Annotated in this window: 50 protein-coding genes and 1 riboswitch (2 of these 51 running past the window's edge); of the genes, 11 read left to right on the top strand and 39 right to left on the bottom strand. The window is 70.3% G+C overall.

Annotated features, from left to right (window positions below; translation table 11 throughout):
- Positions 1–54, bottom strand: partial view of a methyl-accepting chemotaxis protein gene (locus tag E3O48_RS05485; protein ID WP_166788617.1) — the 5' end (the start) only. It extends 1,734 nt beyond the left edge of the window; only the first 54 of its 1,788 coding nucleotides appear in the window; it begins with the start codon at positions 52–54; the stop codon falls past the left edge of the window.
- 440 nt (positions 55–494) lie between these two features.
- Positions 495–568: riboswitch (cyclic di-GMP riboswitch) on the bottom strand.
- A gap of 256 nt (positions 569–824) precedes the next feature.
- Between E3O48_RS05485 and E3O48_RS05480 the strand changes: the two genes are divergently transcribed.
- Positions 825–1,262, top strand: coding sequence for a phosphohydrolase (locus E3O48_RS05480; protein WP_134537598.1), 438 nt, complete (start codon positions 825–827; stop codon positions 1,260–1,262).
- Positions 1,263–1,269: 7 nt separating this feature from the next.
- Here E3O48_RS05480 and E3O48_RS17560 read toward each other — a convergent pair whose 3' ends face one another.
- The 10 genes from E3O48_RS17560 to E3O48_RS05430 form a co-directional block, all read right to left on the bottom strand.
- Entirely contained in the window at positions 1,270–1,788 is a 519-nt protein-coding gene (locus tag E3O48_RS17560; protein ID WP_166788616.1) for a GNAT family N-acetyltransferase, read from the bottom strand.
- Positions 1,789–1,805: 17 nt separating this feature from the next.
- A complete protein-coding gene (locus tag E3O48_RS17555; protein ID WP_166788615.1) occupies positions 1,806–3,722 on the bottom strand; it encodes a hypothetical protein in 1,917 nt (638 codons plus the stop codon).
- 116 nt (positions 3,723–3,838) lie between these two features.
- Complete coding sequence (locus E3O48_RS05470) at positions 3,839–4,648, bottom strand: nuclease-related domain-containing protein (protein WP_134537596.1); 810 nt, start codon at positions 4,646–4,648, stop codon at positions 3,839–3,841.
- Between the two features lie 69 nt (positions 4,649–4,717).
- The gene (locus E3O48_RS05465) at positions 4,718–5,878 is read right to left on the bottom strand and encodes an alkaline phosphatase family protein (protein WP_134537595.1); all 1,161 of its coding nucleotides are present in this window, start codon (positions 5,876–5,878) and stop codon (positions 4,718–4,720) included.
- Positions 5,879–5,885: 7 nt separating this feature from the next.
- Positions 5,886–6,335 (bottom strand): TIGR03618 family F420-dependent PPOX class oxidoreductase, encoded by a 450-nt coding sequence (locus E3O48_RS05460; protein ID WP_241982413.1) that lies wholly within the window; start codon positions 6,333–6,335, stop codon positions 5,886–5,888.
- Positions 6,336–6,400: 65 nt separating this feature from the next.
- On the bottom strand, positions 6,401–8,209 hold the full coding sequence (locus E3O48_RS17550; protein ID WP_166788614.1) for a DUF222 domain-containing protein: 1,809 nt from the start codon (positions 8,207–8,209) through the stop codon (positions 6,401–6,403).
- 72 nt (positions 8,210–8,281) lie between these two features.
- Entirely contained in the window at positions 8,282–8,527 is a 246-nt protein-coding gene (locus E3O48_RS05445) for a hypothetical protein (protein ID WP_134537593.1), read from the bottom strand.
- A 44-nt stretch (positions 8,528–8,571) separates the two neighbouring features.
- On the bottom strand, positions 8,572–9,762 hold the full coding sequence (locus E3O48_RS05440) for an alkaline phosphatase family protein (protein WP_134537592.1): 1,191 nt from the start codon (positions 9,760–9,762) through the stop codon (positions 8,572–8,574).
- Complete coding sequence (locus E3O48_RS05435; RefSeq protein ID WP_134537591.1) at positions 9,759–11,060, bottom strand: alkaline phosphatase family protein; 1,302 nt, start codon at positions 11,058–11,060, stop codon at positions 9,759–9,761. Before E3O48_RS05435 ends, E3O48_RS05440 begins: the two co-directional genes overlap by 4 nt.
- 95 nt (positions 11,061–11,155) lie before the next feature.
- Positions 11,156–11,977, bottom strand: coding sequence for a nuclease-related domain-containing protein (locus E3O48_RS05430; RefSeq protein WP_134537590.1), 822 nt, complete (start codon positions 11,975–11,977; stop codon positions 11,156–11,158).
- A 168-nt stretch (positions 11,978–12,145) separates the two neighbouring features.
- Here E3O48_RS05430 and E3O48_RS05425 point away from each other — a divergent pair, with 168 nt between their 5' ends.
- Complete coding sequence (locus E3O48_RS05425; RefSeq protein ID WP_134537589.1) at positions 12,146–13,036, top strand: SDR family NAD(P)-dependent oxidoreductase; 891 nt, start codon at positions 12,146–12,148, stop codon at positions 13,034–13,036.
- Positions 13,037–13,126: 90 nt separating this feature from the next.
- Positions 13,127–13,693, top strand: a complete 567-nt coding sequence (locus E3O48_RS05420; RefSeq protein ID WP_134537588.1) for a hypothetical protein — start codon at positions 13,127–13,129, stop codon at positions 13,691–13,693.
- Positions 13,694–13,727: 34 nt separating this feature from the next.
- On the opposite strand, the gene E3O48_RS05415 is transcribed toward E3O48_RS05420, so the two are convergent.
- From E3O48_RS05415 to E3O48_RS05390, 6 genes are all read right to left on the bottom strand, one after another.
- A complete protein-coding gene (locus E3O48_RS05415) occupies positions 13,728–14,594 on the bottom strand; it encodes an SDR family oxidoreductase (RefSeq protein ID WP_134537587.1) in 867 nt (288 codons plus the stop codon).
- Positions 14,594–15,157: a MarR family winged helix-turn-helix transcriptional regulator gene (locus tag E3O48_RS05410; RefSeq protein ID WP_134537586.1), complete on the bottom strand. Its 564-nt coding sequence runs from the start codon at positions 15,155–15,157 to the stop codon at positions 14,594–14,596. The genes E3O48_RS05415 and E3O48_RS05410 overlap by 1 nt, the downstream gene beginning before the upstream one ends.
- 270 nt (positions 15,158–15,427) lie before the next feature.
- Complete coding sequence (locus tag E3O48_RS05405) at positions 15,428–16,813, bottom strand: MFS transporter (protein ID WP_198413029.1); 1,386 nt, start codon at positions 16,811–16,813, stop codon at positions 15,428–15,430.
- A 58-nt stretch (positions 16,814–16,871) separates the two neighbouring features.
- The gene (locus E3O48_RS05400) at positions 16,872–18,101 is read right to left on the bottom strand and encodes an acyl-CoA dehydrogenase family protein (RefSeq protein ID WP_134537585.1); all 1,230 of its coding nucleotides are present in this window, start codon (positions 18,099–18,101) and stop codon (positions 16,872–16,874) included.
- 62 nt (positions 18,102–18,163) lie between these two features.
- Positions 18,164–19,741: an aldehyde dehydrogenase family protein gene (locus E3O48_RS05395; RefSeq protein WP_241982412.1), complete on the bottom strand. Its 1,578-nt coding sequence runs from the start codon at positions 19,739–19,741 to the stop codon at positions 18,164–18,166.
- Positions 19,738–21,108 (bottom strand): aminotransferase class III-fold pyridoxal phosphate-dependent enzyme, encoded by a 1,371-nt coding sequence (locus E3O48_RS05390; RefSeq protein ID WP_134537584.1) that lies wholly within the window; start codon positions 21,106–21,108, stop codon positions 19,738–19,740. Before E3O48_RS05390 ends, E3O48_RS05395 begins: the two co-directional genes overlap by 4 nt.
- 126 nt (positions 21,109–21,234) lie before the next feature.
- Here E3O48_RS05390 and E3O48_RS05385 point away from each other — a divergent pair, with 126 nt between their 5' ends.
- Positions 21,235–22,779 (top strand): PucR family transcriptional regulator, encoded by a 1,545-nt coding sequence (locus tag E3O48_RS05385; RefSeq protein WP_134537583.1) that lies wholly within the window; start codon positions 21,235–21,237, stop codon positions 22,777–22,779.
- 3 nt (positions 22,780–22,782) lie between these two features.
- Here E3O48_RS05385 and E3O48_RS05380 read toward each other — a convergent pair whose 3' ends face one another.
- Entirely contained in the window at positions 22,783–23,973 is a 1,191-nt protein-coding gene (locus E3O48_RS05380; RefSeq protein ID WP_241982414.1) for a CaiB/BaiF CoA-transferase family protein, read from the bottom strand.
- Positions 23,974–24,288: 315 nt separating this feature from the next.
- Between E3O48_RS05380 and adhP the strand changes: the two genes are divergently transcribed.
- Complete coding sequence (adhP, locus tag E3O48_RS05375; protein WP_134506125.1) at positions 24,289–25,299, top strand: alcohol dehydrogenase AdhP; 1,011 nt, start codon at positions 24,289–24,291, stop codon at positions 25,297–25,299.
- 188 nt (positions 25,300–25,487) lie between these two features.
- Here adhP and E3O48_RS05370 read toward each other — a convergent pair whose 3' ends face one another.
- The 5 genes from E3O48_RS05370 to E3O48_RS05350 all read right to left on the bottom strand — a co-directional run bounded on the left by E3O48_RS05370 (position 25,488) and on the right by E3O48_RS05350 (position 33,123).
- A complete protein-coding gene (locus tag E3O48_RS05370; RefSeq protein ID WP_370249232.1) occupies positions 25,488–27,662 on the bottom strand; it encodes an alpha-galactosidase in 2,175 nt (724 codons plus the stop codon).
- A gap of 127 nt (positions 27,663–27,789) precedes the next feature.
- Positions 27,790–29,115 (bottom strand): ABC transporter substrate-binding protein, encoded by a 1,326-nt coding sequence (locus E3O48_RS05365; RefSeq protein ID WP_134537582.1) that lies wholly within the window; start codon positions 29,113–29,115, stop codon positions 27,790–27,792.
- Between the two features lie 98 nt (positions 29,116–29,213).
- Positions 29,214–30,128 (bottom strand): carbohydrate ABC transporter permease, encoded by a 915-nt coding sequence (locus E3O48_RS05360; RefSeq protein ID WP_134506129.1) that lies wholly within the window; start codon positions 30,126–30,128, stop codon positions 29,214–29,216.
- Positions 30,129–30,133: 5 nt separating this feature from the next.
- A complete protein-coding gene (locus tag E3O48_RS05355) occupies positions 30,134–31,090 on the bottom strand; it encodes a carbohydrate ABC transporter permease (RefSeq protein WP_134506066.1) in 957 nt (318 codons plus the stop codon).
- Positions 31,087–33,123 (bottom strand): beta-galactosidase, encoded by a 2,037-nt coding sequence (locus E3O48_RS05350; protein WP_134537581.1) that lies wholly within the window; start codon positions 33,121–33,123, stop codon positions 31,087–31,089. The genes E3O48_RS05355 and E3O48_RS05350 overlap by 4 nt, the downstream gene beginning before the upstream one ends.
- A gap of 165 nt (positions 33,124–33,288) precedes the next feature.
- Between E3O48_RS05350 and E3O48_RS05345 the strand changes: the two genes are divergently transcribed.
- The 3 genes from E3O48_RS05345 to E3O48_RS05335 all read left to right on the top strand — a co-directional run bounded on the left by E3O48_RS05345 (position 33,289) and on the right by E3O48_RS05335 (position 35,802).
- Positions 33,289–34,311, top strand: a complete 1,023-nt coding sequence (locus E3O48_RS05345) for a LacI family DNA-binding transcriptional regulator (protein ID WP_134537580.1) — start codon at positions 33,289–33,291, stop codon at positions 34,309–34,311.
- 287 nt (positions 34,312–34,598) lie between these two features.
- A complete protein-coding gene (locus E3O48_RS05340; RefSeq protein WP_241982411.1) occupies positions 34,599–34,874 on the top strand; it encodes an acylphosphatase in 276 nt (91 codons plus the stop codon).
- A 106-nt stretch (positions 34,875–34,980) separates the two neighbouring features.
- On the top strand, positions 34,981–35,802 hold the full coding sequence (locus E3O48_RS05335; protein WP_134537579.1) for a Pr6Pr family membrane protein: 822 nt from the start codon (positions 34,981–34,983) through the stop codon (positions 35,800–35,802).
- Here E3O48_RS05335 and E3O48_RS05330 read toward each other — a convergent pair.
- The 8 genes from E3O48_RS05330 to E3O48_RS05295 all read right to left on the bottom strand — a co-directional run bounded on the left by E3O48_RS05330 (position 35,789) and on the right by E3O48_RS05295 (position 45,798).
- Complete coding sequence (locus E3O48_RS05330) at positions 35,789–36,052, bottom strand: hypothetical protein (protein ID WP_134506076.1); 264 nt, start codon at positions 36,050–36,052, stop codon at positions 35,789–35,791. The two genes, E3O48_RS05335 and E3O48_RS05330, sit on opposite strands and share 14 nt — an antisense overlap.
- Before the next feature lie 319 nt (positions 36,053–36,371).
- Positions 36,372–37,793, bottom strand: a complete 1,422-nt coding sequence (locus E3O48_RS05325; protein ID WP_166788613.1) for an NAD(P)/FAD-dependent oxidoreductase — start codon at positions 37,791–37,793, stop codon at positions 36,372–36,374.
- Positions 37,794–38,023: 230 nt separating this feature from the next.
- Complete coding sequence (locus E3O48_RS05320) at positions 38,024–39,763, bottom strand: methyltransferase (RefSeq protein ID WP_241982410.1); 1,740 nt, start codon at positions 39,761–39,763, stop codon at positions 38,024–38,026.
- A 240-nt stretch (positions 39,764–40,003) separates the two neighbouring features.
- On the bottom strand, positions 40,004–40,987 hold the full coding sequence (locus tag E3O48_RS05315; protein ID WP_134537577.1) for an SDR family NAD(P)-dependent oxidoreductase: 984 nt from the start codon (positions 40,985–40,987) through the stop codon (positions 40,004–40,006).
- 258 nt (positions 40,988–41,245) lie between these two features.
- Positions 41,246–42,160, bottom strand: a complete 915-nt coding sequence (locus E3O48_RS05310; protein ID WP_370249226.1) for a carbohydrate ABC transporter permease — start codon at positions 42,158–42,160, stop codon at positions 41,246–41,248.
- Positions 42,157–43,419 carry a carbohydrate ABC transporter permease gene (locus E3O48_RS05305; protein WP_134537576.1) on the bottom strand — a complete coding sequence of 421 codons (1,263 nt, stop codon included), beginning with the start codon at positions 43,417–43,419 and terminating at the stop codon, positions 42,157–42,159. The genes E3O48_RS05310 and E3O48_RS05305 overlap by 4 nt, the downstream gene beginning before the upstream one ends.
- A 10-nt stretch (positions 43,420–43,429) precedes the next feature.
- Entirely contained in the window at positions 43,430–44,677 is a 1,248-nt protein-coding gene (locus E3O48_RS05300; protein ID WP_134537575.1) for an extracellular solute-binding protein, read from the bottom strand.
- The gene (locus E3O48_RS05295; RefSeq protein WP_134537574.1) at positions 44,674–45,798 is read right to left on the bottom strand and encodes a LacI family DNA-binding transcriptional regulator; all 1,125 of its coding nucleotides are present in this window, start codon (positions 45,796–45,798) and stop codon (positions 44,674–44,676) included. Before E3O48_RS05295 ends, E3O48_RS05300 begins: the two co-directional genes overlap by 4 nt.
- Before the next feature lie 169 nt (positions 45,799–45,967).
- On the opposite strand from E3O48_RS05295, the gene E3O48_RS05290 reads away from it, so the two are divergent.
- Positions 45,968–48,040: a glycogen debranching N-terminal domain-containing protein gene (locus E3O48_RS05290; RefSeq protein ID WP_134537573.1), complete on the top strand. Its 2,073-nt coding sequence runs from the start codon at positions 45,968–45,970 to the stop codon at positions 48,038–48,040.
- Between the two features lie 165 nt (positions 48,041–48,205).
- Here the strand turns inward: E3O48_RS05290 and E3O48_RS05285 are convergent, their stop codons facing one another.
- From E3O48_RS05285 to E3O48_RS05270, 4 genes are all read right to left on the bottom strand, one after another.
- A complete protein-coding gene (locus E3O48_RS05285; RefSeq protein WP_134537572.1) occupies positions 48,206–49,339 on the bottom strand; it encodes an NAD(P)/FAD-dependent oxidoreductase in 1,134 nt (377 codons plus the stop codon).
- Positions 49,332–50,081, bottom strand: a complete 750-nt coding sequence (locus tag E3O48_RS05280) for a class I SAM-dependent methyltransferase (protein WP_134537571.1) — start codon at positions 50,079–50,081, stop codon at positions 49,332–49,334. The genes E3O48_RS05285 and E3O48_RS05280 overlap by 8 nt, the downstream gene beginning before the upstream one ends.
- A 6-nt stretch (positions 50,082–50,087) precedes the next feature.
- Positions 50,088–51,380, bottom strand: coding sequence for a type III polyketide synthase (locus tag E3O48_RS17955; protein ID WP_241982409.1), 1,293 nt, complete (start codon positions 51,378–51,380; stop codon positions 50,088–50,090).
- Positions 51,381–51,453: 73 nt separating this feature from the next.
- Positions 51,454–52,308 (bottom strand): phosphatase PAP2 family protein, encoded by an 855-nt coding sequence (locus E3O48_RS05270; protein WP_134506094.1) that lies wholly within the window; start codon positions 52,306–52,308, stop codon positions 51,454–51,456.
- A 104-nt stretch (positions 52,309–52,412) separates the two neighbouring features.
- Between E3O48_RS05270 and E3O48_RS05265 the strand changes: the two genes are divergently transcribed.
- Positions 52,413–52,628, top strand: a complete 216-nt coding sequence (locus tag E3O48_RS05265) for a hypothetical protein (RefSeq protein ID WP_134537570.1) — start codon at positions 52,413–52,415, stop codon at positions 52,626–52,628.
- A gap of 238 nt (positions 52,629–52,866) precedes the next feature.
- Entirely contained in the window at positions 52,867–53,805 is a 939-nt protein-coding gene (locus E3O48_RS05260) for a phosphodiesterase (protein ID WP_134537569.1), read from the top strand.
- On the opposite strand, the gene E3O48_RS05255 is transcribed toward E3O48_RS05260, so the two are convergent.
- The 4 genes from E3O48_RS05255 to E3O48_RS05240 all read right to left on the bottom strand — a co-directional run.
- Positions 53,735–55,492, bottom strand: a complete 1,758-nt coding sequence (locus E3O48_RS05255; protein ID WP_134537568.1) for a stealth family protein — start codon at positions 55,490–55,492, stop codon at positions 53,735–53,737. The two genes, E3O48_RS05260 and E3O48_RS05255, sit on opposite strands and share 71 nt — an antisense overlap.
- A gap of 219 nt (positions 55,493–55,711) precedes the next feature.
- Positions 55,712–56,140 carry a DUF1761 domain-containing protein gene (locus tag E3O48_RS05250; protein WP_134506102.1) on the bottom strand — a complete coding sequence of 143 codons (429 nt, stop codon included), beginning with the start codon at positions 56,138–56,140 and terminating at the stop codon, positions 55,712–55,714.
- Between the two features lie 55 nt (positions 56,141–56,195).
- Positions 56,196–56,606, bottom strand: a complete 411-nt coding sequence (locus tag E3O48_RS05245) for a DUF488 domain-containing protein (RefSeq protein WP_134506104.1) — start codon at positions 56,604–56,606, stop codon at positions 56,196–56,198.
- On the bottom strand, positions 56,603–56,784 hold the end of the coding sequence (locus E3O48_RS05240; protein WP_134537567.1) for a thioredoxin domain-containing protein. The gene runs 1,750 nt beyond the window's last position; 182 of the gene's 1,932 nt are visible here — the last part of the coding sequence; its start codon lies beyond the right edge, outside the window; the stop codon is at positions 56,603–56,605. Before E3O48_RS05240 ends, E3O48_RS05245 begins: the two co-directional genes overlap by 4 nt.

Below are 56,784 nucleotides of genomic sequence, written 5' to 3'. Positions count from 1 at the left end.
TGAGGTCAGCACAACGGCCGAGATGATGACCAGCGGCACGGAAACCACGAGCATTGCGGCCGCCAGCTGCACTCCCAGTCGACGCGGTAGCTTCCGAAGGCGGCCGAATGGTTTCCTGGCCATGGTTTACTACCGGTCTTTCTAGTGCTGAGTGTGTGTCAAACGGCATATGCGAACGTGCATGGCGAAGTATTTCGCCCGGCCGCGACCCTGCCGTGCGGTGAATGCGAGGGGGGACCGAACCCGAATCGGTCCCCCATCGCAATTCCGCGTCAGGGCGGCCACCCGAAGGTCGACCTGACTTCCCTCAGTCCGTCGTCTGCTTACCCAAGTCGACGACGGATTGATGGAGTTTGTGGGGTGACGGCCGCCGTCGCAACGGGGCTGTCGACTGCGGGCACAGTCAGGGTGGCATCAGGCTGCGTCAGACCATAGGACTCGACGCGGGCGTCGGTCTCCAGGAATGGAAAGCTCATCTGCTTCGGCCCTATTCATTCGGTAGGCCGGCTGACCCGAAGGTCCCGTGCCTTTGCGACCCCGTTTCTCAACGGGTGTGCCCTTGCGAAAGACGTATGAACCGTCTCGCCGGTGGTCGGATGACCACCTGGTTCGAACCTAGCAGCCCGGGGCCGGATCCGACCCCGACGACGTCGCGGAATGTACCCCCAGTGCGGGGTGCACGAAAGGGGTTGTTTTGCCGGTTTTCTCACGGAGACCTCCCCCGTTCACGGGGGCGCGCTACCGTGTGCCGAGCAGGCGCCCACTGGACTCCACGTCCGGCCGGCCGCACTCACTCTCGATCGCACTACCCCAGGGGGATCATCATGCCAGGCACAGCAGTCGCACCGTTCGTCGCCACCGCCCGGTCCATCGCCACGGCCGCTCACCGCGGCCAGGTCGACAAGCTGGGTGCCGCCTACATCGATCACCCCCGCCGGGTCTCCGAACGTCTCGCCGACCCGCTGGGGCAGGCGACCGCCTGGCTGCACGACGTGCTCGAGGACACGGATGTCTCCCCCAGCGATCTGCTGGCCGCCGGCATCCCCGGCGGTGTCGTCGCCGCGGTCGAACTGCTCACCCGAACAGATGCCGTGAGCGACGCCGACTATTACGCCGGCATCCGCGCCAACCCGATCGCCCTCGCCGTGAAGCGCGCCGATATCGTCGACAATCTCGAGCCGTGGCGGGTGGCGCAACTGGACGTCAGCGTGCGGGAGCACCTGGCCGCGAAGTATGGGAAGGCGTTGGCAGTGCTCGAGTGACGCCCGGTCAGCGGTCGGCGAACTCCCCGACCGAGGCGGCCAGGAGCGCCACCACGACGGTGTCGTTCTTGGTGGACTGCCGGCCGATCTGGGCGAAACCGAGGCGGGAGTGGAACGCCAGCGACCCCGGGTTCGGGGGTTCGAGGTTGACCTCGCAGAACACGACGACGGCGGCCGATGCCTCGGCCGAGTCGAAGATCGATCGGTACAGCACCTCGCCCAACCCCTGGCCGCGGGCCCCGTCGGCCACCACGATGCGGTCCACGTAGAGGAACTCACGGGACCGTTCCGCGAACCAGCGGTAGTTCTCACTGGCGTAGTCGGCGTCCGCGGCGAAGACGATGGCGAAGCCGAGCACGTGCTCGGGCGCGGCATCCGTGGTGACCACCACGGCGAGCGCGCACTCGGCGAGCAGCGCGGCGAGGCTCGCCTCGTCGAGGAAGTTCACCGCCGGGACGGCAGCGTTGTTCAGCCGCAGAACCTGGGCGGAATCGTGCAGGAGCAGCGGGCGAAGCGAATGGGGCATGCTGACGACGATACGGCCTAAGCCTCCATGTCGTCGTGGGTGACGATGCGGATCAGTTCGATCCCGCCGTCGGGCTTCTGCCAGAAGTGCATCCGGCGGGCGGCCGGCGTGTTCTGCTCGATCGAGACGCGCATGCACCGGGCGCCGTCCCAGCGCAGCAGGTGCGGGTCGGCCGCGCCGGCGCCCTGGCGCAGCGCGTGCAGGTGCCGTCCGGTGAGGGTCTTCACCCGCCCGGTCAGCACGTCGACGGATGCCTTGAACGCCTTGGCCAGCTGGCCGTCGTCGAGCCCGGACAGCGAGTCCGCGAAGCGGTCGCTGAGCACGTAGCTGTGCGGGAGCGGCCATTCCTCCCGGTCGGATTCGGGTACCCGGTCGACCCAGGCGAGCAGGATCTCGTGGCGCACCCAGCCGGAGGCGTCCTCCCACTGCGCGCGCCGGGTTTCGTATTCGCTGGAGGCCGGGGGCGCGGCGACGGTGCGGCGGGACTCACGCAGCATCCGCTTCTGGGTGCGTTGCTCGTCGCGCAGTTCGGCGACGGTGTGGCGGAGCGTTCCGAGCTCGACGAGGGCGTCGCGCAGCTGCAGCTGCGCCGAACGCGCCTGCTCACGCAGCTTGGCCAGGTCGGAGTCGGTCGCGCCGGCCTCGACGAGTTGGGCCTCGAGCCGGGTGATGCGCGCCTTCGCCTCGGCCAGGGAGAGCTGGGTTGACTGCAGGGCGGAGTGCGGCTGGGCGGGCTGGGCCGGCGTCGGCGCGACCCGGAACGGGATCGCCGGCGCGGTCGGGTGGCGAATCGCGTGGCTGCGGCCCGGTCCGGGAGACGGGCGCGGCGGACGGAACGACTCGTCGAGGTGGGCCATCGCGGCGAGGGCAACCAGCTCGGCCTGGGAGGTCTCGGCCAGCTCGGAGGCCGCCTGCGCCCGCGCGTACTCAACCGGGCTCTGCGCCGAGGCAGGCTCGAGCACGGGCTCGTCGGCGTGCTCGTCGTCCTCCACGACCGGCAGCAACGGACGGTTCTCGCGCAGCCAGGGTGGTCCGTTGCGCACGGCGGAGAGCGGCGGCAGCACGGGCTCGTCGTCGTCGACGTCGCTCAGGCACAGGTGCAGGGCCCCGCTGGGCAGGTGGATGACCCGTGCGGCCACCACGTCGCCCTCGGAGAGGAGGGCGTCGACCTTGTCCAGCGGGTTCGGGGAGATGTCGGCGCGGGTGATGGTGAGGGAGAGGTGCGGGTGCAGGGCGAGCACGGCGCGTTGCGCGCTGACCTTCTGCACGAGGGCGAGGGTGATGCTGCCGTTCGGGAAACGCGTGGCGATCGCCGCATTGGTCGGCGGCTTGACCTCCACGTTGAGCCGGTGGGTGGGCGCGTCGAGGGCACCCTGCACGCGCTGGCCGGGCACGAGGGTCCAGTCCAGAGGCACGGGCGGGTAGGTGAGTTCCTGCCACACGGTCGCCATCCCGCCGTCGTCGAGTTCGACGAGGGCGCGGGAGCCGCCGAGCAGGAAACCCTTGACCGTGCCGGTGACGGTGATGACGGATGCCGGGGCGAGTGCGAAGAGGCCGGCCTGATGGGCGTGGGCGAGGGCATCCGTCACCAGCTGGTCGGTGGCGTGCTGCGGGTCGCCGTGCGTGAACCGGAGGCGGGAACGGGACAGGTCGGCGAACGCGTCCGGGCCGATCGGGTAGGAGCGGCCGGCGCTTCCGTAGACCTGGAACTGCGGCGGCAGCAGGTCGCCGAGCTGGCGGGTGAGCTCGCCGGTCTCGATCAGGAAGACCTTGGCCACGTCTCCGATCTGGGTCGACAGCTGGTCGATCCCGATTTCGGGCACGCTCGTGCCGAACGGTGACGAAACGACGACCCACGGCCGATCCCTGGCGGAATCGTGCAGTCCGATCGCCAACTTTTGTACCGCGGTGCTTGATTCCACACGGGTGTACACCACTGGCTCCCCTCCCGGCCGTCGTGACGGACCGTATGTCGAGGGTACGCCCGACGGCTGGGAGAATTGCCCCAGCCGTTAATATTCGCGGTGTATGCGGTGCATTCTGCTCGGTTTCAGCCGCCGAACAGGGTGCCGATCAGGCCGGCGAGCACGGCGATCAGGCCGGCGAACACGGCGCCGCCCAGGGCGAGCTCGAGCGGGCAGAGCACCCGGCGTTGCAGCCGGGCCGCACGCACCTCCGCCTCGAGGGCGGTGAAGCGTTCCATCAGCCCGGCGCCGCCGTCGACGGGCAGCCCCTCCCACATCTGCGGGTTGTCGAGGACCTCGATGATCCCGAGGCGCGCGGCCGGCCCCAGGACGACCGGAAGTCCGGTCAGCCACTCGACCAGGTGGCGGGCGTCGACGACCTTCACGTCGTCGGGGAGGCTCCGGTAGCGCAGCGAGCGCGGGTTGACGAACACGACCGCCGGGTGCACGGGGTCGGCCAGCGGGCGCCGGCCCTGAACAAGCAGTGTGATGCGCTCGGCCTCGAACCGGGCGTGTCGGATGTAGGGCACGGAGCGTTCCCCGACGAGCACCGTGCGCCGCTCCACCGAGACGTGCTGGCCGCGGTGCTGCTTGGTGTTGATGGTGACGACCCCACCTGGGCCGACCAGCACGTGGTCGATGTCCCAGCCGTGGCCGCCGATCGGCAGGGCGTGGAACACAGCCCACTCCGGCGGCAGCGTGGCCAGCTTCGCGCCGACCTCGATCTCGCCCTCGGCGCCGTCGTACCAGCCCACGCTGGCGGCGGCGAGCGGCGTGCGGCCGAGGAATCGGTCCAGCCTGCCGCGCGGCGGCTTGGTCTCCTGCTCGCGGAGGAGCTTCTCGATAATGAACTGTGCGGCGAAACGCTGCCGCATGCTGGTCCTGCTTACTGCCATCGCGGTATTCCCCCAGCGGCCAATATTACAGAGCAATCCGGCAATCGGGCATAGGCCGGGGCGTGGCGGTCAGGGTGCGATGCGGAAGACATCCGCCCCGAACCGGGCCAGCCCCGGTGCGGAGGCGTAGCCGAGGTAGGGCAGGCCGAAGGCATCCTCGATGCTCGCGAGAAGGCTGTAGTGATTGTAGGGCGTGTTCGATTCGGTGCCTCCCGCGATGAACGGGGAGAGCACGAGGGCGCCGACCCGGCCACCGCCGGGGCCGTCAATGCCGGGCCGGTCCGCGTTCGGCCCGGCCGACTCGCCGCAGCAGGCGGTCGAGTCGGATTCCACACTGTCGGATTCGTCGAAGGTGATCACGAGCAGGCCGTCCTGCCGGAACGCGGGCGAGGCGAGGATGCGCGGCACCCAGTCCCGCAGCCACCCGTCGGCCCCGGCCAGGCCGCCGGCCTCTCCGTCGACGCAGGGGGCGTCGTGGCCGTCGTGGCAGAGGTTCGGGGTGATGATCGCGAGGTTCGGGGTGCTGTCGACGGCGGCCAGTGCGGCAGGCAGGGCGTCAAGGTCCAGCACGTTGCGGGCGCAGTCCGGCGAGCCGGTGATACCGGCGAAGTAGACGAACGGGTTGTGCCGGGCCGCATACCGGTCGCCGGGCCTGGCCCGCTGGGTGTCGTCCCGGTCGCCGGGCGCGGGATGCCGGCAGGACTCCCCCATGTCCTCCGAGTACCCCTTCCAGGTGCGGTCGGTGCCGGTGAGCTGGCCGGCCACCGTGGGCACGCCGGCGGGGTAGACGCAGCCCTCGCCGACGGCCTGGCCGAACGCGGCCGTGCCGGTCTGGTCGAACGCGGTGTAGGTCTGGCAGTCGGACTGGGTCTGCGGGTTCGGGCCCTGGCCCGAAATCTGCGCGATGTAGTTCGGCAGCGAGTGGTGGGCCACCCCGAAGTACTGGGTGAGGAGCACGCCCTGGTCGCGCAGGGTGGACGAGAGGTAGGGAGCCGGCGAGCCGGAACCCCAGGTCTGGTCGTAGCCCTTGTTCTCGAGGTTGATCACCGTGATGTGCTGCACTCCGGGGTGCACCGGCGCGGCCGGGGCTGCCGGGGCGTTAGTCGGTCCGGCCCGGTTCACCGGGCTCGCGTCCCGCGGGCCGCCGGCCTGCCACAGTGCTGCCGCGGCGAGGGCGAGCAGCAGCACAACGGCCGTGCCGACGAACCAGCGCACGCGCGGTGTGCTCATGACACCATCATCCGCCACCGGTCGGGGCGGCCGGACGCATTCGCGGCGAACCCATCACCAGGTCAACCACGATTTCGATCACGACCCGGGTCGGGTTGACGCGCGGCTGCTGGTAGCGCGCGGCGTAGAGTTCGACCGCCCGGGCGACGGCAGCCGGGTCGCGGTCGATGCGCGCGGAGCCGGCGAACGAGATCCAGCGGCGCCCGTCGACCTGGGCGACCGTGGCCTGGCCGCCGCGCTCCACATTGCGCACCTTCTGGGTGCCGTCGGAGGTGATGATGCGCACGACGCCGCCGTCGAGGGTGAAGCCGACTGGCACGGAATGGATGCCGCCGCGCAGCCCGAGGGTCGACAGCACGCCAAGGTGGCGTTCGGTCAGGAAGCCGGCCGCATCATCCGTCAGGTCGCTGGTCACCCTGCCCAATTTAGCGTCCTTCGTCGAAAGTTCCAGACTCACGTCACCAGGCTCTGCCCCTCGAAATCCGGTGGTCGAGCGCGCCGAGCCCCAGGTGGCTGTCCCGGTCATTCTGTGCCCCTGTCCCGGGTCGGCCTGCCCGGGTCGAGTTGGCGGTGGGTCTTGCTGGGGAGTGGGATGAGCATCTGTTTCGGGTCGACCGAGACCGGCGGCTTCAGCCAGTAGTGGTCGCCGCCCCGGAGGATGACCCAGCCCGTGTTGTGGAGGAGCAGGTGGTGGGGGTGGCAGAGGCAGACTCCGTCGGCGAGGTCGGTGTAGCCGTGTTCGAGGAGCCACTCTTTGAGGTGGTGGGCTTCGGTCCAGGCGGGTGGCCGGTCGCACTCGGGCCAGACGCAGCCGCCGTCGCGGGCGCCCATGGCGGTGCGTTGGGCCGGGGTGAAGAGGCGTTGTTCCCTGCCGACGTCGATGGGTTGGCCCGTGTTGTCGAAGAGGATTCCGAGGTAGCCGGTGTCGCAGAGTTGTCGTTGGACGGTGGCCAAGGAGATTGGGGCGGGACTGCCCTCGATGGACCCGTGCCCTGCCGCGAGGACCAGGGCCGTCCCCGGTTGTCCCGGCTGAACGGGCTGGCCGGGCTGGCCGGGCTGGCCGGGTTGGCCGGGTTGGCCGGGTTGGCCGGGTTGATTAGAGGGAGCGGCTTCGGCAGGTCTGACCGTCGGCATGAGCCGGGCATCTGATGTCTCCGGTGCTTCAGCTACTCCCGCGGCGTGGGGTGTTGCCGACGCTGAAGTAAATGTGTCGGCCGGTGCGGCGGTACCGGTGTTAGTTCGGGTGGCGGTGGTGAGGTCTTTTTGGGTGACGATGATGCGCACGGCGGGGCGGCGGCCGCCGAGCATCTGGCCGGGGTCGACTTCGCCGGCGATCTTGAGTAGTTGCACGAACGAGTCCGCGGCGATCTGCGCGGTGCTGCGGGGGTCGTCCTGGACGGCCTTGGCCCAGGCTTTGCGCTTTGGGTCGACGAAGCGCACCCCGCCGCGTCTGGGGCTGGTGATCGAGTTGTAGGTGGAGAGCACGAACTCGCCGTCTTCGGGGGCGAAGAGCCCGTGCAGGCGGACCTTGCCGTTGGCGAGCCGGTAGACCTTGAGGAACCGGTCGTCGTAGGCCTGCTTCTCCCTCGCGGCGATGCCGGCCTGGTCGAGGTCGTCGCGCATCCTTCGGGCGCGGGTGAAGCATTGGTCCGCGTTCAACTGACCGGCTTCGGCGAGCAGCCGGCTGAGGGCGGTGCCGAGTGTGTCGGCGGTGACGGCGGTATCGATATCGCCCAGGCCCTTCCGAATCGACTCGGCGGCGTCGACGGAGAGGGTCCCAGCGGTCACTGCGCGAGCGATCGGCCCCTGCCACGACACCGGGCTGCCCGGATCGGGCGGAACGCTCACAGGTCCGGCCCCGGAACCATCAGCGCGACCGTCGAGACCGCCAGAGTCGTCGCCCGCACCACCATCGACACCGGCCCCGCCAGCGCCGGTCCCGCCCGTACCGGTCCCGTCAACACCGGGCGACCCGAGGCCGTCTGCGGCCTGCCGGTCGGCGGCCTCGGCCCGGGCGAGCATCGTGCCGACGGCAACGAGCTTGAATGCTTCGTTCTTGCTTGCGCCGGTGACCTTCTGGATCATCGCCTCCGGGGAGAGGAACCCCTGCTGAGCGGCCAGGCCGGAATGGCCCAGCTCCGGGCGGGACCGATCGGCGATGGTCGCGGCCATCCACGCGGCCCGGGTCTCCAGCAACCGGCGTGCGGTGGCGATGTCTTTTTGACCGGCCAGCGCCGCGGCATCCGTCAGGGCCTCGTAGTCGGCGCTGGAGCAGCCCAGGCGGGCGACGGCATCCGCTGCCTGTCTGAGTTGCTCTGCCGGTGAGTCCATGCCACGAAGATACCAAAACACGAACACAAATGTGAGTGTTTGTCACTACTTGTGGATAACTTATTCGAAGATTCATTCACGGGTCCCGACAGGCGCGACCACCGGGCGGCTCGACCACCGGGCTGGCACCTGGGGCAGCGGGCGCCAGGTGTTCGGCCAGTCGACCAGGTCGGAGTCCCCCTCCGTGGCCTGGCCGCCGTCGAGGGTGAAACCGACCGACATCGAGTGGATGCCGCCCCTTGGTCCGAGGGCGGACAGCACGCTGCGGTGCCGTTCGGTCAGGAAGCCGGCCGCATCATCCGTCAGGTCGCTGGTCACTCTTCCCAACCTGGCCCGCCGCGAGAGATCTCGGACCGCGGCCGTCAGCCTCCGTTGTAGACGTCGAGGCCGAACCGGTTCAGCCCCGGCGTGGCCGCGTAGCCGAGGTAGGGCAGCGCGAAGGTGTCCTCGATGCTCGCGAGCAGGCTGTAGTGGTTGTACGGCGTGGTCGAGGTGGTTCCGCCGGCCACGAACGGGGACAGCACCAAGGCGCCCACCCGGCCGCCGCCGAGTCCGGTGATCCCGGGCAGCGGGCTATTGGGCCCGGGGCCTTCACCGCAGCAGGCGGAGGCATCGGACTGCGGGCTGTCTGACTCGTCGAAGGTGATCACGAGCACGCCGTCCTTCTTGAACGCCGGTGACGCGGTGATCGCCGGCACCCATTGCTTCAGCCAGTCGTCGGCGCTGGCCAGTCCGCCCGGCTCGCCGTCGACGCAGGGCGCATCGTGGCCGTCGTGGCAGAGGTTCGGGGTGATCATCGACAGGTTCGGGGTGGTGGCGACCGTGGCCAGGTCGCTCTTGAGGGCGCCGAGGTCGACGTCGTTGCGGGCGCAGTCGGGCGAGCCCGTGATGCCCGCAAAGTAGACGAACGGGTTATGCCTGACCGCGTACTGGTCGCCGACCCTGGCCTTCTGGGTATCGTCGACGGCTCCGAGCGACGGATGCCGGCACGCCGTGCCCATGTCCTCCTGGTAGCCCTTCCAGCTGCGCCCGGAGTCGGTGAGTTGGCCGGCGACCGTCGGCACGTCCGCCGGGTACACACATCCGTCACCCACGAACTGACCCGGACTTGCCGTTCCGGTGCCGACGAACGGGGAGTAGGTCTGGCAGTCGGCCTGGGTCTGCGGGTTGGGTCCCTGCCCCGAAATCTGGGCGATGTAGTTGGGCAGGGAATTGTGCGCCACCCCGAAGTACTGGGTGAGCAGCACGCCCTGGCCGCGCAGGGTTCCCGACAGGTAGGGGGCGGCCGAGTCCGCACCCCAGGCGCTCTCGTAGCCCTTGTTCTCCAGGTTGATCACGAAGACATGCTTCGCCCCCGGGAGGTGGCCGGCGGCGGCCCGCGCGGGTGCCGCGCCGGCCTGGTCCTGGCCGATCGCCTGGCCGGCCCCCGCTACGGCGAGCAGGACCAGCGCCCCGGCGGCCGCCCAGCGCAGCCCGAAGAGCCGGCGCAGTGCGAGGGCGAGCCTCAGGGAGCCGCGCTCCGGCCTGGCGTAGGTGACCCGCTTCAGGCTCATGAGAGCACCCACCCGTCGGCGACGGCCTTCTGCCGAAGGGCAGGCCATTCCTCCACGGAGGGGGTACCCGCGGGAGCGCACGGCGCCCCGGCCACGAACGGGGGCACCTGGTAGCCGGGGGCGCTGAGGTTGGCCGGCGTCTCGAAGTCGAGCACCTCGGCGATGTTGCGGGCGGCGGCATCCCGGCTGGTCAGCGGCGCAAGGCCCCAGCGCCATTCGATCGCCTTGAGCACGGAGGTGTGGTCGTAGGTGTCGTGGGCGATGTGGCCTCGCCTGGCGCGGGGCGAGATGACGACCGACGGCACCCGGAAGCCGCGCAGGGCGTTGCCGGGGTCGGCGTCCGGCGCCATGGCCGGGGCGACGTGGTCGAAGAATCCGCCCCACTCGTCGTAGTTCACGACCAGCATCGTGCGGGCCCAGGCCGGGCTGCTGGTGACGGCCGCGTACACCTCGGCCAGGAAGAGTTCGCCGGAGCGGATGTCGGCGTGCGGGTGGTCGTCGCCGGAGGTGCCGGAGCCCTCGTCGCTGAACCGGGGGTCGAGGAACGACACCTCCGGCAGGTCACCCGAGGCGCAGTCGGCCAGGAAATCGGCGTGCGGGTGGGAGATGCCCAGGTATTTCGTGCCCCAGAGCGCGGTGAACGGCACGTCACCGTAGTAGTACTTGCCGCCGAGCCCGGCGTCGGCCAGGCGGTCCCAGATGGTGGGCAGCGTGCTGGTGACCGTGGAGTTGTGGGTGCGGTCGGTGGCGGCGGAGTGCTGGTAGAACCGGTTCGGGTAGGTCTCGGCCATGGTGGCGGCGAAGTAGCGGTCGCAGACGGTCCAGTCCGGTGCCGCCTGGCGCCAGAAGTCGAGGTCACCGGCGTCGTAGTAGCCCACGGCGAACTCGTCGCTCTCACCGGCCTTCAGCCAGCCGTCGCAGGCTCCCCCGTTGAACTGGATCCGCCCGCCCTCGTAGGAGTGGTCGGGGTCAGGGTGGCCGCAGCCCTGGAAGTCGGCAAGGTGGTAGGTGGACCGCGGCAGCCCGTAGCGGTCGCGGTACTTCAACCCGGCCTGTTTGCCGTCGGCGCCGGGCACCCAGCCGAGGAAGTGGTCGAAGGAGCGATTCTCCATCATCAGCACGATGATGTGGTCGATGCCGGAGTCGGCCGGGTCCGGCAGGCTCGAGGCGGCGATCGCACCCGCTGCGCCGGTCGTCGCCCCGGCCGCGGCGTGCGAGGCGAGGGTTCCGCCGGCCACGACGGCCCCGGCCGCCACGGTTCCCGCGGTCGTGATGAATTGTCTTCGTGTCGCGTCCATTCGCCCGAGTAGATCACGCCGAGGTAGCCAAACCGCCCCCGTTCAGGGGGTGTTTCCCTGTCGTTGATGCGATGTTCAGGCGCGCGGGCGCCGGCTCAGCCGGCGAGCCGGGTGGCTTCGAGGGCGTGAAGCACGGCGATGCTGCCGCCGATCGCGACCGCCGGGCCGCCCACCGCCCAGAGCAGGCGACGGATGCCCGCCGACCGCACCCGCGCATCGAGCACGGTGAAGCGGTCCATCAGGTCGTCGTCGGTCTCGGCCAGCGGCAGCGGGCGCCAGGTGTTCGGGCTGTCGACCAGGTCGGAGACCTCCTGCACCTCCCCGGCACTCAGCACGGGGTGGAGCTTGACCAGCCAACGGCGCAGGTCCCGGGAGTCGATCACCTTCACCTGCTCGGGCTTGTCCGCGATGGTCAGGCGCCTCGGGCCGACCAGCGCGAGCACCGGTTGCACCGGCGTGAGCAGCGGCATCCGCTCCCGCACCAGGTTCGTGACCCGTTCGGCCACGAACTCGGCGTCGCCCAGGTGCGGAACCTTCCGGCCGTCGACCAGCATGGTGCGCTTGCCCACCCAGACGTCGGCACCGTGGCGGCCGGTCGTGCCACTGAGGTGCATGGAGCTGATGGTGAAGATGCCGCCAGGCCCGACGACGAGATGATCGATGTCGGCGCCGCGGCCGGCGACGGGAATGGCGTGGAAGACGATCCAGTCCGGCGGGAGCGTCTCCAGGAGGGCTCCGACGGTGATCTCACCCTTCGCCCCCAGGTACCGGGGCATTCCGTCGACGCCGAGCGGTGAACCGCCGAAGAGGCGCGCATACCAGGACAGGGGCGGCGTGCTCCCCTGCTCATGCAGCAGCTGCTCGATGACCGATTGGGCCGGGAAGCGCTGCCGCATGGCTGAACTGTCTATCGTCATCGTTCTCCCCAGCTGCTGACTCGAATCTAGCGACTCGCGGCCGACGGACAGCAGTCCCCCGAAGGGGGTGTTCCCGGTGATTCACCGGCGACGCACCGCCGGCTTCGACGCCGGCTTCGACGCCGGCGAACCGGCCACGGAATCGGCGGACGGTACTACGCTCCGGGCATGACCGAACCGTTTCACCCGAAGAGCATCCTGGTGACCGGCGGCAACCGCGGCATCGGTCGCCTGCTCGTGCTGGAGCTGCTCCGCCGGGGCCACCACGTGGTCTTCACGGCTCGCCGGCCCGACGCGGGCGAGGCCGCGCGGGCCGAGTATTCGCGGCTCCTGCCGGGGGCGCAGGTGGAGTGGTGGCCGCTTGACCTTGCCTCGCTCGCCAGTGTGCGCGGGCTCGCCGGCACCCTCCTGCGCGAGGGCCGCCGATTCGAGGTGGTCGTGCACAATGCCGGCACCCTCGCGCCGCCGCCGGAGCGCCGGATCACCGCGGACGGGCTGGAGGAGACGCTGCAGATCCACACCGTCGGGCCGTACCTGCTGAGCACGCTGCTCCTCCCGGCGCTGGCCAGGCCCTCCCGCCTGGTCTTCATCGGGTCGGCGCTGCACGAACCCGGCAGCCGGGGCGTGCCGGTGCGTTTCGGGTTCGACGACCCGTTCCTCGACGCGGAGTACCATCCCGACCGGGCCTACAAGAACGCGAAACTCGCCCAGCTGTGGCTGGCCCGGGAGTGGGAGCGCCGACACGGCGGGGACGGGGTGCACGCCGACGATGTCTGTCCCGGCTTCGTGCCGGTCACGGCATCCGCCACGGCCCGTGGCGGCATGCGCCTGCTGCTGCGCTGGGTGCTGCCGCTGATGCCGTTCGCGACGACGCCGCGCGCCGCCGCGCACCTCGAGGCCGACTGGGCCGAACGCGACCCCGCCCTGCCCGGCGACGCCTATTTCGACGGCGCCCGGGTCACCGAGCCGAGCGCCGACGCGCGGGACCCCGAGCTGGCCCGGGCGTTCTGGGCGCTGCTCGAACGGTGGGCGCCGACCCGCGGGCAGCCGCACGGCTGAGCTGCGCCTGTCACCGCGCAGGCTGGGAAGCGAGATTTTCTCGGCGCGGCTGTCACCCGAATGCGGGGTCCGTCCCCCACACTGGGGGGCATGAGTTCCATCACGACAACGAGGCTGCAGAAGCGAACGTGGATCGTCGCTGCCGTGGTGGGCGCGGCCGCGCTGCTCGCGACCGCCGGGATCGACACCGCGGGGGGCACCGACGACACTCGGCTCACCGGCACGGTGCTCGCGCACGCGAGCGACGCCGCCCTGGCCGAGCTGGGCCCCGGCACCGTGACGGATGCCCACCGCCGCACCGCCCCCGGCCCGCCCTACGCCGTGGAGACCCGGCTCGCGAACGGGGTCGAGGTGACCGTCGAACTCGACGCGTCGTTCGCCGTGGTCTGGGTGAGCGCGCCCGGCTGGCTCGGCGACGCCGCGGCCGGACTGCCCGCGCGCGCCCTGGACGGCGCCGAACATGCCAGCGTCGAGCGCACCAGCGCCGAGCAGGTCGCCCTCGCCGAGGTGGGCGGCGGCACCGTCACCCGGTTCGTGCGCAGCGACGCCGTCGACCACGCGTTCGAGGTGGAGGTCACCCTCACGAACGGCACCAGGAAGGTGATCGAGCTCACCCAGCGCAGCGAGGTCGTGCGCCCCTCCGGCGCGACCGGCTGACCGGACGCCCGCGCCCTGCTCTCCGGTCAGCCGGTTACCCCCAGAGCGCCTGGTGGTCGATCGCGAATTGCCGGAATGACGTCGCCGGCGCTCCGGTGAGCCGACGGATGGCACGGTTCGGGAGTGCGGACACCTGCAGCCGCACGATCCGGTAGATCATCTCCTGCACCGCGATGAAGTCCGTGGAGGCACCCCGGGCCGCGAGTCTGGCGCTGTACTCCGCGGCGGTCGGCCGGGCGTAGCTGATGCGCCGGCCGAGCACCTCCGAGAGGATGCTCGCGACCTGGTCGTAGGTCAGCGACTGCTCGCCCGAGAGCGTGTAGGCCCTGCCCAGATGCCCCGGTTCGGTGAACACGCGGGCGGCGACCCGGCCGATGTCCCTGGCATCGATGAACGCCGTGTGGGCGCCGGCGGCCGGCAGGTAGATCTCGCTCCGCTCCCGGATCTCGTCCCGGTACACGGTCGACAGGTTCTGCATGAAGAAGTTCGGCCGCAGGAACGTGTAGGGCGCCTTCCGCTCTCTCAGGTGCTTCTCCACGGCGTGGTGCGGCGTGGCGGTGTTGAACTGCACGCCCTGCAGGGAGAGGAACACGATCTGACGGATGCCCTGCTCCAGCGCCACATCGATCACCGGGAGCAAGGTGTCCCCGACGTTCGCGATCGCCGGAGGGCGCAGCAGGAACAGGCGGTCCACCCCGGTGAAGGCGCCCGCCCAGCCGGACGGGACGGCGAAGTCGAACGCGCGCGCCTCACTGCCCGGCGCGATGCCTGCGCCAGAGGCATCGCCGCCGGGCCCCGGAGCACGCACCGCCGATACGACATCCTCGCCGGCCGCGACCAGGGCGCCGGCCACCGCCCGCCCCACCGTTCCGGAGGCCCCGGTCACGAGGATGCTGCCCATCAGGTGCTCATTTCTTCTTCGCCCGCGGGCCTGCGCCCCGGGTCCGTCGATGCCGGCGCCGGGTTCGGCGCCGCCTGGACCTTGTTCAGCAGCCGTTCCAGCTCGGCCACTTCGGCGGTGGTCAGGGCGTCGAATCGCGGCGCCAGGGCGACGGCGTAGTCCCGCTGGAACGCGTCGACCTCCACGGCGGCGTCGGCCGTGAGACGGATGATGCGACCCCGGCGGTCGGCGGGATTGACCTCGCTGGTGACCAGGCCGTCCGACCGGAGGGCGTCGACGAGTTGGGTTACCGCGCCGCTGGTCACGCCGAGCGCGGCGGCCAGGCCGCCGACGCCCACGCCGCCGGTGCCGCTACGGGTGGCGGTGCCGGTCGCCTGCGACAGCACGAAGAGGAGGTCCAGTTGGGACCGCCCCAGCGCCCGGCCCTGGAACGGGTAGCTGCCGCGCGCCGTGAACTCGCGGTTGACCGTGCCGATCGCCGCGAGCACCCGGGCGAGGCCCTGCTGTCGGTTCGCGCCACCCTCCCGGCCCCCGTCCGCGATGCCCGCCTGCCTGCCCATCATCCCCCGCTCCCATCCAGTGGATTTAGTTTAGCTGCTAAAGCATTCAATGCACCAGCGAGTCCGGTGTGCCGGCGGTCTCCGGCCGGCCAGCGCCGGTACGCCTGGGGCGGGCCGGGGCGGGCCGGCATCGATGGTGGCGGCTGAGCGTGCGTGCGGTAGCGTGAGCAGACGCAGCAACGGCGCCGACCGGGTGAATTCACCCCGTGAGCAGACGCAGCAGCGGCGCCGACCGGGTGAGTTCACCTCGGGTGGCGCCGCGCGTCCGCGGCCCTACCTGGCCGCCACCCTGGCATCCCGCAGCTGTTCGGGCGTGATGATCGCGATCGACGAGGTGTCCTCCAGCGAACGCCCCTTCGTTTCGACCGCCCACGCGTAGGTGACGACGAAGCCGATCACGGTGAGGATCGCCCCGATCAGCATCACCCCGCTGACGCCCAGGTGGTCCAGGCCGATCGGCATCAGGAATGTGCCCGTGGCCGCGCCGATCCGGCTGATGGCGACGACGATGCCGACGGCGGTCGCACGGATCTCGGTCGGGAAGAGCTCGTTCGGGTAGATCCACTCCATCAGGCTGGGACCGCCGGAGACGAACGCGTAGAAGCAGAACGCCAGGATGACGAACCACACGGGCCCGTGCGGAAGCAGCCAGAGCGCCAGCAGCGGCACCGCCATGAGGGCGAAGGGAATGACCGTCATCGGGCGCCGGCCGAGGGTCTCGACCGGCTTCAGGGCCGCCGCATTGCCGATGACGAAGAGGAGGCTGATCACGGCCGTCCCGATGATGTCGAGGCTGCCTCCCTCCAGGCCGAAGGACAGGAGGATCATCGGGCCGAAGATGTAGATCGCGTACTGCGGGGTGATCTGGGCGAAATACAGCACGCCGCACATGATCACGCGCTTGCGGTACTTCCGGCTGAGGACCAGGCGGAGAGCCTCGAGGGTGGGCAGGGTCTTGTCCTCGGTGTTGACCGTGCTGAGGGACACGTCCCGGTGGCCGTAGACCTGTTCGATCACGTCGTGGGCCTCACTGATCCGGCCCTTCTGGATGAGCCAGCGCGGCGATTCGGGGATGCCGCGACGAATGACCACCACGATGACACCGAGGATTGCGCCGCTGAGCAGCATCCACCGCCACAGCCCGTAGCCGCCGGACGCGGTGACCATCACCCAGCCGACCAGGAAGGCGGTCATCGCACCGAGCCCCCAGGCGAGGGCGGAGAGGCCGATCATGTAGCCGCGCTTCTTCACGGGTGTGAACTCGGTGAGCAGCGACGTGGCGATCGGATAGTCCGCGCCGATGGCCAGGCCGATGATGAATCGCAGGACGATGAGTTGCCACGGACCCTGGACGAACGCGGTGAGGAAGCAGGCTCCCACGAGAACCATCAGGTCGACGGCGTACATCTTCTCGCGGCCGATGCGGTCGGTGAGGGTGCCGAAGACGATGGCCCCGAAGAACATGCCGATCAGTGATGCCGCCCCGATCAGGCCGACCTGCACGGGGCTCACCGGGAAATCCGCGACGAATCCGACGAGGGCGACTCCGATCAGGCTGAGGATGTACCCGTCGAGGAACGGTCCCCCGCAACACGCGATCAGAAGCTTCCGGTGGAACTTCGAGGTGGGGGCCTCGTCCATGATGGCTAGCGAACTCATTCGATCTCCTTTGATGATGAGTGGGGTGTTCAATGCGGGTGGAACCGGGGACGGAAGCTCAGCGGAAGGCCGGGATTCCGGTGATGTGGTTGCCGATGACGAGCGTGTGCACCTCGTCGGTGCCCTCATAGGTGCGCACGCTCTCGAGGTTGTTCGCATGGCGCAACGGGGAGTAATCCAACGTGATGCCGTTGCCGCCGAGCACCGTGCGAGCCTCGCGGCAGATCGTGATCGCCTCACGCGTGTTGCCCAGTTTGCCGATCGAGATCTGGTGCGGCTTCAGCGTTCCGGCGTCCTTGAGCCGGCCGAGGTGCAGGGCGAGCAACGTGCCCTTGTTGATCTCCAGCGCCATGTCGACGAGCTTCTGCTGGGTCAGCTGGTAGCCGGCCAGTGGCTTGTCGAACTGCATCCGCTCGCCGGCGTAGGCCAGGGCGGTGAGGTAGCTGTCTCGCGCCGCACCCATGACACCCCAGATGATGCCGTAGCGCGCCTCGTTCAGGCAGGCGAACGGGCCGCTCAGCCCCCTGGCCTTCGGCAGCACCGCCGAGGCGGGCAGGCGCACGTTGTCCAGGTCGATCTCGCACTGGATGGAGGCCCGCATGGAGAGTTTCGGGCCGATCACGGTGGCCGTGAACCCGGCCGTCTCGGTCGGCACGACGAATCCGCGCACCCCGTCGTCGGTCATCGCCCAGATCACGGCCACCTGGGCGACGGCGGCCAGCCCGATCCAGCGCTTCGTGCCGGTGATCACCCAGTCGTCGCCGTCACGGCGGGCGAAGGTGGTCATGCTGCTGGGGTCTGAGCCCGAGTTCGGTTCGGTCAGCCCGAAGCATCCGATGTATTCGCCGGCCGCCATCCCCGGCAGCCATTCGTTCTTCTGCTCCTCCGAGCCGTGCTTGTGGATCGCGCTCATGGCGAGGGATCCCTGCACGCTCACGAAGGTGCGCAGGCCCGAGTCCCCGGCCTCGAGTTCCAGCGCGGCCAGCCCGTACTCGACGGCGCTGCGGCCGGGGCAGCCGTAGCCCTTCAGGTGCATTCCGAGCAGGCCCAGCCTGGCCATCTCGGGCACGATCTCCAGGGGGAAGACCGCGTTCTCGTACCAGCCGGCGATATTCGGCCGGATGGTCGAATCGACGAAGGCACGCACCGAAGCGCGCAGGGCCACCTCCTCGGCGGTGAGCAGGGAGTCGATGTCGATCAGGTCCGAGGTGTCGATCGGGGGCGCGCCGACGATGCCGGCGGGAGAGTCGGACAGTGCGGGTTCGAGATGGGTCGAGAGATCAGTCATGGGATTCGCTTTCGTCGGGTGGTGCCGGAAGTCAGGGTGCGCGGTGTCTGGTGCGTGCGCAGTCAGGCTGTGGGCAGCGTCAGGCGGCCGTCGATGCGCCGGGGAATGCGCCACGGGTTGTCGGGGTGAAGGGCCGCCGGCAGGTGCGCCGGATCGGCATTCTGCACCGCGACCGGCCGCACGAATCGGTCCAGCGCGCCCGCGCCGACGCTGGTCGCGTCGGACCGGGAGGTGGCCGGCCACGGCCCGCCGTGCTGCATGGACCAGCTGGTGGCCACTCCGGTCGGCCACGCGTTCAGCGCGACCCGGCCGACCTGGCCGAGCAACCGGGCGACGACCCCCGCCGATTCCGGGTCGCCGGGACCGCCGGTGAAGACTGAGGCGACCAGGCTAGGCTGCAGCCGGACGAGGGCGTCGAGCGCCCCGGCGGCGTCCGCGTATTCGCAGATGAGCGCGACCGGGCCGAAGCACTCCTCCAGCAGGCGCGAGCCGGGGTGCAGTTGCTCCACCCGCACCAGGAAGGCCTGCGGGTCGGCCGCGTAACCGTCGGCGGGGTCGAGGAAGGTGTCCGCGGCTTCGGCGCCGGTGGCCTCGGCGCCGGTGGCCTCGGCGCCGGTGCCGGTGGCCTCGGCGGCCCTGGCGAGGCCGGCCAGACCCGCCCGGTAGCCGCGCGCGATCCCGGCCGTCAGCAACGGGGCCCGGGGTACCTGCCCGAGCTGCGCCCGCACGGCGTCGAAGATGCCGGCACCGGCGGGCGCGAAGAGCAGCCCGGGCTTGGTGCAGAACTGGCCTGCCCCGAGGGTGAAGGAGCCGACGAAGCCGGCCGCGATCCCCGCGCTGTCGGCCGCGGCATCCGTCGTGACGAAGACCGGGTTCACGGTGCCCATCTCGGCGAAGACCGGCACGCCGCGCGCGGCGGCGCGTTCCACGAGCGCCATCCCGCCGCCCTGGCTGCCGGTGAACGCGACCGCGGTGATCTCCGCGGCGTCGACGAGCTGGAGTCCCGCGTCGAAGCCGACGACGAGGGCGTAACTGCCCACGGGGGCCCCGGCCCGGTCGAGGGCGTCGGCGACCAGCTCCGCCAGCCGCACGCTGAGGCGCGGGTGGGCCGGGTGCGCCTTGACGACGACGGGGCAGCCGGCGCCGAGCGCCGAAGCCACGTCGTGGCCGATCACTCCGAACCCGAACGGGAAGTTGCTGGCTCCGAACACCGCGACCGGGCCGACCGGGATGTTCCACCGGGACAGGGTGGAATCGCCGCCGATGCCCTCGGTGCCGGCGCCCAGGTAGCTACCCTCGGCCGCGACCGCGCCGTAGAAGACGGTGCTGGCGGCGCACTTGGCGAGTTCGCCGCGCAACCGGTCCGCGCCGAGGCCGGTCTCCTCGCCGGCGAGCTGCACCAGTTCGTCCTCGTGGGACCTGAGGGCGTCCGCGACCGCGGCGAGCCAGGCCTCCCGGGTCGCGGGGCTGGTGCCGGCGATGCGGGGAGCCGCGCCCAGCGCCCGCCGCAGGATCTCGGCGACCTGTTCGGGCGCGGTGTGCGGGACGCTGCCGTGCTGCTCCCCCGTGCGCGGGTCGAAGCTCGGGTCGACGCCGGGCTCAACGCCGGGGTCGGCTGCCGGTGCCACGGGCCCGTTCACGCGTGCACCGCCGCGCCGACGGACTGCTCGGCGTAGACGGACTCGACGGCTCCCCGCAGCACGAGGAGCCCGTCTTCGAGCAGATCCTGGCCGATGACGAGCGGGGGAAGCAGACGGATGACGTTGCCGTAGGTTCCGCAGACGAGCACGAGCACCCCCTGCTGGTGGCAGCGCGCGGCGACCGCGGTGGCGAGCTCGGGGCGCGGCTCGAGGGTCTCCCGGTCGGCGAATTCGATCGCGAGCATGGCGCCGCGCCCGCGGAAGTCGACGATCGGGGAATCCTCGGCCACGAGCGGCTCCAGGATGCGGCGGGCGGTCCTCTCGATCCGCAGCGCCCCGGCCAGCAGGTCCCCGTTCTCGAACGCCTCGAAGACGCCGAGCGCGGCCGCGCAGGCCAGCGGGTTGCCGGCGTAGGTGCCGCCCAGTCCACCGGTGTGCACGGCGTTCATCAGCTCCGCGCGCCCGGTCACGGCGGTCAGCGGCAGCCCCCCGCCGAGCGCCTTGCCCGTGACGAGGAGGTCCCCGGCGACGCCCTCGTGCTCGCTGGCGAACATCGTGCCGGTGCGTCCCATCCCGGCCTGCACCTCGTCGAGCACGAAGACGATGCCGTGCCGGGTCGCCAGGTCTCGGAGCCCGGCCAGGAATCCGGGCGCGGGCACGATGAACCCGCCCTCGCCCTGGATCGGCTCGATCACCATGGCGGCGAAGGTCGCGGGGCCCTGCTCGGCCAGGATCGCCTCCACCCGGGCGAGCGCATCCGTCGTGGCATTCTCCGCGCCGCTCGGCCAGCGCAGCGGAGCCGCCATCGGCGCACGCACGATCTCAGTGGGGAAGGGTCCGAAGCTGACCTTGTACGGATTGTCCTTCGCTGTCATGGCCATGGTCAGCAGGGACCGTCCGTGGTACGCGTCGTCGAAGACGAGGACCTTCGCCCGGCCCGTCGCGGCCCGCGCGATCTTGACGGCGTTCTCCACGGCCTCGGCGCCGGTGGAGAACAGCGCCGTGCGCTTGTCGAAGTCGCCGGGAGTGTGGGCGTTCAGCCAGGAGCAGACCGCGGTGAACGAGTCGTACTCGGTGACCATGAAACAGGTGTGGGTGAAGCGGTCCAGCTGCTCGGCGACCCGGGCCTGCACGAGCGGGTTGGCGGCTCCGACGCTGGTGACCGCGATGCCCGAAGCGAAGTCGATGATCCGGTTGCCGTCGACGTCCCGCAGGATGCCGCCCTCGGCCCGGTCGATGAACACCGGCAGGGCGATCCCGAACCCGCTCGAGACCTGCTGCACCCGTTCGGCGTGCAAAGCCGAGGACCGGGGCCCCGGAATCACGGTGCGGAGTAGACGGGATTGGGGAACGGTCGCTGTGTCCATCGCCCAAATGTAGGCGAGGGCATCACGCCCCACATCGTGCGAAGCGTCCAGGAACCTGCCGGGTCTTGGCTAGAGTGTCCAAGGTATTCCCCGTTTCAGAGTCGAAAGGGCCCCCACGTGGCGACAATGAGCCTGACGCAGCTTCAGGAACGACTGGGAAACGATCTCCACTGGGCAGCCGAAGGGCGCCCCGTCGGCCGCATCCTCACCGGAGTGCACATCTCGGAGCTGGATGACCCGACACCGTACCTCGGCGGCGGTGAGCTTCTGCTGACCACGGGGATCCCCCTCTCCGGAGGCGGCGATCAGGTGCGCCGATACGTCCGCCGTCTCGTCGACAAGGGAGTCGCAGCGCTCGGCCTGGGACTCGGCGCGGGCACCGACACCGTTCCCCCCGAACTGGTCGAGGTCTGCCGGGAGGCCGAACTGGCGCTGCTGATCGTGCCGGATGGCACGCCGTTCATGCAGGTCTCGCGGGCCTACTGGGATCTCCTGGCAACCAGGGAACAGGCGGAATTCGCCGCGAACCTCGGTCTGCAGACCGGGCTCGCACGCGCGGCCACGCGGCCGGGGGCAGCGGCATCCGTCGTCAAGGCACTCGCCGAGGCACTCGGCGGCTGGGCCGTGTACCTCCCCGCAGACGGAACCGCGGAATCGATCTGGCCGCCGGCGGAAAGCCGGGTGCTGCCGGAACTGCGCGAAGAAACGGCGCGGCTCAACCTGGCCGGAACCCACACGGCCGCCACGTTCCCCCTGATGGGGACCGACGTCGTCGAGTACTCGATCATCGCGGACCAGCGCACGGCCGGCTTCCTTGCGGTCGGGGCCGGGCGGCCGCTTCGCCCCTCCGACCGCCAACTCATGCTGACCGGCTGCATGCTCCTGTCGGTCACGGTGCAGCAGGCCTGGGAGCTCAGCCGGGCCAACACGATCCTGCGCGGAACCGCGGCGGCCCTGCTGTTGCACGGTCATGTCGATGCCGCGCGAATCGCCGCGGCCGAACTCGGCCTCGCCCCGCTCACGCAGCGGGCCCGACTGCTGGCCGTCACGGGCGAGGGGGTGGACCTGCTCAGCGTCGACGAGCTGGCCGACCTGGTCGCCGCACTCACACCGGGCGAGGATTCCGCGGAACTGCGACGCAGCATCCGGCGATCAGGGCTGAAATGCACCGTCGAGGGTCTCTGCTATCTGGTGATCGAGGAGCCGAATGCCGAACCGGCCGCAACGGCGCCGCGGGAGGAGCAACCGCCGGCAGCCGCGGACAGGACGTTCAAGCCGGCCGTGGATCCGGGCCGATTCGCGGCGGCGTTGAGCGAGCCGCTGCTCCTGGCCAAGCTCGCCGGCGCCGTCTCCGAGGTCGGCCGGGCCTGCCGGCGGGCTTCGCCCGGGCACCTCGTCCCGTTCGTCGACGCCCTCGACCCTCGCTCCGAAGCCTGGGTCGATGCGCTCAGGGGCTACACCAGGTCGGATCTGGTGGGAACAGTGCGCAGCTACCTGCGCCACCGCGGCCAATGGGAGGCCACCGCCCGCGACCTCGACCTGCACCGCAACTCGCTGAGGCACCGAATCGCGATCGCCAGCACTCTCATCGACGCGGACCTCGACGACCCCGACGTCGCGGCCAACCTGTGGCTGGCCCTGCGCGGCGCCGATCGGTCGCCCGTCGGCTGAAGATCAGGGTGCAGCCAGCCAGGCGCGGATCGCAGAGCTGTGCTCGCCCAGGGCCGGTGGCGCGGCCGTGCGCGGAGCCAACGGCGGCGTCCAGCTGACCGGATGCCGGATCTGGCGTCCCACGGTCACGCCCGACGCGTCCTGCACCTCGATGGTGGGTTCCAGTCCCAGCGCATCGGCCAGGTCGATCCCCTCCGCGATGGTGGACACCCGGCCGGCCGGGACGCCCGCGGCGGTGAGCCGTTCGTGCCAGGAACGAGCCGGGGCCTCTCGGAGCCTCGTCTCGAGGATGTCCACGAGTTCCACGCGGTGGTGGACGCGGGCCTGGTTCGTCGCAAACCGCTCATCCGACGCCAGCCACTGATCACCGAGCACCCCCGCGAGCCGGGCGAACTGCCCGTCGTTTCCGCAGGCGACCGCCAGCGGGCCATCGGCGCAGGCGAGCAGCTGATACGGCACGATGGACGGGTGGGCGTTGCCCATCCGTCGGGGCTCGACGCCGGCGCCGAGGTAGGCCTGGGCCTGGTTGGCGAGTGCCCCCTGCAGGCTCGACAACAGGTTCAGCTCCAGTCGCGCACCGAGCCCGGTCGTCGCCCGCGCGTGCAAGGCGGCCAGGATTCCGATCGTCGCGTCCTTCGCGGTGAGCACGTCGACCAGGGCGACGCCCGCCTTCATCGGATTGTCCGTGTCACCGGTGATGCTCATCAGCCCGCCCAGCGCCTGCGCCATGAAGTCGTAGCCGAGCAGGTCGGCCCCTCCGATGCTGCCGAAACCGGTGATCGACGCGTAGATGAGCCCCGGATTCTCCTCCGTCAGATCGCCGTAGCCGAGTCCGAGGCGGTCCATCCCGCCCGGTTTGAAGTTCTCGACGAGCACGTCGGCGCGGAGAGCGAGCCGTCGGGCGGCGGCGAGGTCGGCGGCATCCGCCAGGTCGAGTGTCAGGGATTCTTTGTTGCGGTTGACGCCCTCGAAATAGGTGGCACCGGTTGCCGAATGCGGTGGACCCCACGAGCGGGTGTCATCGCCGCTGCCCGGCCGCTCCACCTTGATCACCCGCGCCCCCAGGTCGGCCAGCGTCATCGTGGCGAGCGGACCTGCCAGGACCCGGGAGAAGTCTGCGACCAGGATGCCGTCGAGTGGACGGGAGAGGGGCCGGTCGGACCCGTCGATCTGCTGCACGCCTGCTCCGTTCAGTGAGGACACGGGGAACCGGTCCCCGTGGGTGGGTCTTCCCGAATCTAGCGGGCACGGCGACCCGAATCATTGGACGGATCATCCAAAGGCTGTGCGACATGCCCTTGCTCCGGTCGGCGCGTGGCCTCGCCACCAGCGACATCAGGACCCGTGACGGTGTGCGCAACGTTGCACGCAAGCCCGCGCAACGCACCTCCACCTAGCCTCGGACCACGGACGATGACGTTCGTACTAGGGAGTGAAGCAATGACATTGACTGAAACGACCACCCGCGAGACCGGCCGCGAGACGCCGGGAACCAACACCCTTACGACCATGCAGGCCGCCGTGGTCAGGACCTTCGGCCACGACCTGGCCATCGAGGATGTCCGGATCCCCACGCCCGAGCCCGGCCAGGCCCTCGTGAAACTCATCAGCACCGGCGTCTGCCACACCGACCTGCACGCGGTCGAGGGCGACTGGCCGGTCAAGCCCAGCCCGCCGTTCATCCCCGGCCACGAAGGTGTCGGCACGGTCGTCGCCCTCGGCGAGGGCGTCACCGACCTCGCGGTCGGCGACGTCGTCGGGAACGCCTGGCTCTGGTCGGCGTGCGGCAGCTGCGAATACTGCCAGACCGGTTGGGAAACCCTGTGCGAACAGCAGCAGAACGGCGGCTACAGCGTGGACGGGTCGTTCGGCCAGTACATGCTGGTCGACTCCCGCTTCGCCGTTCGCATTCCAGAGGGCATGGACCTCGTCGCCGTCGCCCCGGTTCTCTGCGCGGGCGTCACCGTCTACAAGGGCCTCAAAATGACCGAGGCCAAGCCGGGCCAATGGGTCGTCATCTCCGGCATCGGCGGGCTCGGCCACCTGGCCGTGCAGTACGCGAAGGCGATGGGCCTCCGTGTCGTCGCCGTGGACGTGGCCGACGACAAACTCGCCCTGGCCCGCCTGCACGGCGCGGAACTGACCGTGAACGCGATGAACGAGGACCCGATCGAGGTCATCCAGCGAGAGACCGGCGGAGCCCACGCCGTGCTCGTCACGGCCGTGCACCCGCGGGCGTTCGCGCACGCGATCGGGGAGGTGCGCCGCGGCGGGACGATCGTCTTCAACGGGCTGCCGCCGGGCGACTTCCCGGCGCCGATCTTCGACATCGTGCTCAAGGGGCTGACCATCCGAGGCTCGATCGTGGGCACCCGCAAGGACATGGCCGAGGCGCTGGACTTCTTCACCCGCGGCCTGATCCACCCGACCGTGACCACCCGCGGCCTCGACGAGATCAACGACGTCTTCGACGAGATGAAGCACGGCAAGATCGACGGCCGCGTGGTGATCACCTACTAGCCGGCCTTCAGCGTGAGCGAGCGGCGCCGTCCGGGTGGGTTCCCCCGGGCGGCGCCGCGGTGCGCGGGGCACGAATGGCGGGCTCGAGGTGCCTCCCCCGCCGAGATCAACCCTTTCGGTCGAAACCGACCCGCGCACCGGTAGGGTTCGACCGGAATGGTGGAACTCGACCGGCAACGGGGCACGGGCTACCGCGGCGCCGGCACCACGTCGACGGTGTAGAGCGCGGCCTGCTCCGGGGAGAGCAGCGGCGCGGGCAGTCCGATGACCGCGAGCACTGAGCCGGGCAGGGTGATGCCGCCCGCCGCGAGCCAGCCGGGCGGGGCATCCTGCACCGTGCGCGGGGCGCCGCCCAGGGTGATTTGGGCCACCCGGTAGCTCTGGTCAGGGTCGAGGCCCGGGAAACGGAGCGGGGCGGGCAGGGCGGCGCGCGCGGCGGCTAGGGCCACGTAGGCGAACACCCCCGTGGAGCGGTCGGCCGAGACGACGCCGTGCAGTTCTAGCGCGGGGTCGCTCGTGTCGGCGTGCACGACCGTTCCGGAGTGCAGGAGCGGGCGGAGCGCTTTGTACCGGGCGACCCAGTCCGCGATCGCGTCGAGCTCGGCCTCGCTCGCCTCGGTGAGGTTCCACTCGATGCCGGCACTGCCGAAGAGGGCGGTGGCGAGCCGGAACCCGAGGTCGGCGGTGCGCCCTGTGGTGTGCGCGGTCGCCGCGCCGAGGTGCCCGCCGAGGTATTCCGGCGGCACGAGCACGCCCGTGTAGCGCTGGATCAGCTGCCGTTCGAGCGGGTCGTTGGTGTCGCTGGTCCAGACCCGGTCGACCCGTTCGAGGATGCCGAGGTCGATCCGGGCGCCGCCCGACGCGCAGGATTCGATCTCCACCTGAGGGTGCGCGGCCCGCACGGCGTCGATCAGCCGGTAGAGGGCGGCCGTCTGCCGGTGCGCCGAGCCGGCCAGCAGGTCGCGGTTGTGGTCCCATTTGAGGTAACTGATCGGGTACTCGGTGAGAAGGGCGTCGAGCCGAGCGAAGAGCCAGGCGAAGGCATCCGGGTTGTCGAGATCGAGCACCCGCTGGAACCGCCAGGTCGGCGACCCGTCGGTGCCGAGCACCCAGTCCGGATGCCGCCGGGCCAGGTCGGAGTCCAGGCTCACCATCTCGGGTTCCACCCAGAGGCCGAAGTCGAGGCCGGCCCCGCGCACATGGTCGATCAGCGGGTGCAGCCCCTCCGGCCAGGTGGCCGGGTCGACGAACCAGTCGCCGAGTGCGCGCCGGTCGTCGGAACGCCCGGTGAACCAGCCGTCGTCGAGCACGAACCGTTCGACGCCGACCCGCGCGGCCACGTCGGCGAGGCGGCTCAGCGTGGGCAGATCGTGGTCGAAGTAGACCGCCTCCCAGGTGTTCAGCACGACCGGGCGGCCGGGCGAGCCGCCTGGCGCCCCGGCCGCCCGGAGCGTCGACCAGGACCGGATCCACGGATGCAGCCTGGCCGACAGCCCGTCGAGCCCGGCAGCCGAGTACACGGCCACGGTCCACGGCGAGGAGTAGCTCTCCCCGGCGGCCAGGCTGAGTTCCCCCGGCGCGAGCAGCTCGCCGCTGCCGAGCGTTGCCGCGCCCAGCGGGCTCCGCTCGGCCCAGGTGTGCTTGTCGCCGCTCCAGGCCAGGTGAGTGGCCCACACCTCGCCGGTGCGGAAGCCGAACCCGGGCGTGCCGGCGACGGTGAGGAACGCGTCGTCGTGGCCGGGGCGGCCGTGCCGTGCCTCACGGCTCCAAACTCCCTGGCCCAGGATGCCGCGCTGCGGCCGGCGCTCGTGGCTCCACAGCCCGGTGAAGTCGAGCAGCTCCGCTGCGCGGTCGGGCACCGGCAGGGTGACGTCGAGCGAGCCGAGTTCGAAGGCCGACCTGCCGGTGTTGGTGAGGGTGTGCCGCACCCGCAGCACACCCTGCACGGTGAGTTCGAGGTCGGTGCGCAGGTCGAGGCCGGCGGCGGCATCCGTCAGCAGCACGGCCAGGGCGAGCGGGCCGGCCGGGCGCACCAGGGCCAGGCGAAGGTCGAGCGGGGGCGTGCCGTCGCCGACGCGGAACCCGGTGAGTCCGGGGCGCCCGCTCCAGCCCTCCCGGGCTGTGGGCAGCAGAGTGAGACGGAGCGGGATGTCGACCGAACTCGGCGGGATGGCGGGCACGGCCGAATCGGCGAGCACGGCCAACTCGGCGTCGGAGAGCGCACCGAGGTCCCCGCCCCAGTGCACGATGACGGGAACGCCCGGGCCGCGGGCATCCAGCACAAGGCCGGCGCCCGCGGCACGGAGGTGGTGGACCATCGACGGGGCACCCGACGCGGCTGAGGTCGGTGCAGGGGTGCTCACGTGGTCTGCTGCTAACTGGTCGTCGGTGCGCGAAAGAAGGGAACGGGCCAGGCTGGCGGCCTTCGTGGAACAAGCCGGGGTGGCCGGCCGCGAGGACCGGCCACCCCGACTCAGGGTCGTGCGCGTGCTACTTGTTGACCGGGATCGACTGCGCCGACATGGCCGCGATCGTGTTGGCCTGGCCGACCTTCAACGCCTCGGCGAGGGTTCCCTTGCCGCTGACCGCGCCCTTGAAGCCGTCTGAGACATCATTGTAGGTCTGGGTCATGGTCGGGCCCCAGACGAAGTCCGGGGAGACCTGGGCGGATGCGGTCGCGAACTCGTCGTAGATCGCCTGGTCGCCGTAGAACGGCACGCCCTCCTTGAGCGCGGGCAGGTCGAGGCCGGACTTGGCCGCCGGGTAGAGGTTGGCGGACTTGTTCAGCATCGTGAGCGACTCGGCGGAGGTGTTCAACCACAGCGCGAACTTCGCGGCCTCGTAGGGGTGCTTGGAACCCTTGAAAACAGCGGTGGACGAGCCACCCCAGTTGCCGCTGGCCTTGTCGCCGGCCTTCCACTGCGGGGACTGGGCGACGGCCCACTTGCCCGCGGTGTCCGGGGCGCCGCTGGCGATGGAGTTGGCACCCCAGGCTGCGGAGTTCCAGGTCCAGTCACTGCCGGAGTTGTAGGCGTTGTTCCACTCATCGGTCCACGGCGGGTTCGTCGAGACGAGGTCCCGGTCGATCAGGTCCTGCCAGTAGGCTGCGACCTTGGTCGTGGTCGGGTCGGTCAGGTCGACTGTCCACTTGTCACCGTCGTTCTTGAACCACTTTCCGCCGGCCTGCCAGACGAACCCGGCGAACTGGTTGATGTCGCTCTGCGAGAAGTTGGTGATGTAGCCGCCGGTGGCGCGGATCTTCTCCGCCGCGGTGGCGTATTCGGCCCAGGTAGTCGGAATCTCGATGTTGTTCGCCTTGAACAGGTCGGTCCGGTAGAACATGGCCATGGGGCCGGCGTCCTGCGGGATGGCGTAGACCGACTTGTCCTCGCCGAAGTTCACCTGACCCCAGGTCCAGTCGACGAAGTCGCTCTTCGCGTCGAGCACGCCGTCGCAGGCGGCCAGGTCGGTCAGGCCGTCCTGCACCCGGAAGTTCGGCAGCGCGTCGTATTCGATCTGGCCCAGGTCGGGCGCGTTGCCGGCCTTGAGCTGGTTGAAGAAGTTCTGGTAGGTGCCGCCGTTGCCGTTCGGGCCGGTCTGCACCTTGACCTGGATGTCGGGGTTGGCCTTGTTCCACACTGCGACGGTGTCTTCCATGCCGGGAATCCAGGTGGTGAAGGTCAGGTCGACCTTGCCCTTGGACGGGGCGCAGGCTGCGGCGTCGGTGCCGGTGGAGCCGGAGGTGGCGCAGCCGGTGAGGGCAACGGTGGCCGCCGTGAGCAAGGCGACGGCGACTGCTCTTTTCTTCATTCGCATTCTGTTTCTTCTTTTCTCTTGGGGGGGGGTGGAATCCGCCTGGGCTGTCCACGCGGATACTGCTGCGGTGCGGGTGATGCGGGAGGAGCGGCTTGGGGCTACTTGACCGAACCGGCGCTGAGGCCGTTCCGCCAGAAGCGCTGGAGGAGAAGGAAGATGATGATCAGCGGGATGATCGACAACAGGGCGCCGATCAGAACGTAATCGCGCAGCACGGGGATCTGGTTCACCTGGGAGTTCCAGGCGTAGAGACCGAGCGTGACCGGGAACAGGGTCTCGTCCCGCAGCATGATCAAGGGCAGGAAGAAGTTGTTCCAGATGGCGACGAACTGGAACAGGAAGACCGTGACCAGGGCGGGCACCATCATCCGTACCGAAACGGTGAAGAACGTGCGCACCTCGCCGGCCCCGTCGAGGCGGGCGGCCTCGATCAGCTCGTCCGGCACGCTGGCCGAGGCGTAGATGCGGGCGAGGTAGACCCCGAACGGGCTGACCAGGCTCGGCAGGAACACCGACCAGAACGTGTTGGTGAGGCTGATCTGGGAGAAGATCAGGAACAGCGGCAGCGCCAGGGCGGTGGCGGGCACGAGCACCCCGCCGAGCACGACGTTGAAGATGAGTTCGCGGCCCGGGAAGCGGTACTTGGCGAGCGCGTAACCGCACATCCCGGCGATGATGGTGCCGATGGCCGCGCCGCCACCGGCGTAGAGGGCGCTGTTGAGCATCCACTTGAGGTAGACGCCGTCACGGTAGGCGACCAGGTTGCCGATGTTCTCGAACAGGGAGAAGTCGGCGAACCAGAGCGGGTTCGTGGTGTTGAACTGGGACCGGTTCTTCGACGCCGCGACCAGCAGCCACCAGATCGGCACCAGGAAGTAGAGGGTGAAGACGCCCATCACGATCAGGGCGCCGCCGCGGGCGAACGGGCTCTCCCGCTGCGCGAGTGGCGCCTTCGGTGTCTTCGACTGCGCCGGGCGGATGCCGCGCGCGGGCTGCGCGGGCGCGGGGATCATGGTGCTCACTTGGCTTCCTTCCGCTGGGTGAACTTCAGGAATGTGAAGGACAGGATGAACGTGGCCACGGCCAGCACGACCGAGAAGGCCGCCGCGAGGTTCACGTTCGGAATGGACGAGGTCGTGTAGACGGTGAGGTTCGGGGTGAACGTGCTGGTCACCGCCGAGCTGAAGCTGCGGAACACCTGCGGTTCGGCGAGCAGCTGCAGGGTGCCGATGATCGAGAAGATCGCGGTGAGCACGATCGCGGGCATGATCAGGGGGATCTTCACCGACCAGGCGATCCGCAACTGGCCGGCCCCGTCGAGGCGGGCGGCCTCGTAGAGCTCGGTGGGGATGGCGAGCAGCGCGGAGTAGATGATGAGCATGTTGTAGCCCACGTAGACCCAGGTGACGACGTTCGCGATCGACCACAGCACGAGGTCGGCCGAGAGGAAGTCGACGTTCTCGGTGACCGCGCTGAACGGCGACAGGTTGGGCGAGTAGAGGTAGCCCCACATGATCGCCGCGATGACGCCCGGTACCGCGTAGGGCACGAAGAAGGCGAGCCGGAAGAAGCGCTTGCCGCGCAGCAGCGGCGAGTCGAGCAGCAGGGCGAACAGAAGCGCCAGACCGAGCATGATCGGAACCTGCACGACGCCGAACATGAGCACCCGCCCGATCGACTGCCAGAACGGCCCGTTCTGGAAGACCAGGATGTACTGGCTGAAACCGCCGAACACCTCCGTGGCTGCGCCGAAGGTGCCCTCGCGCTTGATCACCAGGAGCGATTCGTAGATCGCGTAACCGATGGGCACCAGGTAGAACAGTCCGAACAGGATGCCGAACGGGAGCACGAAGGCGAGGATCGCCCCGGTGTGCTGCACCCGCACCTTCGGCGTGCGCGGCTTCCTGGCCCTGGACTTGGATGGCCGGGCGGCGCCGCCCGGGGCATCCGTGAGTGAAGCGGCGGGTGCGCTCATGATGCGGTGTCCTCTCTGATGACGCGAACGGCGCCGGCCGGAACGCGCACGACGCGACCGACCGGTTCACCGGTGATGAGTTCGTGGCCGGCGGCCGGCAGGGTGAGTTCGATGCCGCCGTGGTTGATGATGAACAGGTAGCTCGCGGTGGCGCTCGTCCGGCGGACGACCTCGACCGAGCCGTCGCTCTCCGGGCCGACCGCGGTCACCCTGGCCTGTTGTGCGACCGTGCGCATCAGGTCGCGCAGCGCCCCGGCCTCGAGCGCGGTGGCCAGGTACCAGGCGGTGCCGGCGCCGTGCGGGTTGCGGGTGACGGCCGGGATGCCCGGCAACGGGCCGTTCAGGTAGCGGGCCATCACCTCGGCGCCGGTCGGGCGGAGCCGTTCGGTCCACAGGCTCGCGGCGGCGCCGGTGTCGAGGGCGACCTGTCCGCCGGGCGCGAGCGGGAAGAACTCCTCGACGGTGATGCCGAGCAGGTCCCGGAACGCACCGGGGTAACCGCCCGTGCGCACCCGGTCGTCCTCGTCGACGATGCCGCTGAAGAAGGTGACGACGGCGTGGCCGCCGGCGGCGACGTAGCCGGTGAGGTTGGCGGCCTGCGCGTCGGTGACCAGGTAGAGGGCGGGGGCGACCACGAGGCGGTAGCCGGAGAGGTCCGCGTCAGGGGAGACGACGTCGACCGTGATGCCCAGTTCGCGCAGGGCGGTGTAGGCGGCGAGGACCTGGTCGAGGTAGCGCACCTCGTGCGACGGGCGGGATTCCCCGTCGCCGGCCCACTGCGCCTGCCAGCTGAAGATGATCGCGGCATCCGCCACGACCGTGGTGCCGGCGAGTTCGCCCAGCCGGCCGATGGCGGCGCCCAGGTCGACCACGTCGCGCCAGAGCTCGGTGTCGGTGCCGGCGTGGGGCACCAGGGCGGAGTGGAACTTCTCCGAGCCCTGCAGGGAGGCGCGCCACTGGAAGTAGCAGACCGCGTCGGCGCCGCGGGCGACGTGGGTGAGCGAATTGCGGGCCATCTCCCCAGGCGTCTTGGCCAGGTTCACCGGCTGCCAGTTGACCGCCCCGGTGGAGTGCTCCATCAGCAGCCAGGGTGCGCCACCGGCGAGGCCGCGGCTGAGGTCGGCGGCGAAGGCCAGTTCGGTGGTGGGGTCGGCCAGCCGGTTGTCGAGGTAGTGGTCGTTGGCGACCACGTCGACGTCCGGCGCCCAGGACCAGTAGTCGAGGTTCTTGATGTGCGCGGCGACCATGAAGTTGGTGGTCACCGGCACGGTGCTGTGCCGGCGGAGCACGGCCGCCTCCCGGCGGTAGTAGTCGAGCAGTTCGTCCGAGCTGAACCGGTGGAAGTCGAGGGCCTGGCCGGGGTTGCGGCTGGACAGGGTGAGCCGCGGGGTGAGGATCTCGTTCCACTGGCCGTAGCGCTGGCTCCAGAATGAGGTGCCCCAGGCCGCGTTCAACGCGTCGATGGTGCCGTAGCGGGCCTGCAGCCAGGCGCGGAAGGCATCAGCGGTGTCGTCGCAGTAGCAGAGCGCGTTGTGGCAGCCGAGCTCGTTGGACACGTGCCAGAGCGCGATCGCCGGGTGGTTGCCGTAGCGTTCGGCCACCTTCTCGACCAGGGCGAGGGCGCGTTCGCGGAACACCGCGGAACTCGGGCACCAGGCCTGGCGGCCGCCGGGGTAGCGGGTGGTGCCGTCCTCCGTCATCGGGAGGATCTCGGGGTGCAGCGTGGTCAGCCACGGCGGCGGCGACGAGGTGCCGGTGCCCAGGTTCACCCGGATGCCGCCGGCGTGCAGCAGGTCGATGATCGCGTCGAGGGCGGTGAAGTCGTACTCCCCCGGCCTCGGCTCGAGCTGGGACCAGCCGAAGATGTTGACGGCGACCAGGTCGACGCCGGCCTCCTGCATGAGCGCGACATCCTGAACCCAGACCTCGGGGCTCCACTGCTCCGGGTTGTAGTCGCAGCCGAAGGCGATGCCGTCGTGGCTGAACGGGGTGGCCGGGACCTGGCTCTCCTCGGTTGCTGCTCGCGAGTTCATGTGCTCCCTGACCGTGCTTCCATTGCGTTCGTCGACGACTCTGTGAACGTGCACAGTCCGGGGAGCGAAAACTCTCCGTCGAGATTCTGTGAACGTACACACACTAAGTAGCGGCGCGCGCCCGTGTCAAGCCGATTCGGGAAAATCGGGGGCTACAGTTATCGAATGGTGACCGTTCCGGCAAGGCGCAAGCGTGCGACCATCCACGACGTCGCCGTGGAGGCCGGGGTGTCCCGCGGCACCGTGAGCCGGGTCGTCAATGACGAACCCTATGTCTCGGCGGCGGCCCGCACGGCGATCGAGGCCGCGATCGAGAAGGTCGGCTACGTGCCGAACAACGCCGCCCGCAACCTGGTGATGCAGCGCTCGCAGGCGGTCGGGTTCATCGTGCACGAGCCGCACTCTTTGTTCCTGGATGACCCGAACATCGGCGGCATCCTGCTCGGCGCGAACACCGTGCTCTCCCGTGCCGACTACCAGATGGTCAGCCTCGTGATCGATTCGCAGCGCGACACCGACCGGGTGGCCCGCTACCTGAGCGGCGGGTTCGTCGACGGGGTCATCATCGTCTCGGCCCGCCACGAGGATCCGATGATCCGGGTCGTGGAGAAGCTCGCCCTGCCGGCCGCCTTCGTCGGGCACCCGCCGGACCTGCGCCGGCTCCCCTTCGTGGGCATCGACAACCGCCGGTCGGCGCGCGCGATCACCGAGCGGCTGATCGGCACGGGGCGGAGCCGGATCGGCATGATCGCGGCGGCGCTCGACCGGGACTCCGGCGCCGACCGCCTGGCCGGCTTCACCGACGCCCTCGGCTCCCGTTTCGACCCGAACCTCGTCGAGCGCGTTCCGCTCTACACCTACTCCGACGGGGCGGCCGGGATGCGCGCTCTGCTCGCCCGCGAGCCCGGCATCGACGGCGTGTTCGCGGCATCCGACGCCGTGGCGGCCGGAGCCCTCGAAGCGCTCCGCGATGCGGGGCGCAGCGTGCCGGGCGACGTGGGCGTCGTCGGCTTCGACGACAGCACCTGGGCCCTCCGCACCCAGCCGCACCTGTCCACCGTGCACCAGCCGGCCTTCGGGCTCGGGGCGGCCGCGGCGGAGTGCGTTCTCGGCCAGTTGCGCGGCGAGGAGCAGCCGACCGACGGCATCCTGCTGGAGACCCCCATCGTCTGGCGCGACTCCGCCTGACCGCCCCGGTTCGCTGCCGTTCCCGGCCGATCCGGGCGAATTCGCAGCCGGATCGGGGGCTAACTCAGGAGAAACGCGGCGCGGCCGCGATTCACCGCCCTCAGTTCCGCACGGCTCCGCGGGTCGTCCGGATCGGAATCGAGAATCTCCTGAGTTAACCGCAGGCACGCGTGCTCGCATCCGCACTCTTCTGCAGGATACGTGGCAGGGATTGCCGGTGCGGCAGCTGACGAGCCCCTACCGGCGGCCGATCCGGGGCACACTGGGAGCATGAACGGGTCTGAGCGATGAAACGGATGCGCACCCGCGCCGTCGTCCGCGGCGTCGTGCAAGCCGTGGGGTTCCGGTACTACGCGCAGGCCGAGGCCGACCGGCTCGGTGTGGCCGGCTTCGTGCGCAACCGTCGCGACGGCGCTGTCGAGGTGGAGGCGGAAGGTGACCCCGCGGCCGTGTCGGCCATGCTGGACTGGCTCGCCCATGGTCCGCCGTCGGCCCTGGTCGAGTCGGTCGAGACCTCCGAACTGGAGCCGCTGGGCGAAACCGCGTTCCGGATAGATTTCTGAGCCGGCGCCTCCGGCACTCCCCGGTGCGCGGCCGCGTGTCCCGTCGCCCATTTCCACCCCCGGCCGGGGTCAGGAGGCGTCCGGGATGCTGGCGTAGCGTGGAGGCATGTGCGCGCGAGCATCCGAACCCGCTCGGACGAAGACGACGGCGCGCGGAATCCAGGCAGCGTCGCGGCGATTCGTCGCGCCCGCAGGCCGGGCACGGCGGGAACCGTCCGGGCTCGCACCGGCCACCGCCCGGGCTCGCACCGGGGCGCGGTTCAGCGTGCGCCAGGCGTTCGGCGTCGGCCGGGTGGTGCTGGCGGTGGCCGGCGTCGTCGCCCTGCTCGGCTACTTCGACTATGTGCTCGGTTTCGCCACGTTCGCCGTCTACAACTACTTCAGCTATTTCACCGTGCTCACCGGCATGGGCGCGGTCGTCGCGTTCGTCGCCGGCGCCGTCGTCGCCTTCAGACGGGCGGTCGACCCACCCTGGCTGGACTGGTTCCGGCTGCTGATCACGACCTACATCATCGTATCCGGGATCGTCTTCCTGACCATCGTGATCCAGTCCTCGTCGCGGGACTACACGATCGAGGTGCCCTGGTCCAGCCAGCTGCTGCACTTCTGGATCCCCGGCATCGCCCTGCTCGACTGGCTGACGGATGCCGGAAAGGCCCGCCTGCCCTGGAAGACCACCGCCTGGGTGATGCTCGTGCCCGGTCTGTGGGGTGCGTTCACCCTTGCGCGCGGCGCGTTGGTCGGCTGGTATCCCTACTTCTTCCTCGACCCGGCCCAGGTCAGCGGACCGCTCGAGACCCTGCTCTACAGCCTGGTCGCGGTGGCGCTGTTCACCGGGATCGCGGCCGTGCTCACGGCCACGTCGCGGCTGTCGCCGCGTCCGTGGCGGCGCATCCCGGCCGCGGTCGCCGCCGCTACAGCGGAATAAAGGTGTAGTCGCTGGTGAGGTGCTCATTGCGGCAGGCGCCGCAGTAGAGCACGCCCGAGTGCCGCATCGCGTGCACCCGCGGGGAGCACTGCACGACCTTGGGTCCGCAGCAGGGCGAGATCACCATGTAGGCGCCGGGGGCGGTGGGAGAATGCCCGCTCAGGCCGCGCACATGGTGCGAGCCTTCGCAGGGCAGGTCGGTGTCGAAATCGAGAAGGACGACGGAGTCGAGATCCAGCAGGGTATCCATGAGGCACGTTCAATCAAGCGGTCAAGCCGGGGGAACTGCGGCCGCGGGTGGGGACGGTGCACCCGAGCGGCGACCGCGCCGGGTGGCCGAAGGAAGACCCGGCCAGGACGCACTGGGTGGAGACCCGGCGGATTCCAACGGCAGTTCCGATCGGGCAACGGCTGGCCCTCTGGGCTAGCACCGCGATGGACTGCACCTGCATGAAAGTGCTCCTCAAAAAAGGAGTTTTTCTCAACGACTGGACGTTGCAAGCACTCTACACCACCTCGCTGGGAATCGCGGGGGGTTGTTTTCCACCGCCCGGTCAGACCCGGTTTCGCTATTTCGGGGTCGGCACCGGTGCGAGGAAGGGTTCCAGGCTGGCCAGTGCGGCGGCGAGGAACTCGTCGTCGTCGACCTCGGCGAGGCGAAGGGCGCTCTCAGCCGCCACCAGCCCCATCAGCACGGGCTCGCCGGTCAGCGGCACCATGTTGATCCAGACCTTGAAGTCGCCGTCGCCGCCGACCGTGGTCCAGAGCGGCGCCTCGGTGTCCCAGAACGGCTGGTCGAATTGCAGCCAGATCTTGTCCAGCGTGCCGACGCCGAGCGCCGCGATCGCGCCGCGATGGGCGAACGGCAGTGGCGGGGCGAACTCCATCACCTTGGTCTTCAGCACGCCAAGCGGAATCGTGACGACGACCCGGTCGGCGCCGAGCGATTCGCCGTTGCCGAGGCGCAGGCTGACGCCCTCGTCTGAGTAGGCCAGGCGGGTGACCACGCTGGAGTCGAGCAGGTCGATGCCGGCGGCGGCATCCGTGACCAGGGTCGAAAAGCCGCCGAGCACGATCCGGTCGTCGTCGGCGCCCAGGTCGGTCGAGGTGTACCAGGCGGACTGCAGGTCGACGGATGCGCCTGCGTTCAGGTCGAGGACGGCGGCGATCTCGTGGTCGAGCCAGTCGGTGTCGGAGATGCCGGTGTCGGCATCCGTCGTCGACAGCTTCGACGCCCCCGAGTCGGCGAGCGCCCGCGCGACGGACACGTCGGCGGGCTGGTCCACCGCCCAGGCCAGCGCGGCCGCGACGGCCTGGGGCCCGATGTCGGGCACGGGCACGACCAGTCCGGCGGGGGTGCGGGTCTCGACCGTGCGGCCGAACGGCGCCGTCGCGACGCCGAGCCGGATGAGTTCCTCGTCGAGGGAGGTCTGCCCGCTGTGGCGCACGAAGGAGGGGCCGAGCTCGATCGGGAACGGCCATTTCTTGTCGCTGACCGTGTTGATCCGGCCGCCGATCCGGTCGCGGGCCTCGACCACGACCACGTCGAAGCCGGTCTCCTGCAGCGCGCGCGCCGCGGACAGGCCGGCGATGCCGGCGCCGATCACGGCGATCCGCTCGCCGGTTGTGGCGGCGGCTCCCACCTCGCGGGCGGCGCGGAGGCCGGACTCACGAGCACCCTGGACGGTTCCGGGGAAGTCGGGCGAGGTGGCCTCGCCGGCGAAGAACAGGCGGTCCTGCACGGGCTTGCTCAGCGCGTCCCGCTGCTCGGGGGTTGCCCCGACTGCGGGGAAGCTGAAGGAGCCGCGGGCGAACGGGTCGGCCGACCAGGAGGTGCGGCGCATCATGGCCGGCTTCGGCACGAGCGACGCGGTCGGCGACGGCTTGGGGGTGAGCGTCGACGACGGCGTGGGGCTCGGCGGCACGCAGGCGGTGAGCGCGAGAACGGAGAGCCCGGAGACCGAGCCGATCAGGAATGTTCGACGTTTCATTGCGGTGACCATGCCAGTGCTGACACGGACGCTCTCCTCTCCGAGCCTGCCGGTGTGGTTGCTCCCAAACTACCGCAGCCGCCTGCCGATCCGCCGACCGGGCGGTGCCGGCGCGGGCGCGCGGCCTCCGCTCGGGTGGAGAAACTCGCGACACGCCGTTGTTCGCGCCGGAGCAACCCGGCGCGTCGCAGAAACTCCGCGTGAACGGATGCCGCGGCGCGCGGACCCACTCAGGCGGGCAGGAGCAGGAAGCCGTCGTCGATGAGGCCGCGCACGCCGGGCAGGAGTTCGGCGGCGAGCTCGGCCTCGTCGGCGTCGAGCAGTTGCGCGAGCGCGGACACGATCGACCCCACGTCGAGGTCGCCGTCGCACGCCCCGACGAGGGCGGCGAGGGCGGTGTCCAGCGGCACGGACCGGCCGAAGCCGCCACCCTGGTGCAGGGTCATCAGCGTCGGATCCTCCTGGCCCGGCCAGTAGTGGCGCTCCTCGGTGACGTCGGAGGCGACGGTGAGCCGCAACCGGGAGAGGAGGCCGGCATCCGTCGCCGCCTGCCGGTCGTGCGCGGCCAGGCAGGCGGCCAGGTGGCTGCCGATGCCGGCCGGGTTGTGGCCGAGCGCGCCGGGGAGGCGTTCGAGCCGGCGGAGGCCGGACCCGGTGGCCGTCGGACGGCGGAGGAGCAGGTAGCCGAAGCCGACCTGGCTGACGCCGCGCGTCTCGAAGTCGTCCAGCCAGGCGCCGTAGAGCCGGTCGAAGTCGGCGGTGCCCGGGCGGGTGCCGCCGTCGCGGATCCAGGTCTCGGCGTAGAGCGCGGGAGACTGCACCTCGCGTTCGATGATCCACGCGTCGAGGCCGGGCGCGGGGCGCGGCGCCCCGCCCGGCTGCGGGGCGTCGAGCCAGCGGCCGAGGCGGTCGAAGGCATCCTGGTCGGTGCGGTATTCCCAGTTGCCGAGCAGCTGGGCGACGCCGCCTTGCGTGAGGTGCTCGGCCGCGCCGCGCACGACCGCCTCGACGAGGGCATCGCCGACCATGCCGCCGTCGCGGTATTCGTAGCTGGGCACGCCCTCGGTGCGCGGGGTGATCACGAACGGCGGGTTGGAGATGATGTGGTCGAAGCGCTCCCCCGCGACCGGTTCGAACAGGCTGCCGAGCCGGAATTCGATGTTGCGGATGCCGTTCAGCCGCGCGTTGAGCGCCGCCAGCTCGAGGGCCTGCACCGAGATGTCGGTCGCGACGACGTGGTCGGCGTGACGGGCGGCGTGCAGGGCCTGGATGCCGCAGCCCGTGCCGAGGTCGAGGGCGGTCCTGACCCTGGTCGGGATCAGCAGTCCGCTCAGGGTGAGGGATGCCCCGCCGACGCCGAGCACGTGCGTTTCCCCGAGCGGGCGGCCGAGTGCGAGTTCGCCGAGGTCGGAGGCGATCCACCAGCTGCCGGCACCGCTCTCGTCCACGAAGCTGTACGGTCGCAGTTCGAGCAGCGGCCTGAGCGAGCCGGACTCGGACGCCCCCGCGTCGGACGAGCCGGCCGTGCCGGGTGTCCCAACCGACTCGGCCGCGTCCGGCATCCCGACGGTCTCGGCCGTCTCGGCTGTCTCCGGGTTCCCCGGCGTCTCGGCTGTCTCCGGGTTCCCCGGCGTCTCGGCGGTCTCCGAGTTTCCCGGCGTCTCGGCGGGGTCGCTGCCGGCGACCAGTCCGAGCGCCTCGGCACCGGCGACACCGAGCGAGGGGAGGGCGGCCGCGAGGTCGGCGCGGGTCACCGGCAGGCCGAGCACGAAGAGCCGGGCCAGGGTCGCGGACGGTTCGGTCCGCCCGAGCTTCGCCCGGAGAGCCGAGAGCGCGCGCAGGGCCGGAACCCGCTGGTTGCGGCGGAGTGCGGCATCCGCTTCGCTGCCCCACAGGCCGGTCAGCGCCGAAACGGAGTAGTGGGCGGCGCCGAGGTCGGCTCGGAGCTGGTCAACGAGTGCAGAAGTCACTGACCCATTCAACTGCACCCGGGGCCCCCGGGCTCGGCCCTTCCAGCCGTGCCCTGTGCATAACTCCTGCACATTCCGGGGCCGGCACCCGGCCGCACCTGCGGTGACCCGGAATCCCGGGCCGGATTCCGGGGCGGCCGGCGGATTGCAGGAGTTATGCACGGGTGGGGACGAAGACCCGCTGCGCCGGGCGTCCGGGGCGGCCGTCGGGGCCGGGAACGGGGCGGGAACGGCCGGAGGTCAGCGGCGCTCCTCGGAGATGCTGTTGCCGCCGTCGACCACGATCGTCTGTCCGGTGACGTAGGAGGCGCCCGGGGAGGCGAGCCAGGCGATGACGGATGCCACCTCCGCGGCCGTTCCGCTCCGCCCGGCCGGCACGAGCCCGCCTTCGACCGCCTCGCTCTCGAGCTGGGAGCCCGTCTCGATCCAGCCGGGGGCGACCGCGTTGGCGGTGATGCCGCGGGCGGCCTCGTCCACGGCGAGCGCCCGGGTCAGCCCGACGAGGCCGGCCTTGGCCGCGGCGTAGGCCACATCATTGCGGGAGGCCATCACCGGCCCGCTCACGCTCGACACCGTCACGATGCGGCCCCAGCCCGCGACCCGCATGAAGCCGACCACGGTGCGGGTGGCGTGGAACGCGGTCGACAGGTTGATGGCGAGGCCGCGGTCCCACTCCGCGGGGCTCGTCGTGACGTCACCGTGCAGCATCTCGGCGTCGCCGACGGCGACCATGCCGGCGTTGTTCACCAGGATCGTCGGGGCAAGGCCCGCGCCGGCGAGCGCCTCGGCCAGCACCCGCGCGCCGGCCTCGGCGTCGAGGGTGCAGACGATGCCGGATGCCTCGATCCCCCGAGCCGCGAGCTCCGCCGCGCGCTCGTGCACCCGGTCGGTCGTCGCGGTGAGCACCACCCGGGCACCGAGTTCGCCGAGCATCCCGGCCGCGGCGAATCCGATGCCGGTGGCGCTGCCGGCCCCGGTCACGAGCGCCGTGCGCCCGGTCAGGTCCCAGGCCGGGGGCAGGGTCAGCGCGGCAGGGCGGCCGACGTCAGGGCCGGCGACGTCAGGGCCGGCGGCGTCAGGGCGGGCAGAGCCGGGGCCGGCAGCGTCAGGGCGGGCAGAGCCGGGGCCGGCAGCGTCAGGGCCGGCGGCGTCAGGGCGGGCAGAGCCGGGGCCGGCAGCGTCAGGGCGGGCAGAGTCGGGGCCGGCGGCGTCGGGGCGAGTCATGGCGTCACCCTAGCGGAGCATCCGTCGGATGCCCCGCCGCCCCTCCGGCCTCCCCTGCGGCACTTGCTCCCGCCGCCGGCGCGTGGCTAACTCAGGAGATTCGGTGCCCGCCGGAAAGCCGCCCCCGGAATTCCGCGTCGGCCCGGGAAGCCGGCCGCAGATTTCCTGAGTTAGCCACACGGCAGCGACCGGCGCCGGCAGACGAACGGCCCGTGCTGCTCGGGCCATCGGCACAAGCAGCACGGGCCGATGCCGGCGTCAGCCCTTCTCGGAGCCTTCGGTGGTGTTGATGAGCCGCTTCTGGAAGACGAAGAACATGATCGCGATCGGGATGGTCATCAGCACGGCGGCCGCCATCTTGAGCGGGAACTCGTTGCCCGAGCCGAGCTGGCCGGAGAACAGCGAGGCGATGCCCGTCGTGAGGGTGTTCGTCTCCGGGCTCTGCCTGGACACGATGAAGTGCCCGAACTCGTTCCACGAACCCTGGAAGCTCAGGATGAACAGGGTCACCAGGGCGGGCCTGGCCATCGGCAGCACGATCGTCCAGAAGGTGCGGAAGACGCCGGCGCCGTCGAGGCGGGCCGCTTCCTCCACCCCGTTCGGAATCGACTCGAAGAACTGCTTCATGATGAAGATCCCGGCCGCGTCGACCAGCAGCGGCACGATCATGCCCGCGTAGCTGTCGTACATGCCGAACTGCTTGAGGATGAGGAAGCGCGGGATCAGGAGCACGACCCCGGGGACGGCCATCACCGCGACGAGGGACGCGAAGATGAGTCCGCGGCCGCGGAACCGCAGCCGGCTCAGGGCGTAGCCGGCGAGGGAGTCGAAGAACACCCGGCCGAGGGTGATCGTGATGGTCACGAAGATCGTGTTCATCGTCCACAGCGGCAGCGGGACATCCGTGAACAGCCGCTCGAACGACGCGAACGACCAGATCTGCGGGATCAGCCGGAGCGGGTCGTTGGTGGCCTCGTCGTCGGTCTTGAACGCGGAGGACAGCGTGATCAGGAACGGGTAGATGTAGACGAGGGCGAGCACGCCGAGCATGAGGTAGCTGAGCCCCGACCCGGTGCGGAGCCGCCAGCCGATCGACCGCTTGCGCATCGTGGGGGCCGGCGTCGGCTCGGGGGCCACGGCGGCCGGGGCCTGGGGGGTGGTCACGGCGTTCATTTGTCTCCTCCGGCCTGGTTCGAGGTGGCGCTTCCGTGGGAGGACAACCTCGAGGACCTCTGGTCCGCAGCGGATGCTCCGGTGGTCGCCGCGACGACGACGGCACGATCGGCGGCGATCGCCCCCGCCAGCGCCCGGCTCACCCTGCCCTTGTCCTTCCGATCCCGCAGGACATACCGCTGCAGGGCGGTGAGCAGGATGATGATCACGAACAGGATGAAGGAGATCGCCGCACCCTGACCCCAGTTCAGTTGCTTGAACGAGGTGTCGTAGGCTAGGTAGGCAGGGGTCAGCAGGGTCTTGCCCGGCTTGCCGCCGCCGGTGAGGTATATCTGGTCGAAGACCTGCCAGGTGCCGATCAACCCGAGCGTCAGCACGGTGAAGAGGGTCGGCTTGAGCATCGGGAGGGTGACAGAGAAGAATTTGCGGAACGGGCCGGCCCCGTCCATCAGCGCGGCCTCGTCCACCTCGGCGCCGATCGCCTGCATGGCCGCGATGAAGAGCAGCATGAAGGTTCCCGAGGTGGTGAAGACGGCGAGCAGGATGATCGCAGACATGGCCACGCTCGGCCCGCTCAGCCAGTCCCACCAGCTGACCCCGAGCATCCCGCCGCCCGTGAGCGCCTCCGGTGCCGAGGAGACGCCGAAGGCGCCGAGGATGATGTGCAGCACTCCGCGCGGGTCGGCGAACCAGACCGGGCCGCTCGCCCCGAAGAAGCCGAGGATCTTGTTGACGGCGCCGGTGGCGCCGAACAGGAACAGCCAGATCGCGGTGATCGCGATCGAGCTGGTCACCGAGGGGAAGTAGAACGCGGTGCGGAAGAAACCGCGACCCTTGAGGATACGCCGGTTCACCTGCACCGCCAGGAACAGGGCGAGCGCGGTCTGCAGCGGAACCACGAGCAGCACGTAGTAGACGTTGTTGCGGATGGACGTGCCGAAGTCCTTCTGGGCGAGCCCCGGATCGGAGAGCACCGCCTCGAAGTTCTTCGACCCGACGAAACTGACCTGCGGGTTCAGCGGCGAGCCGAGCCCGCTCCAGTCGCTGACGCTCACCCAGATGGCGAGGAGCACCGGCACGACCAGGAAGATCCCGATGATGATGATCGGCGGGGTGATGAACAACCAGCCGTACTTCGCCTCACCGCGATGCACGCTCGATCGAGACGTGCCACGGCGGCGATTCGGGGCAGACCCTGCCCCACTGGATGCTGTGCCGGCATCCGTTGTTGGATTGGTGCTGCCCCGAATCGCGCTCATGATGTCCTGCCTACTTCTTGTTCGCTGCGTCGAGGGCGGCCTGCAGGTTCGTCTGCAGCGCGCTCAGGATCGCCTTGGGATCAGCGGTGCTCAGGCCCTGCAGCTGGGCGTTGAAGTCGCCGATCACGGTTGATGCGCCGGCGAACGCGACCGGGCTGACCGCGTAGTCGTTGCTCTTGACGAAGGACGCGTTCTGCGGGTACGTCGTCGAGTAGACCTTGGCGGCCGACTCGGTCGACGGGATGACCCCGAATGCGTCGGAGAACTTCAGCTGCTGCTCGTCGGTGGTGAGGAACTTCACCAGGCTTTCGGCGGCGGCTGTCGTCTTGGACTGGGCCGGGATGCCCCAGCAGTTGCTGAAGGTGAAGGTCGACTGCCCACCGGGGCCGGCGGGAAGTTCGACGGCCTTGTACTTCAGGTCGGGGTAGTCGGCCTTGAGCCCGCTGATCCACGGACCCTCGATGACCATGGCGGCCTTGCCCTTGCCGAGCGCCTCTCCGCTCCAGCCGGAGTCGAGGTCTGCCGGGAACTTGAGCACGCCGTCGGAGAGGAGCGTCTTCACCTCGGTGAGTCCGGCGAGGTTCTCGGCCGAGTCGGCCGTGACCTTCTTGCCGTCCTTGGAGAGCATCGATCCGCCGGCCTGGTTCATGAACGTGCCGATCCGGGCGTATTCCGCGCCGAAGGACAGCCCGGCCGTGTCGGCCGTGGTGAGCTTCTTGGCGACGGCCTCGAGGCCGGCCCAATCGGTGGGGATGTCTGCGTCGGTCAGGCCGGCCGCATCCCACTTCTCGGTGTTGATGATCAGGCCGAGGGTGGAGAAGTCCTTGGGCTCGCAGTAGAACTTGTCCTTATAGCTGAACGCACTCGTCAGAGCCGGGTAGAAGGCATCCTTGTTCCCGGCCTGGTCGGCGTAGGGCTCCAGGTATTGCTTGCTCGCGTAGGTCTGGAACTGGTCCCAGCCCATGTAGAACAGGTCGGGCGGGTTGCCGCCGGCGAAGCCCTGGCCCAGCTGCTGGGTGAGGTCGTTGGCCGCGACGACCTTGACGGTCGCCTTGTTGGTGGTGCCCCAGGCCGTGGCCGCGTCGGTCACTGCCTTCGTCTCGGCGTCGCCGCTCGAGCCGATCAGCACGGTGAGCTTCTGCCCGGCAACGTCGCCGCCGGCGCTGTCGCTGCCACCGGACGAACAGGCGGCCAGGCTGGCCAACAGTCCGCCGGCCACCAGAACAGCACCCCAGCGTGCTCCTCGTCGTAGTTTCATTGTGTTTCCTTCCCATTCTTGTGATTGCCGACCGCACTCTTGGTTGCGGTGGGGGTCGATGCCGCGTCAGAGGCCAGCAGCCGCAGCGGCTGCCGGATGACGAGGTGAGGTGTGATCAGCCGGTGACGGGTGTCCCCGGCGGCGGCGTCGCGGTGCACGAGGTCTCCCCCGGTCTGGCCGAGCAGCAGTTCGAGGGCGCCGCCGGCGACCTCGTCGAGGGTCTGGTCGACGCTGGAGAGGCCGATGGCCTGGCCGACGGGCGAGTTGTCGAAGCCGATGATCGGCAGGTCGCTCCGGCCGACGGATGCCGCGGCGATCATCGCGCCGAGGGCGAGCGTGTCGCTCGCGCAGACCAGGCCGTCGATCTTCTCGTCGCTCTCGAGCAGCGCGACCACGGCATCCCTGGCGTCTTCGAGGCGGTCCTCCACGCTCAGGTTGAGGGCGGCGAGGTCGGTGTCGCTGGTGGAGAGGCGTTCCTCGACGGCGGCCTGCCAGCCGCGGCGGCGATCGTCGCCGGTGCCGGAGAGGCTCGGCCAGCCGACGAACCCGACCCGGGAGGAGCCCTGGTCGATCAGGTGGATGGCCGCCTCGCGCATCCCCGCGAATCCGTCCACGTCCACCCAGAGGTGCTTGGGGTTGTTCATGTCGTTGGCGCCCCACGGCCGGCCGAAGGTGACGAAGGGAACGTCGTTCTCCACCAGCCATTCCGTGCGCGGGTCGCCGTGGAAGGTGGCCGTGAGCACGAACGCGTCCACGTCGGCGCCGGCGCGCAGCTTGCGGATCTGCTCAATCTCGGCGGCCGGGTCGGCGGCGGTGAAGAGCAGGATCCGGATGCCGCGGGCATCCGCCTGCTCGGTCAGGGCGTGCAGGAAACGGTCGAGCAGCGCGCCCGAGATGCCGTTGGTCATCGGGTCGAGCCGGATGGCGATCGTGGATGACTTGCGCATCCGCAGCCGGCGAGCCGAGGCGTGTGGCCGGTAGGCCAGCTTGCGGATGGCGACCTCGACGCGCTTGCGGGTCTCCGGCTTGACGATCGCCGGGGTGTTCAGCACGTTGGACACGGTCTGCCTGGACACCCGGGCGGCACGTGCGACGTCTTCGATCGTCGGTAACCGGTCCACGGTGCCTCCTTGCGGTAAGTGGTGATTTGATCGTTCAAAAGTTTGATCGTTCAAATCTTGAGTGCTACGTTACCTGAATACGCGAATCTGTCAATAATCAATCGCACAGCGGGCCTCGAATGCACTATTGCAGGGCTCACCGAATCACTGAGGAGTCGTGAATCCACGCATGTCCGAGACACCGAAGCACCCGCACCAGCCTCTGCTCCACGACGAACTGGTCGCCCTGTCGGCGCCCACCCAGGTCTGGTCCTCCCCCGACGGATCGATGGGCAGCCGCCCCCTGCACGGCATCTACCACTCCGACACCCGCATCGTGGGCGCCCTCACCCTGCTGGTCGGCGGCCAGATCCCCGAGAACATCTCGCACAGCGTGACGGATGCCGCCACGCTCCGCTTCGTCTCCCTGCTGCGCCACCTCGACGGCCGCGGCGCCGACCCCCGGGTTCTCCTCAACCGGGTGCGCCGGGTGCGGGACGGCCGGGTGACCGAGACGATCGAACTCACCAGTGCGATCACCGACCCGATCGAGACGACCGTGACGCTCGAGCTCACGCCGTCGTTCGACATCATCCACGACGTCAAGGGCGGCGTGCTCACCCCGGGCGTCGAGATCGTCTCCGTGCTCGACGACGACGGCGTGCACTACTCCTCCGGCGCGATCACGGCGTCGTTCTCCTCCGCCGACGCCGACCTCGTCGTCGACGCCGACGGTCTGACCACCGCGAGCTGGAGCGTCACGATCCCCGCCCACGGCAGCGTCGGCGTGAGCTGGGAACTGGCCATCGTCGACCCGTCGGCCGTCGTCCGCGGCGCGAGCGGGGCATCCGACTGGGCCGGCGTCACGGCCCGCGCCGACGACTCCCGCCTCGGCGCCTGGGTGGACACCGCCCTCAAGGACCTCGCCGGGCTGCGGATGGTCACCCGCGACCAGCCCGACGACGTGTTCCTCGCCGCCGGGGCGCCGTGGTTCTTCACCCTCTTCGGCCGGGACTCGATCTGGGCCGCCCGGATGCTGCTGCCGCTCGGCACCGGCCTCGCCGGGTCGACCCTGCGCGTGCTCGCCGCGCTGCAGGGCACCGAGACGGTCGCCGCGACCGCCGAACAGCCCGGCAAGATCATGCACGAGCTGCGGCCGGGCACCCTGAACATGCCCGGCGAGGACACCTCGCTGCCGCCGCTCTACTTCGGCACGGTCGATGCGACCGCGCTGTGGATCAACCTGCTGCACGACGCCTGGAAGTGGGGCATGCCCGACGCCGAGGTCGAGGCGCTGCTGCCCCATCTCGAGACCGCTCTGGTCTGGATGCGCTCCTACGGCGACAGCGACGGCGACGGTTTCCTCGAATACGTCGACTCGACCGGGCACGGCCTGGCCAACCAAGGCTGGAAGGACTCCGGCGATTCCATCCAATGGCGAGACGGGAGCCTCTCCGAAGGCCCGATCGCGCTCTGCGAGGTGCAGGCCTACGCCTACGAGGCCGCCGTCGGCGGCGCCGCGCTGCTCGACCACTTCGGCCGCTCCGGCGGCGCGGACTGGCGCGACTGGGCTGCCGCGCTCAAGACCCGCTTCAACGAGGCGTTCTGGATCGAGTCCCCCGACGGCGCCTACCCGGCCGTCGCCCTCGATGCGCGCAAGCAGAAGGTCGACACCGTCACCAGCAACATCGGCCACCTGCTCGGCACCGGAATCCTCGACGAGGAGGGCTCGCGCCTGGTCGCGCGGCGCCTGGTCTCCCCCGAGCTGAGCTCGGGCTACGGCCTCCGCACAATGTCGACCGATTCCACCGGCTACTGGCCGCTGAGCTACCACGGCGGCTCGGTCTGGACGCACGACACCGCGATCGCGATCGCCGGCCTCGGCCGGGCCGGTTTCGGCGCGGAGGCGGCGGTTTTGATCGAGGGGCTGCTCCGCACCGCGGAGGGCTTCGACTACCGGATGCCCGAACTCCACTCCGGCCACTCGACCGAGGAGTCCGCCGCGCCGATCCCGTACCCGGCCGCCTGCCGCCCGCAGGCCTGGTCGGCCGCGTCCGCCGTCGCGGTGCTCGGCACGATCCTGGGCCTCGAACCCGACGCTCAGGCGGACGAGCTCCGGGTCTCCCCCCTGCCGATCGCCGGGGCGCTCGATGTGCGCGGCCTCGTCTTCGGGGGACGCAGCTTCGAGCTCGCCACGGATGCCTCCGGCGCGGTGAGCCGCAACACGCTGCTCGCGGCGGCATCCGTCGCCGTCGGCCAGTAGCGCTCGGCGGAGTCTCCCGAGCCTGACGCGCATAACTCCTGCTATTTCTGCCTCCGGCCGGACACTGCCCCGGAATCCCGGGCACGTTCGGCGCCCGTCGGCTGAATTGCAGGAGTTACGCAGGTGACGTCGCCCTGAACCTGCGGGCGGGGTGGATCAGCGGGGCTAGAGCCAGCGCATGGTGAACGCGCGGGCGAGGACCAGGCTCGCCGGCGGCACTCCGAGCGCGCGCACGAGGCCGTTCCGCGCTCGCAGGCGCAGGCCGTGCGCCGGCCGGCCCATCGCCATGTTGAAGCCGGCCTGCCGCGCGGCCATCCGGGCGCTGCGCCGGCGGCGACGGTCGTAGTCGGCGAGAACGGATGCCGCGGCCGCCGGCTCGCGGATCGCCCGTTCCAGTGCGGGGGCCAGCTGCAGCGCGTCGAGCCAGCCGAGGTTCATGCCCTGCCCGCCGATCGGGCTGATCTGGTGGGCGGCGTCGCCGACCAGAACGACCCGGCCGGACACGAGCCGCCGAGCCAGCCGCTGCTGCACCGCGAAGGAGCTCGCTGCCGCCTCCGTCGGCGGCAGCTCGATGCCGGTGCGGGTGCGCACGAGGGCCGCGAGGTCGGCGCTGGTCGCATCCGTCATCAGGGTCGGGGTCATCGCCACCCACCGGCGCCGGCCGCCGGGCAGCGGGAACGACTCGACCACCCCGCCCCGCTCGAAGAACAGCACCGCCTCATCGCCGTACTCGCCGGTGTCGGCATAGTCGCTCATCAGGTAGGTTTCGCCGCCGGTGCGGGCGGTGCAGCGGATTCCGAGCAGGTCGCGCACGGCGCTGCGGGCACCGTCGGCGGCCACGACGTAGCGGGCCTCGAGCGGCTCTGCCGCGCCGGGCGCGGTGGCGAGCTCGACCCGGTCTCCCCGGTCGCGCACCCCGGTCACGGTCAAGCCGCCGCGGAACCCGCCGGGCCGGAGCTCTGCGAACCGGGCCCGCAGCACCGCCTCGGTCTCGTACTGGGGCAGGGAGATTACGCGCTGGTAGCGGTCGGCGGTCTCGGCGAACCGGAGCCGGCCGAGTCGGCGTCCGTCGGAGCGTACCTCCCCACCGTTGATTCGGACCGCACTCTCGATGATCGTATCGGCGACTCCGAGCTGCCGCAGGGCCCGGAGCGACGGCGGGTGGATGCCGATGGCCCGCGACCGCATCGACGGCTCGCTCCGCTGCTCGAGCACCTCCACGTCGAGGCCGCGCACGGCGAGCAGCCCGGCCAGCAGGATGCCGACCGGTCCCCCGCCGACGACGATGACGTCACGCATCCGTCGCCCCGCCGCCCGGCGCCGCGGCCGCCCGTTCCTCCTCGGATTGGGGCGCCCAGCGCAGCACGAGGCGGGACGGCCGCTCCCGGGTCACCCGCCAGCCTCGCGGCAGGACGGCGCGCAGCTCGGCCGCGGTGAAGCTGCGCCGGATCGAGGTGAGCCCGTCGTCGCGGATGAACGAGCGACCGAAAAACGGCCAGGTGCCCAGGCCGAAGCCGAGGTAGGCGAACCGGCTGCGTTCGATGTCGCCGTGCAGCACCCGGCCGGCGGCGAGCCGCTCGGAATCGACGAGCAGGCCGCCGAGCTGCGTGGCGGAGAGGTGGTGCAGCACATGGTTGGAGACGACGAAGTCGAAGCGCGCTCCCTCGGCCACCAGCTCGGAGCTCAGCGCCCGCCGGAAGGTGAGCCCCGGCAGCGGCGGCAGGCCGGTGGCGTAGGCGTGCGCCCGGGGATCCGGGTCGATCGCGGTCACGGTGAGGCGCAGCCCGTCCCCGGCCGCCCAGCGGGCCAGCGCCCTGGCCATGTCGCCGCCGCCCGACCCGATGTCGAGCAGGGTGCTCTCCGTCATGCGCGACAACTCCGGGCGGATCTCCCGCCGGTAGATCCCGCGCCAGCCCGACACGACCGCGTTCACGAACCGGAAGTTCGCGTAGGTGCGGTCGAGCCGTTCCGGGTCGCAGTCGGGGTCGTCCATCAGCTCGACGGCGTCGCTCTCGCGCAGCCGCAGCGACGGGATGCCCACGGTCGCCTAGCCGGCGGAGACGGTCATCAGCCCGGACTCGACGGTGAGTCCCGGCCCGAACGCCATCGCACAGACCCGTTCCCCGTCGGCGGTGGCCGGGGCGTCGAGGATGGCCTTCAGCACGAACAGGATCGTGGCGCTGCTCATGTTCCCGTATTGGCGCAAGGTCTCCCGCGAGGGCACGAGCTGCGCCTCGCTGAGCCCGAGCTTTGCTTCGGTCTTGTCCAGGATGCTGCGCCCGCCCGGGTGGATCGCCCAGTGCGCGATCGCCGTGGAAAGCGTCGCGGGAAGCGCCGCGGGAAGCGCCGTGAGAAGCGTCGCGGCCAGGGCCCCGGCCGAACCGGCGGCCACCCCGGCCGGCATCCCCGCGGCCAGCGCGCCCGGCCCACCGGCGACCGCCCCGACCAGCTCACGCTCCGGCTCGGCCGCGGGCGGCGCCAGCGCCGCCGTGAGTGACTCGTCCCGGGCGAAGAGCGGCGCGAGGGCCGCTTCGATGTGTTCGTCGATGATGTGCGGCACATACGTGCTCAGCACCATTTCGAAGCCCTCGTCACCGATCTTCCAGGCCATGTCGCCCTCGCCGACCGGGGTGATCACGGTCTCGAACAGGTCGAGGTCCAGGGCCCGCTCCCCCGGCAACGGCGCCCGGGAGCTGACGATCCCGGCCGCGGCCCCGTCGGAGAACAACGAGGAGGCGACGATCGTGTCCGGGTCGTCGGAGCTGCGCAGGTGCAGCGAGCACAGCTCGGCACTGACGACCAGCACGACCGCGTTCGGATCGGCCTCGACGAACTGCTTCGCCGTGCGCAGCGCCGGCATCGACGCGTAGCAGCCCATGAAACCGAGGTGGTAGCGCTGGGTGGCCGGGCTCAGCCCCAGTTCGCGCACGAGCATGTAGTCGGGGCCCGGGGCGTAGAAGCCGGTGCACGACACGGTGACGACGTGGGTGATGTCCGCCGCGACGATGTCGGGGCAGGCGGCCAGCGCCCGGCGCCCGGCTTCGACGAAGAGCTTGGTCGCCTCGACGATGTAGAGCTCGTTTCGCACCCGGGTGCCCGGCATCAGCAGGCGCTGCGTGGCCGCGTCGAAGAACTGCGGGTCAGCGGTGTCCGAGTCGAGCGTGAGCTCGTCGATCACGGTGTGGCGGCGGTCGATTCCCGACAGGTTGAAGGATGCCGTCACCAGCCGTTGGGCCAGCCGGCTCAGTCCCGGCTGGGCCGCGAACACGTCGCGCACCTGCTCCTGCACCAGGATTGTCGGCGGAACCACGGTCTGCAGCGCTCTGAGAGTGACGGACATAGCCCCAGTGTTACACGCAGCCCCGCACCGGCACACCCCCCACGCATCGGGATGCCTCCCGGCAAACCTCGGGTCAGGGCAGGCGGGAGAACAGCCGGGTTGCCGTGAGCGCCACGGCGAATCCGGCCGCGATGATCGCCGACACCCCGCCGATGTACGCGATCAGCGGCCCGGGCGTGGTTCCGAACGCGCGGAAGTAGGTGACCAGGAACGCGGAGACCGCAACGACGAGGAACGGCACCAGGATCTTCAGCTGGATCCGGGCCCCTGCGGCCGGCGGAGCCTTCATGGTGGTCGCGTCATCGCCGCGCCACACGGTCAGCGCCACCCCGCCGGCGCACCCCCAGACCGCAACGACGAGCAGAGCGGCGATCACGTCGCTCGGCCGGTGCCAGCCGTTCGCGAGGGTCGACACTCCCGCGACCACCGCGAAGGCGGTGCCCGCGAGGGCGCTCAGCCACCGCGTTCGCGGGCTGGAGACGAGGAAGACGGCGAGGGCGGATGCCGCGGCCACCGTCGTATGCCCGGAGGGCAACGAGTTGCCCGCATAGCCGTCGACGCCGAGGTCCGGCCGGGTCAGCAGCAAGCCCTTGAGCAGCTGCGTGGTCAGCACGGCGCCCAGGGCCGCGCCGATCGCGACGACCAGGGTGCGCACGTTTCGCCGGACGGCGGTGAGGATGCCGGTGATCACCGCTCCCGCGATCACGGACACCACGGGCAGGGCGTCGAGCACCTGCTGGGTGAACGGGGTCACGCTGCGCCGGCCGAACTCCGCTCCGTCGAAGGCGAGCTGGTCCATGGTCTGGCCGGCGAGGGTGCGCACCGAGAACAGGTAGATCACGACGAATACCGCGATCGAGCAGAAAGCACCCACGACATAGCGGAGGGGACTGGTGGTCGACGTGGTGCGCACGTTCCAGTTTCCCACGCCTGGCTGCACAACCCCTCAACCGGCACCGGCATCCGCCCGTCGTTCGCGCACAGCGTGCGCCCGACCCTTGACTCGGCAACCGGGCGGCGTAGCTTGTGAGAATGTTCAACTTGCACTGGGGCCGGGCACAGGCCGGCCGGAAATCCGCGGGCAAGCGCGCCGTCGGCCTGGACGGTTTCACCGGGCTCGAGGGCGACTTCGAAGCCGAACGGCGCCGCGCCGCCGACGCCGCCGACGAGCAGATCGAGCCGTATGAGCAGGACCAGATCGACAAGCCGACCCTGCCCGGCTCCTCCTCCGGCCTGACCCACCCCTGAGCCCGCGACAGGCCCGAGGTGACGGGCTCGGGAGAGCAGGTCATGCAGATCGAGGAAGTCGACAGGAAGGCTGTGTCCTGGACGCGGAAAACGGTTGGGCCCGGGGGTTTTCCTCCGGACCGCTTCGGCCGTGTTCGCGTGGCGTACACCGGATGTTCAAGAACTACTGATCGAATAAACGGAGTAGAGTCAGCGCACTCAACGAAGAGTGCTCCCAGTCCCAACGAATGGAAGCTCCGTGAACATTCGCACGGCCGAATACCCCAGGCCGGACCATTTCCTGCTTCACCTCAGTGACACGCACCTGCTCGCCCACGGCGAACGCCTGTACGACCGGGTCGACAGTGCCGCGCATCTCGCCTCTCTCTTCGCCGAGGTCGAGGCCTCGACCGGGCGGCCGGAGGCGATCATCATCACCGGCGACCTGGCCGACAAGGGCGAGCCGGATGCCTATCGCACCCTGCGCTCCATCGTCGAGCCGGCCGCGGCCAGGCTAGGCTCCCGGGTCATCTGGGTGATGGGCAACCACGACGACCGGTCGGCGTTCCGCACGACCCTGCTCGGCGAGCCGGCGTCGTCGGCTCCGATCGACCACGTCGAGTTCGTCGGCGGCCTGCGCGTGATCACCCTGGACACCTCGGTTCCCGGCCATCACCACGGCGCCGTGAGCGAGGCCCAACTGGCCTGGCTGGGCCGCGAGCTCAGCGTGCCCGCACCCGACGGCACCATCCTGGCGATGCACCACCCGCCCGTGCCGAGCGTTCTCGACCTGGCCGTCTCGGTCGAACTGCGCGGCCAGGCCGCGCTCGCCCGGGTGCTCCGCGGCACCGACGTGCGCAGCATCCTCGCCGGCCACCTGCACTATTCGTCGACGGCGATGTTCGCGGGCATCCCCGTGTCGGTCGCCTCGGCCACCTGCTACACCCAGGACCTCAACGTGCCGGTCGGCGGCACCCGCGGCCAGGACGGCGCGCGCACGTTCAACCTCGTGCACGTCTACGCGGACACGGTGCTGCACTCGGTGGTGCCGCTCGGCAGCTACCCGGCGCTGGAGTACATCGACGCCGCGGAGAGCGGCAGGCGGCTGGCCGAGTCGGGCATCGAGATCATGCCCGCGGGTACTCTGCCAGCGTTCCGTGAGCCGCCGATGACCATGCCGATCCGGGTTCTGAACTGACCGACGAGGTGCCGATCAGGGGCGTGCCGACCCGGTCGTTCGCCTGGCTCTCCCGCTCCCACGGTGCCACGATCGGGAAGTAACGTTCGAGGAAGTCGGTCACCGCGGCGCGGCGCACCTCGTCGGAGATCTCCGGGAAACTGCCGTCATTGAGGCAGAACATGTCCTGGTCGCGGCGTTTGCGCAGCTTGTTCATCTGGCGCAGGGCCAGCTTGAGGGTGGTCTCGATGTAGAGCGAGCGCGCCTGGGTCTGCTCGACCGCTCGGCCGGTCATCAGCGCGTAGTAGTGATAGAGCGAGTTCGTGACCGAGATGTCGGTCGCCGAACGGAACCGGCTGGCCGCGGTGCGGGCGAAGTCCTCGGGGAACTCGGCCTCGAGTTCGCGCAGCACGCTCTTGCGCAGCGGCGCGGCCGTGTGCTCCAGGTGCCGGGTGGTGACCTTGCCGAACCGTTCGCGCAGCAGGGCTCGGTTGACCCTGGCCGCGTTCTCGAAGCCGCTCCGGGACGGGTCGTTGTCGCCGAGGCCGATCCGGGTGGACGCTTCGACGAACTTGGTGATGCCGCCGGGCGAGAAGAACAGCTCCGGGCCCACCGGGCGGCCGAAGAACATGTCGTCATTGGAATAGAGGAAGTGCTCGGCCAGCCCCGGAATGTGGTGCAACTGGCTTTCGACCGCGTGCGAGTTGTGGGTGGGCAGGGCACTGGTGTCGGGGAAGAAGTCCTCGCTGCGCATGATCGTGACGCGCGGGTGTTCGGCCAGCCACTCGGGCGCGGGCGAATCCGTGGCGATGAAGATGCGGCGCACCCAGGGCGCGAACATGTACACGCTGCGGAGCGCGTACTTGAGTTCGTCGATCTGGCGGAACCGGGCGTCGGAGTCGTCGCCCTCGCCGACGACGTAGGCCTGCATGCGCTTGGCCCGTTCCCGCTGGAAGTCGCTGGACGAACCGTCGACCCAGGAGAAGACCAGGTCGATGTCGAAGCTGATGTCGCTGGCCAGGTCGTCGAACATGTGCTGCAGGGTGCGCCAGCTGCGTCCGAAGAGGTCGATCGTGGTCTCGCGGGCCTCGCCGCGCGGCATCCGGGTGCGCATCAGCGAGTTCTCGATCGGCGCAACGATCTCATCCTCGCCGAAGTACCACAGCTCGAACTGGAACGCGGTCTCCGCGCCGTAGCGGAGCCGCCCGATCGGTTCGATCCGGGGCCGGTAGACCCGGAAGACGGATGACTTCCGCAGCGTGGCCAGGGCGCCGTCGGCGAGCAGGAGGGGCTGGGTCAGGTCGCCGTCGAGCGGTTTCACGTAAAAGGGCTCGTTCGCGAACGCGGCGGCGAGGATCCGGGTGAGCTGCTTACGGCTCTTGCGGTCCACGGCGATGGTGGGGCGGTCGTGGTCGCCGCGCACGAGCAGGAAATCGATTCCGGCCAGGTCGAGGGCGCTCGCGACGGCGAGGAGGTCCTTGACCATGGACTCACGCGGGGTGAAGTGGCCGTTGACGAGCGCGATCTCGCCCTTGCGCACGACGAGGTCTTCGCGGTCGAAGCGGCGGGTGCGGGCATCGACGGCGCGGAGCACGAGTTCGGGTTCGTTGCTGAGCGAGAGGACCGGGAGCGAGGCGGCGGCGTCAGATTCGGTGCCGCGTCCGGTTGGGGCGTGCCGGTCGGCAGTGGGGCGAGTGTAATCAGCCATGGTCCTCCTCTGGAATTGGGAACACTCGTTCGCCAGGTTCACCAGCGGGGAGAGTGCGTCCGGTGTGTCGCACGACCGCGCACCCGTCCTGAAACCGAGTGCGAAGCAGCCGGCGGAACGCGGTGGCGCTCCTCTCAGTGTACGTCCCGGGACGGGGCGGGAACGCGACCGGCCACGGCTCCGGATCGGGGCCGTGACCGGTCGTCTCCGCAGGCTGTTCTAGAGGGCGCTGATGCCGAACAGGCCGATGATCAGGGCCATCAGCAGCAGGGTGACCAGCTCGTGCACGATGTTGAGCACGGTGAGGCCCCAGGGGCGACGGTCGAAGGCGTCGTGGGTGGCCATCCGTGCCGCGGTGAATCCGGCCCAGAGGATGACCGAGGTCAGCAGGGAGTTGGCGAGGAAGCTGCCCCCGTAGAAGTTCTGGGCGATCGCGGCCGCCCCGGCCAGCACCCACGCGGTGATGAAGCTGACGATGACGGTGAGGATGAGCGGGGCCGCCGACCCGGTGCGCATGCTCTCCTCATCGTGGCCGACCGCCTTCATCCAGTAGGTGCCGAAGGCCCGGCGGGAGTACCAGACCGAGCCGACGACCATGCTCGAGACGGTGGCGAGCAGCACTGCCCAGATGTTGATTTCGGGAACCATGGTGAATCCTTTCGGCCGGCTCCTCGGTCGGAGCGGTTGACGACTTGGCTCGACGTTAGGGGGTCGGCGGCGCGCCGACCGGGAGGCTCTCGGGGTGCGCCGCCCCGAGATACTCGCCGAGGATGCGGGCATGGTTCACGACCGGGTCCCTGGCCGCGTAGACCAGGGTCGTGGTTGTGCCGGTGCGTGCGTTCGCGGCGACCAGGCTCCGCAGCCGGGCCACGGCGGCGGCGGTCACGGGTGTCGCACCGAGTTCCGTCCGGTAGCGCTCGGCGAATTCGTCGATCCGGTCGGGGTCGTGGTTCCACCAGGTGCGCAGGTCGGGGCTCGGGGCGACGTCCTTGATCCAGTCGTCGAGCTCCGCACGTTCCCGGGAGACGCCCCGCGGCCAGAGCCGGTCCACCAGCACCCGGCTGCCGTCGTCGGGGGCCGGATCGTCGTAGACACGCTTGATCCGAATGGTCATGCGCCCATTGTCGTCCCGGTCGGCCTCCCGGTCGAGCCCGGCACCCCCGGCGGCAGGTCGGCCGGGTCGGTCACCGGCAGGCTGCAGACGAAGTCCCGGCAGAGGTAGGCGACGGCCAGGCCGGCGCGGGTCGTTCGGTCCCGGAACAGGTCGAAGCCGGCGTCGCTGAAGGCCTTCG

The sequence above is a fragment of the Cryobacterium sp. HLT2-28 genome (assembly GCF_004402495.1).
Taxonomy (GTDB): domain Bacteria; phylum Actinomycetota; class Actinomycetes; order Actinomycetales; family Microbacteriaceae; genus Cryobacterium; species Cryobacterium mannosilyticum.
This window is presented reverse-complemented; position numbering and strand designations above follow the sequence as displayed.

Bases quoted from the DNA above. Each gene is read 5' to 3' on its own strand.
- E3O48_RS05480 (WP_134537598.1), top strand. From the start codon at position 825: ATGCCAGGCACAGCAGTCGCACCGTTCGTCGCCACCGCCCGGTCCATC.
- E3O48_RS05470 (WP_134537596.1), bottom strand. From the start codon at position 4,648: ATGGCAGTAAGCAGGACCAGCATGCGGCAGCGTTTCGCCGCACAGTTC.
- E3O48_RS05430 (WP_134537590.1), bottom strand. From the start codon at position 11,977: ATGACGATAGACAGTTCAGCCATGCGGCAGCGCTTCCCGGCCCAATCG.
- E3O48_RS05330 (WP_134506076.1), bottom strand. From the start codon at position 36,052: ATGGATACCCTGCTGGATCTCGACTCCGTCGTCCTTCTCGATTTCGAC.
- E3O48_RS05420 (WP_134537588.1), top strand. From the start codon at position 13,127: ATGAGTTCCATCACGACAACGAGGCTGCAGAAGCGAACGTGGATCGTC.
- E3O48_RS05325 (WP_166788613.1), bottom strand. From the start codon at position 37,793: ATGAAACGTCGAACATTCCTGATCGGCTCGGTCTCCGGGCTCTCCGTT.
- E3O48_RS17550 (WP_166788614.1), bottom strand. From the start codon at position 8,209: ATGGACTCACCGGCAGAGCAACTCAGACAGGCAGCGGATGCCGTCGCC.
- E3O48_RS05310 (WP_370249226.1), bottom strand. From the start codon at position 42,160: ATGAACGCCGTGACCACCCCCCAGGCCCCGGCCGCCGTGGCCCCCGAG.
- E3O48_RS05245 (WP_134506104.1), bottom strand. From the start codon at position 56,606: ATGACCATTCGGATCAAGCGTGTCTACGACGATCCGGCCCCCGACGAC.
- E3O48_RS05365 (WP_134537582.1), bottom strand. From the start codon at position 29,115: ATGCGAATGAAGAAAAGAGCAGTCGCCGTCGCCTTGCTCACGGCGGCC.
- E3O48_RS05415 (WP_134537587.1), bottom strand. From the start codon at position 14,594: ATGGGCAGCATCCTCGTGACCGGGGCCTCCGGAACGGTGGGGCGGGCG.
- E3O48_RS05355 (WP_134506066.1), bottom strand. From the start codon at position 31,090: ATGAGCGCACCCGCCGCTTCACTCACGGATGCCCCGGGCGGCGCCGCC.
- E3O48_RS05300 (WP_134537575.1), bottom strand. From the start codon at position 44,677: ATGAAACTACGACGAGGAGCACGCTGGGGTGCTGTTCTGGTGGCCGGC.
- adhP (WP_134506125.1), top strand. From the start codon at position 24,289: ATGCAGGCCGCCGTGGTCAGGACCTTCGGCCACGACCTGGCCATCGAG.
- E3O48_RS05345 (WP_134537580.1), top strand. From the start codon at position 33,289: ATGGTGACCGTTCCGGCAAGGCGCAAGCGTGCGACCATCCACGACGTC.
- E3O48_RS05315 (WP_134537577.1), bottom strand. From the start codon at position 40,987: ATGACTCGCCCCGACGCCGCCGGCCCCGACTCTGCCCGCCCTGACGCT.
- E3O48_RS05390 (WP_134537584.1), bottom strand. From the start codon at position 21,108: ATGGACACAGCGACCGTTCCCCAATCCCGTCTACTCCGCACCGTGATT.
- E3O48_RS05385 (WP_134537583.1), top strand. From the start codon at position 21,235: ATGAGCCTGACGCAGCTTCAGGAACGACTGGGAAACGATCTCCACTGG.
- E3O48_RS17560 (WP_166788616.1), bottom strand. From the start codon at position 1,788: ATGCCCCATTCGCTTCGCCCGCTGCTCCTGCACGATTCCGCCCAGGTT.
- E3O48_RS17955 (WP_241982409.1), bottom strand. From the start codon at position 51,380: ATGTCCGTCACTCTCAGAGCGCTGCAGACCGTGGTTCCGCCGACAATC.
- E3O48_RS05340 (WP_241982411.1), top strand. From the start codon at position 34,599: ATGAAACGGATGCGCACCCGCGCCGTCGTCCGCGGCGTCGTGCAAGCC.
- E3O48_RS05255 (WP_134537568.1), bottom strand. From the start codon at position 55,492: ATGGCTGATTACACTCGCCCCACTGCCGACCGGCACGCCCCAACCGGA.
- E3O48_RS05440 (WP_134537592.1), bottom strand. From the start codon at position 9,762: ATGAGCCTGAAGCGGGTCACCTACGCCAGGCCGGAGCGCGGCTCCCTG.
- E3O48_RS05410 (WP_134537586.1), bottom strand. From the start codon at position 15,157: ATGATGGGCAGGCAGGCGGGCATCGCGGACGGGGGCCGGGAGGGTGGC.
- E3O48_RS05285 (WP_134537572.1), bottom strand. From the start codon at position 49,339: ATGCGTGACGTCATCGTCGTCGGCGGGGGACCGGTCGGCATCCTGCTG.
- E3O48_RS05305 (WP_134537576.1), bottom strand. From the start codon at position 43,419: ATGAGCGCGATTCGGGGCAGCACCAATCCAACAACGGATGCCGGCACA.
- E3O48_RS05290 (WP_134537573.1), top strand. From the start codon at position 45,968: ATGTCCGAGACACCGAAGCACCCGCACCAGCCTCTGCTCCACGACGAA.
- E3O48_RS05250 (WP_134506102.1), bottom strand. From the start codon at position 56,140: ATGGTTCCCGAAATCAACATCTGGGCAGTGCTGCTCGCCACCGTCTCG.
- E3O48_RS05465 (WP_134537595.1), bottom strand. From the start codon at position 5,878: ATGAGCACACCGCGCGTGCGCTGGTTCGTCGGCACGGCCGTTGTGCTG.
- E3O48_RS05435 (WP_134537591.1), bottom strand. From the start codon at position 11,060: ATGGACGCGACACGAAGACAATTCATCACGACCGCGGGAACCGTGGCG.
- E3O48_RS05425 (WP_134537589.1), top strand. From the start codon at position 12,146: ATGACCGAACCGTTTCACCCGAAGAGCATCCTGGTGACCGGCGGCAAC.
- E3O48_RS05400 (WP_134537585.1), bottom strand. From the start codon at position 18,101: ATGACTGATCTCTCGACCCATCTCGAACCCGCACTGTCCGACTCTCCC.
- E3O48_RS05360 (WP_134506129.1), bottom strand. From the start codon at position 30,128: ATGATCCCCGCGCCCGCGCAGCCCGCGCGCGGCATCCGCCCGGCGCAG.
- E3O48_RS05335 (WP_134537579.1), top strand. From the start codon at position 34,981: ATGTGCGCGCGAGCATCCGAACCCGCTCGGACGAAGACGACGGCGCGC.
- E3O48_RS05405 (WP_198413029.1), bottom strand. From the start codon at position 16,813: ATGAGTTCGCTAGCCATCATGGACGAGGCCCCCACCTCGAAGTTCCAC.
- E3O48_RS05350 (WP_134537581.1), bottom strand. From the start codon at position 33,123: ATGAACTCGCGAGCAGCAACCGAGGAGAGCCAGGTCCCGGCCACCCCG.
- E3O48_RS05265 (WP_134537570.1), top strand. From the start codon at position 52,413: ATGTTCAACTTGCACTGGGGCCGGGCACAGGCCGGCCGGAAATCCGCG.